Source organism: Halopseudomonas sp. MFKK-1, assembly GCF_027474385.1.
Lineage (GTDB): Bacteria > Pseudomonadota > Gammaproteobacteria > Pseudomonadales > Pseudomonadaceae > Halopseudomonas > Halopseudomonas aestusnigri.
Map to the genome: position 1 here is coordinate 2,005,025 of NZ_CP114836.1, position 57,671 is coordinate 2,062,695.

The following is a 57,671-nucleotide window of genomic DNA, read 5'->3' on the forward strand; positions in this document are numbered from 1 at the left end:
GGATCGGCCGGCGCTGTCGATGATCGAGCGGGCGGAGGCTCGCGGGGATATCCAGCCCGGCGACACCCTGATTGAGGCGACCTCGGGCAATACCGGTATCGCCCTGGCCATGGCAGCAGCGATCAAGGGCTACCGCATGGTGCTGATCATGCCGAATAACATGAGTGCCGAGCGCAAGGCAGCGATGACGGCCTACGGCGCCGAGCTGATTGAGGTCACCCAGGCTCAGGGCATGGAGGGCGCGCGCGATCTGGCCTTGCGCATGCAGGCCGAGCGGCAGGGCAAGGTACTTGACCAGTTTGGCAACCAGGACAACCCCGAGGCGCATTACCGCGGCACTGGCCCCGAGATCTGGCGCGACACAAACGGTACTGTTACGCATTTCATCAGCTCGATGGGCACCACCGGTACAATCATGGGGACTTCCCGTTACCTCAAGGAACAGAATCCGTCGATTCAGATTGTTGGCCTGCAGCCTGTCGAGGGAGCGGCGATTCCCGGTATCCGTCGCTGGCCGAAGGAGTATCTGCCGACCATTTTTGACGACACCCGGGTCGATCGTGTGATCGATATGGGCCAGCAGGAGGCCGAGGTGACCATGCGTCGTCTGGCGCGTGAAGAGGGCATCTTCTGCGGCGTGTCATCCGGCGGGTCGGTGGCCGCAGCGCTGCGCATCAGTGCCGAGGTCGAGAACGCCGTCATCGTGGCGATCATCTGTGATCGCGGCGATCGCTACCTGTCCACCGGCGTATACGACGGTCCACTGTGAAACGCGGTCGCGGACGGCCGCGCACGACTGCCGCAGCCGATGCACCGGCAGCGGTCGGGCAGCGTATCGAGCTGACCCTGGAGCGTCTGACCCACGACGGGCGCGGTATCGGTCGCTGGCGTGGACGGACCACCTTTGTCGAGGGCGGATTGCCCGGTGAGCAGGTCACTGCCCGGGTGATTCGTGCGCGCAGCAAGCTGATTGAGGCGCGGCTGGAAAGCCTGCAGCAGGCCAGCCCTGATCGACAGCTGCCGCGCTGTCCGCACATCGAACTGTGTGGTGGCTGCAGCTTGCAGCACATGCCGCACCATCAGCAGCTGGAGATCAAGCAACAGGCGCTGGCCCAGCAATTGCAGCATTTCGCCCAGGTTGAGCCACAGCAATGGGCGCCGGCATTGTCCGGGTCGGATTATGGCTATCGCCAGCGCACCCGTATCGCGCTGCGCTGGGATCGGCAGCGGCGCGAGCTGGATGTGGGCTTTCGTCAACGCGCCAGCAATGAGCTGGTCAACGTAACGCAATGCCCCGTTCTGGTGCCGCAGCTGGAGGCGGCGCTCAAGGCCTTGCCAGCGCTGCTGCGCGGGCTGCGCTCTGTCGAGACGCTGGGGCATGTCGAGCTGATCGGCGCTGAGCATCCGGCGCTGGTGCTGCGTCATCTGCAACCGCTCCCGGCCGAAGATCAGCAACAATTGCTGGCCTTTGCCGAGCAGCATGGCATGGGCTGTTGGCTGCAGGGCGATGACGCTGCAGCGGTGCCGCTGGGCTCGGCTGCCGAGCCGGCCTACAAGCTGGCTGATCAGCAGTTGACGCTGGGTTTTGCGCCGGGTGACTTCACCCAGGTCAATCCGCAGATCAATCAGGCCATGGTCAATCAGGCGCTGGACTGGCTGGCGATCGAGCCGGGCGAAGCGGTGCTGGACCTGTTCTGCGGTGTCGGTAACTTCGCCCTGGCGCTGGCCCGGGCAGGCGCTTCGGTGGTGGGTATCGAGGGCAGTGAAGAGATGGTGGCGCGCGCGCAGGAAAATGCGCGCAAAAACCGCCTGGATGCGGTGCACTTTTTGCCGGCTGACCTGTCGAAGCCCCTTGAAATGTCGGCTGCGCCCCAGAGATATACGGCCGCGCTGCTGGACCCCCCGCGTGATGGCGCCGATCAGCTGGTGGCCGATCTGGCAGCAATGGGCGTCGCGCGCATACTTTACATTTCCTGCAACCCGGCCACGCTGGCGCGGGACGCGGGAATTCTGGCAGGCAAGGGCTATACCCTGGTCAGGGCGGGCATCATGGATATGTTCCCCCAAACCGCCCATGTCGAAGCCATGGCATTGTTCCGGAGACAGTAGATCGCCTCCGGGCGAGGATAAGAAAATGGTACAGGTCAGAGCAGCACACCCGATCAATCAGGACGGCAGCGTCAATATCGACGCCTGGATCAGCAGGATCGGGGAGCGCACCCAGCTCAGCGACCCCCAGGTGCTGCATGAGGCATGCGAATGGGCATGTGATCTTGAGCAGCAGGCGATCGCGGCCGAAAACATCTGGGCTGACGGCGCCAGCAGTTATCGCACCGGTCTTGAAATGGCCGAAATCCTGGCTGACCTCAAACTCGACCAGGATTCGCTGGTCGCCGCAGTCGTCTATCGCGCTGTGCGCGAGCGCAAGACCGATCTCACCGAGGTCGAGCACCGGTTTGGTCCGACCGTCACCCATCTGGTCGATGGCGTGCAGCGCATGGCGGCGATCAGTGTGTCGCAGAATCCCGGCAACAACGCCATGTTCAATACCCAGTCCCAGGTAGAGAATCTGCGCAAGATGCTGGTCACCATGGTCGATGACGTGCGCGTCGCCCTGATCAAGCTGGCCGAGCGCACCTGCGCCATCCGGGCAGTCAAGGACGCGCCGGAGGAGAAGCGCTACCGGGTTGCCCGTGAGGTATTCGACATCTATGCACCGCTGGCCCATCGTCTCGGGATTGGTCATATCAAGTGGGAGCTGGAAGATCTGTCCTTCCGCTACCTGGAGCCGACCCAGTACAAGCAGATTGCCAAGCTGTTGGACGAGCGTCGGCTCGATCGACAGGAATATATCGACGCGGTAATGGCGCAGTTGCGCGAGGCACTGGAAGAAGCGTCGATTCATGCCGACATTACCGGTCGGGCCAAGCATATTTACTCGATCTGGCGGAAGATGCAGCGCAAGGGCATCGATTTCAGTCAGGTATACGACGTGCGCGCAGTGCGGATTCTGGTGCCGCAGGTGCGTGATTGCTACACCGCTCTTGGGGTAGTTCACAGCCTTTGGCGGCACATTCCCAACGAGTTCGACGACTACATTGCCAACCCCAAGGAAAACGGCTATCGCTCGCTGCATACGGCGGTGATCGGCCCCGAGGGCAAGGTGCTGGAAGTACAGATCCGTACCCAGGCCATGCATGAAGAGGCCGAGCTCGGTGTTTGCGCCCACTGGCGCTACAAGGGGACCGATCCGGACAGCAGCTCCAACGCCTACGAGGACAAGATCGCCTGGTTGCGACAGGTGCTGGAATGGCACGAGGAGATGGGCGATATCGGCGGGTTGGCCGAACAGCTGCGGGTGGATTTCGAGCCGGATCGTATTTACCTGTTCACCCCCGACGGCCACGTGCTGGACATGCCCAAGGGCGCGACCCCGCTGGATTTCGCCTATCGGGTACACACCGAGATCGGTCACAGCTGTCGCGGCGCCAAGGTCAACGGCCGCATCGTACCGCTCAACTACCTGCTGCAGACCGGTGAGCAGGTCGAGATCATTACCGGCAAGCAGAGCGGGCCCAGTCGTGACTGGCTGAACCCCAACCTCGGCTACCTGAACACGTCACGCGCGCGGGCCAAGGTGCAGCACTGGTTCAAGGAACAGGCCCGCGAGCAGAACGTGCAGGCCGGCAAGCTGATGGTCGAGCGCGAGCTGACCCGTATGGCCCTGAACGGCGCAGACTATGCGCAGTTGATTGACCGCCTCGGGCTGAAGAGTCAGGAAGACCTGTTCGTGGCGGTTGGCGCTGGCGACATGCGGCTGGCCCATGTGGTGACTGTGGCCCAGCAACTGGTCGAGCCGGATCGACACAGCGAACAGCTTGAGCTGATTCCGAAGAAACCGAGCCGCTCTTCGGTCGGCCGCCGCGGCGATGTCTACATCCAGGGCGTCGGCAACCTGATGACCCAGCTGGCCGGCTGCTGCCAGCCGGTGCCGGGTGATCCGATCATCGGCTATATCACCCTCGGTCGTGGCGTCACGGTACACCGCGCCGACTGTGCCAACGCCATGCAGTTGCAGGATCGGGACTCCGAGCGGCTGATCGAAGTCAGCTGGGGTGGTGCGCCGGTGCAAACCTACCCGGTGGAGATCTACATCAAGGCCTACGACCGCTCCGGTCTGCTGCGTGACGTGTCGCTGCTGCTGGCCAATGAGAAGATCAACGTGCTGGAGGTCAATACGCGGACCAACAAGGACGATAACTACGCCGCCATGCTGCTGACCATCGAGATCCCGAGTCTGAGTCTGCTCAGTCGCCTGTTGACGCGGATCAGCCAGCTGCCGAACGTGATTGAGGCGCGGCGTAACCGCCAGGAAGGTCGTGGATGAGTTACCAGTTGGACGATCTGCTGTACCTCATGCAGCGCCTGCGTGATCCGCAGCACGGTTGCCCATGGGATCTGGAGCAGAGCTACGCGACCATCGTGCCGCATACGCTGGAAGAGGCCTACGAAGTCGCCGATGCCATCGAGCAGGGCGATTTCGATCAGCTGCGCGGCGAGCTGGGTGATCTGCTGTTTCAGGTGGTGTATTACGCCCAGCTGGCCAGCGAGGAAGAGCGTTTCAGCTGGAACGAGGTGGTCGATGGCATTACCCGCAAGCTGGTGCGACGTCACCCGCATGTATTCCCCGACGGCAATCTGCGCACCCCGCCCGGCACCCTGACCCTGGCGCCCGAGCAGATCAAGCAGCGTTGGGAGCAGATCAAGGCCGAGGAGCGGGCCGAGAAAGCAGACCGGCCTGAGCAGCTGTCACTGCTGGATGATGTACCGGCGGCGCTGCCGGCCCTGAGTCGCGCCCAGAAGCTGCAAAAACGCGCGGCGTCGGCCGGCTTCGACTGGCCCGAGGTGGCCCCGGTGATCGACAAGATCAGTGAAGAGCTCGACGAAGTGCGTGAAGCGCTCGCGGCTGGCCAGCAGCAGGCCGTTGCCGAAGAAATGGGCGATCTGCTGTTCTGCGTGGTCAATCTGGCCCGGCACCTGGGTGTCGATGCGGAAAACGCGCTGCGCCAGGGCAATGCCAAGTTCGAGCGGCGCTTTCGCTTTATCGAGGATCAACTGCGTGTGCAGGGAGCTACGGTGGCCGAGCGCTCGCTGGACGAGCTCGACGCACTGTGGGATGCCGCCAAGCAGCAAGGCTTGTAGGGTCACGGCATGCCGTGACCGTGTTTGTCGCCGCGCTTAATGCTGGGTTTCCTGCTGGCGCTCGAGCAACTCCTGCAGGTGCTTGCGGCTCAGCTCCAGATAGCGCGGTGTCGGGCCCTCGTCCTTGTACAGGGGGTCGCCCAGTTCGTCGACCGCGATGACTTCCTTGCCGGCCTGGTAGGGCAGGCTGGCTTCGAGTTCCTCCAGGGCGGCGCCGAGCAGGTCGGTGATCAGGTCCTCGATCTGGCGTTTCGGATACATCTCGTGCAGCGCTTCCAGGCGGGCCGCGTCCTCGAGTGACAGATGTACGCTGTAGCTGTTGCGGGTCACCCGGCCCTTGGCGGTTTTTTCCCAGGTCTGGGTGAGTTCACGGATCTTCATGTTTTCCCCCTTGATGACTGACTGTCGCTTGTGGCGACACCCTCAGCATAGACCATTCGCGCAGGCTTTCAGTGCCATTGGCCCCTTGTCAGGGACGGGCGGGCATCGCATGCTGTTCGCTCATACTGTTCGGAGGTAAGTCCATGACCGATATCGATGCCCGCTTGCGCGAAGACGTCCACAATCTGGGAGCCCTGCTCGGGCAGACCATTCAGGCTCATCTGGGGGAGGACTTTCTGCAGCGCATCGAGCGCATCCGGCTGGGCGCCAAACAGGGGCGCAAGGCGGATCAGGCCGCCAATGAAGCGTTGCTCAGCGCCCTGCAGGACTTGCCGGACAGCCAGTTGCTGCCGGTCTGTCGTGCCTTCAACCAGTTCCTCAACCTGGCCAACATCGCCGAACAGCATCACCGCATTCGCCGCCGCCGGGCCGATGAGCCGCTCGGCTTCGAGTCGCGTTGCGTGAGTGATCTGCTGGCCCGACTCAAGCAGGAAAACTTCAGTGCCGAAGCCATCGTGCAGCAGGTCAATGATCTGGACATTGAGCTGGTGCTGACTGCGCACCCGACCGAAGTGACCCGCCGCACCCTGATTCAGAAATACGACGCCATCGCCGCCGCCCTTGCTCGCGGTGATCACGACGATCTGACTTCCAGCGAACGTGGTGAGGTGCGTCAGGATCTGGCCCGCCTGATCAGCGAGGCCTGGCATACCGATGAGATTCGCCGTACCCGTCCGACGCCGGTTGATGAAGCCAAGTGGGGTTTTGCTGTCATCGAGCATTCGCTGTGGCAGGCACTGCCGCAGTTTCTTCGTCAGTTTGACGCCGATGTGCATAAGGCGACAGGCGAGCATCTTGATCTGCGCGCCGCACCGGTGCGCATTGCCTCCTGGATGGGCGGAGACCGTGATGGCAACCCCAACGTCACCGCACCGATAACCCGCGAGGTGCTGCTGCTGGGGCGCTGGATGGCGGCGGATCTGTACCTGCGCGACATCGAAGAGCTGACCAATCAGTTGTCAATGCATGCCGCCAGTGACGAACTGCTGGCGCAGGCGAACTCGGTCGACGAGCCTTATCGCGCGGTGCTCAAGCAGTTGCGTACCCGGCTGCAGGCCAGCCGACGCTGGGCGGAGCAGTCGCTGAGCGCCGATGTGCCCATGCCGGATGAGGTATTGCATGATCTGGATGACCTGCGCGGCCCGCTGGAACTGTGCTACCGGTCGCTGATGCAGTTCGGCCTCAAGCGCATCGCCAATGGCCCGCTGCTGGATACCCTGCGTCGGGTCAACGCCTTCGGCCTCGGGCTGGTGCGACTGGACATTCGTCAGGATGCAGCGCGGCATGCCGAGGTATTCAGCGAGCTGACCCAATACCTGCAGCTGGGCAACTACGCCGACTGGGACGAGGAGGCTCGCTGCCGCTTCCTGCTTGACGAGTTGCACAACCGCCGTCCGCTGCTGCCGCCGAGCTGGCAGCCGTCTGCGGACGTGGCTGAAGTGCTGGCGACCTGTCGGGTGGTTGCCCAGCAGCCGCGTGAGCTGCTCGGGTCCTATGTCATCTCCATGGCTTCGCATCCCTCCGACGTGCTGGCGGTCAAGCTGCTGCTCAAGGAAACCGGTGTCACCTGGCCGATGCGAGTCGCTCCGCTGTTTGAAACCCTCGATGATCTGGATCACGCCGCCGACGCCATCGACCGGCTGCTGGCGCTGGATCAGTATCGCGCGCTGGTTGGCGACGAGCAGGAAGTCATGATCGGTTACTCCGATTCGGCCAAGGATGCCGGCACTCTGGCGGCGGGCTGGGCGCAGTACCGCGCCCAGGAGGCACTGGTGGCGGTTTGTCAGCGTCACGGCGTGCGCCTGCGTCTGTTCCACGGTCGTGGCGGCACGGTTGGCCGGGGCGGGGCGCCTGCGCACATGGCGATTCTGTCGCAGCCACCGGGCTCGGTACGGGGCCAGTTCCGGGTGACCGAGCAGGGCGAGATGATCCGCTTCAAGTTCGGTCTGCCCGGCATTGCCGTGCAAAGCATGCAGCTGTACGCCAGTGCGGTGCTGGAAGCCAGCCTGCTGCCGCCGCCAGCACCGCAACCGGCCTGGCGCGAGCTGATGCAGCAGATGGCGGATCGTTCGGTCGAGGTTTATCGCGGTGTAGTGCGCGGTGAGCCACAATTCGTCGAGTACTTCCGTCAGGCCACGCCGGAGCAGGAGCTTGGGCGTCTGCCGCTGGGCAGCCGGCCGGCCAAGCGGCGCAGTCAGGGCGGTATTGAAACCCTGCGGGCGATTCCCTGGATCTTCGCCTGGACGCAGACCCGGCTGATGCTGCCAGCCTGGCTGGGCGCAGGACAGGCGCTGCGTGAGATGCTGGATGCGGGCAGGCAGGACCAGTTGCGCGAGATGATGACGCACTGGCCGTTCTTCCTGGCACGGGTCGAGATGCTGGAGATGGTGCTGTCCAAGGCCGATGTCGATATTGCCCGCTTCTATGAGAGGCGTCTGGCCAGCGAGGACCTCTGGCCGCTGGGCAAGCGTCTGCGTGACGCTCTGGAACAGGCCACTGCGGCAGTGCTGCAACTGCGTGACAGCGATGTGCTGCTGGCCCACAACCCGGCGCTCGGTGAGTCGGTTGCGATTCGCAACCCCTACACCGATCCGCTGCATGTGCTGCAGGCCGAACTGATGGCGCGTACCCGCGCGCAGGGCGACAAGATTGATGCGGATCTTGAGCGTGCCCTGATGGTGACTATGGCCGGCATCGCCGCCGGGATGCGCAATACCGGCTGACGACAGAACGCGCAGCCTTGATGGGCTGCGCTGATCGTCAAGTATTTCAATGGCTTGTTTGCCTGCGACAATGGTCCGTCTTGTGCATGTCGGCGCGGGCGTGTATGTTGATCCCCCTTTGCGATCCAGCACCGCCTGGATAGTGCGAATTTTTCCGCATCTGCGCCGCGCGCGGGTGCCAGGCAGGTCGCTGGTTTAGGGCCGCTGACAGCTCGGATTCAGTTAGACGAGGAGTACATCATGCGAGTTATCCTGTTGGGCGCCCCCGGGGCGGGCAAGGGCACACAGGCCCAGTTCATCTGCGAGCGTTTTGGCATCCCGCAGATCTCCACCGGGGACATGCTGCGCGCAGCGGTCAAGGCCGGCACCGAGCTTGGCAAGCAGGTGAAAGAAGTCATGGACAATGGCGGCCTGGTCTCCGACGACCTGATCATCGGTCTGATCAAGGAGCGTATCACCCAGGACGATTGCGCCAAGGGCTTCCTGTTTGACGGTTTCCCGCGCACCATCCCGCAGGCTGAAGCGCTGGTTGAAGCTGGCATCGATATCGATCGCGTACTGGAAATTGCCGTTGCTGACGAAGAAATCGTTGCCCGTCTGTCCGGCCGCCGCGTGCACCCGGGTTCCGGTCGGGTTTACCATGTCGACCACAACCCGCCGAAGGTTGCCGGCAAGGATGATGTGACGGGTGAAGACCTGATCCAGCGTGACGACGACAAGGAAGAAACCGTACGCAAGCGTCTGGAGGTGTACCACACCCAGACCAAGCCGCTGGTCGACTTCTACCAGAAGCTGTCTGCTGCCAAGGGCACGCCCAAGTGCGCCAAGGTGGAAGGCATCGGCAGCGTCGAGCAGATCACTGCCAAGGTCATCACCGCGCTGGACTGAGTCCTGCTCGCTTGACCACAAGACCCGTGCTGACTTCGGTCGCACGGGTCTTTGCATTTTTGTACAATGCCCGGCCCTGAATTCAGAATCCGACCATGACCACACTGCTTGCTCTGGATACCGCCACCGAATGCTGTTCTGCCGCGCTGCTGCATGACGGCCGCGTCACTGCGCGCAGCGAAGTGATTCCGCGTCAGCACGCCCAGCGCCTGCTGCCGATGATTGAAGAGCTGCTCGGCGAGCGCGAGCTGCGTTTGCCGGATGTCGATGCGCTGGTGTTTGGCCGCGGACCCGGTGCCTTTACCGGTGTGCGTATCGCCACTGGCATGGTGCAGGGTCTGGCCTTTGCCGCCGACAAGCCGGTGATTGCGGTGTCCAACCTGGCTGCGCTGGCCCAGCGCGCGTGGCGCGAACATGGCGCCGAGACCGTTGCAGCGGCGATTGATGCGCGCATGGACGAAGTCTACTGGGGGCTATACGGCCTGCAGGACGGCGTCATGCAGTCACTGGACGACGAGCGGGTCTGCCCTCCGGAAGCCGTCAGCCTGCCTGACGGGGTAGCCAGTGTGGCCGGCGCCGGGACTGGCTGGCAGTACGCCGACCGGCTGGCGGTCTCGGCCGAGCGCAGTTGGCCGCAGATGCTGCCGGATGCCGTCGACCTGATTACCCTGGCCTTGCCACGCTGGCTGGCCGGTGAGGTGCTGGATGCGGCCGATGCCCAGCCGGTCTACCTGCGCGACAAGGTTGCCACGCCAAAAGGCCAGGCGTAAGCTGGCGGCATTATCTCTGGAGCTAATCTGGTGCGCCTGGACGGTTTCAACCCTTACTCATCGCTGCCTGACCGCAGCAGCCGCGCGGTTGCCAACACCACTGGCAGCAGCCCTGCTGCGTCCGTGCCCGGCAATGAGCAGGCCGGGGTAACCGCGACGCGTCTTCCGCCAGCCCAGGTGGTCCGTACCTCCAGCCCGGCCGCCGAGTATATCCCTGCCCGGCGCGAGTCTTATGAGCCGATCTACGGTCGCGCCAATCAGGCACTCGCCAGCTATCAAAGCACCGCCAACATGTCGGTCGACAGCGCCGCTGACACTATCGTCGGCATCGACACCTACGCCTGATGTCGTGACCGCACTACCCATGCGTTTCATCACTGGCTGCCCGCTCTGGGCCGAGCCTGCCTGGTCGGGCAGCCTCTACACCCGCGGCAGCGACGCCGATGAGCGTTTGGCGCAGTACAGCCGGGTGTTTGGCGCGGTCGAGGGCAATACCACCTTCTACTCGTTGCCGAGCGAGGCGCGGGTTGCCCGCTGGGCCGAGCTGCTGGTGGATGATTTTCATTTCTGCGCCAAACTGCCGCGGGAGGTCAGTCACGCTGGTCGGCTGGACCCTGCCCACCCAGCGTTGAAAGCCTTTCTTGAACGGCTGGCACCGCTGCAGCAGCGGCTCGGGCCGATCTGGCTGCAGTTGCCGGAGCGCTTTGCGCCACAAGATATGGGTACGCTGGCGGATTTTCTCGATAGCTTGCCGAGCGAATACCGCTATGCAGTCGAAGTGCGCCATCCGGGCTTTTTCCGCAAGGATGACGCCGAGCGCCAGCTCAATCGTTTGCTGCATCAGCGCAGTATCGAGCGTATCAGTTTTGACAGTCGCGCCCTGTTTGCCAGTGCTGCGACCGATCCGTCGACGCTGGAAGCCAGGCAGCGCAAGCCGCGTCTGCCGGTGCACGCCATTGCGCTGAGTGAGCGCCCCAGCGTGCGCTTTATCGGTGGTATGGAGCAGGCTGCCAACTGGCAGGCACTGGCGCCCTGGCTCGACAAGTGTGCGCAGTGGCTGCAGGAAGGGCGTCAGCCGATGCTGTTTATGCACACCCCGGACAACCGGCTGGCACCGCAACTGGCCCGAGACTTTCATGCCGCGCTCTGCGAGCGGCTGCCGACTCTCCCACCGATGCCGCTCTGGCCCGGTGAGCAGGAGGCCGTCGATATGCCGCAGCAGGGCGGCTTGTTCTGATAGCAACAGGAAACCTCATGACTGACGACATGCCCCTAACCCTGGCGGTCAACTGGCGGGATAGCCGCTTTCAGGTCGCAGCCCAGGCGCTGGCGGCGCGGCTGCAGTTGCCGGTGCTGGCGGATCTGCCGGACGGAGCGGGGTTGCTATTAGAGTTCGATGATGACGGGCTGGCATTGCGCAGCACGGAAGATGGCGCACCGGGTGCGGTGCGGGTCGACTTTGTCAACGGGGCGATGGCGCACCGCCGTCAGTTTGGCGGCGGGGCCGGGCAAATGGTGGCGCGCGCGGTGGGTATTCGCGGCAGTATCCGGCCCACCGTACTTGATGCCACCGCAGGCTTGGGGCGCGACGGCTTCGTGATTGCCTCGCTGGGCTGCGAGGTCACGCTGCTTGAGCGTCAGCCGGTGATCGCTGCGTTGCTTGAGGACGGTTTGCAGCGGGCCTGTGCGGCAGGGGGGGAGGTTGCGGAAATCGCCACGCGCATGCACCTGGTGCACTGCGATGCGATTGCCGCGATGGGGGATTGGCAGTTTGAGGTGCCTCAGGTCATTCATCTGGACCCGATGTTCCCGCACCGGGACAAGTCTGCGCTGGTAAAAAAGGAAATGCGCTTGTTCCGCCCGCTCGCCGGCGATGACGATGACGCGCCCGAGCTGTTGGCGGCGGCGCTGCAGCTGGCCAGTCACCGGGTCGTGGTCAAGCGGCCGCGCAAGGCGCCGGTCATTGCCGGCCAGCGCCCCAGCGCCGAGATGGCCGGCCAGTCCAGTCGCTACGATATCTACGGCAAGAAAAAACTCGAGTAACGTACCGTCATGCCGCACTTGCCGGTTTGCCTGAGCCTTCGGCGCTGCGTGCCACCTGTCGGATCGACAGTCGCACCTCTGCGCTCAGGACGCGTTTGGCGGTGTTTTCGGCAATATCTTCGAGTCCGGCTACATAACTCAGTCGGCCCTCGGCGTCGGCACTGAGCACCTGTTCAGCGGTCAGGCGCTGGATGAATTGGCGGAACAGGGTCTTGTCGAAGAATTCCGGTGCGTTCAACCCGTGCAGGATCGACAGCCGCTGTGCCATCACCGTACAGCGGGCCTCCAGCTGCTCTGCAGTCTGACTGCCATTGGGAAAGTTCAGCAGCAGCGCCGCGACCATATAAAAGCGTTCCAGAATCTGGATGATGCTGCGCGACAGCAGGCTGAGCATGACAAACTCGGGTGAACTCAGGTCCGGGCGCTGGATCTGGCCATCGGCCTCGCGCAGCAGTTGCTGCGCGATCAGGCTGTCGATCCATTGCTGAATTACCTCGGGTAGTTGCTCCTCCTTCCAGCGCAGAAACAGTTCGTTCTGCAGGTAGGGATAGATACCCATGACCAGGCGCTCAATCTGCTCGCGGGTCATGCGCGGGTTGTTCTGGAACAGGCAGGCAATCAGCGCCGGCAACGCGACCAGATGCAGCACGTTGTTGCGGTAGTAGGTCATCAGGACCGCCTGTGGTTCGTCCAGCCGCATGATTTCGCCGAGGGCATCGGACTGGCGATCAATCATCCGCATGGCCTCAACGTGCTCGATCATTTCCTGGCCCGAGATATTCGGCAGGGTCACGCCGCCACTGTAGGGCACCGCCTGCAGCAGCGCCTTGTAGTGATCCAGCGAGCGGGCCAGCGAGGTCTCGTCCAGCGCCAGACGCGCAGTGGACAGCATGACCAGCGCGACCATGTTGACCGGGTTTACGTCGGCGGCCGCGCTGATGCCGCTGGTCAGCTCGCGGGCCAGGGTGTTGGTGGTGTCGTTCAGCCAGGCCGGGCGGTAGTCCGGCCCCATCGACTGGTTGCGCCAGCCGGGTTGCTCGCGGTCGAGGAAGTCGGCCAGCGCCAGTGGTTCACCAAAGTTCACCGCCACCTGGCCGAACGGCAACTTGAGAGCTGACAGCACGCGGAAGATATCGAAGACCGATTCTTTCTTCTTTGCCTGGCCGCGCAGCTCGCCAAGGTAGGTGCGGCCCTCCAGTACCCGCTCGTAGCCAATATAGACCGGTACGAAGACGATGGGGCGGCGCGAGGAACGCAGGAAGCTGCGCAGGGTGATCGCCAGCATGCCGGTCTTGGGGCTGAGCATGCGCCCGGTGCGCGAGCGGCCGCCTTCGATGAAGTATTCCACCGGGAAGCCGCGGCTGAACAGCGCGTGCAGATATTCGTTGAATACGGCGGTGTAGAGCTGATTGCCCTTGAAGCTGCGGCGCATGAAGAAGGCGCCGCCTCGGCGCAGGATACCGCCGATGACCGGCATATTGAGGTTGATGCCTGCGGCGATGTGCGGCGGCGTCATGCTGTTGCGAAATAGCAGGTAGGACAGCAGCAGGTAGTCGATGTGGCTGCGGTGGCAGGGCACATAGATGATTTCATTGCCGCGGGCGATGTCCTGGATCGGCTTGATGTTATTGACCCGAATGCCGTCGTACAGCTTGTTCCAGAACCAGCTCAGTACTACCTCAAGGAAGCGGATGATGGTGTAGGTGAAGTCCGAGGCGATCTCGTTGGCATAGCGGGAGGCCATGGCCTGCGCCTTGCTCTCGTCAATCCCCTTTTCGCTGGCCTCGCGGGTGATCGCCTCGCGCACCAGCGGGGCATGCAGCAGCCCCTTGAGCAGAGTGCGGCGGTGAACCAGCTCAGGGCCGACCACGGCGGCGCGTTGCTGGCGGAAGTGCACGCGCAGCACCCGGTTGACTCGGCGTATCGCGCGCTGGCGGTCCATTCCCGGTTCAAGCAGGGTGTGCAATGGCACCTGCGGGCCGAAGTGCACGCGCACCTTGCGCCCCTGCAGCAGGATTGCGAGAAGCTTGCGCAGGCGCCCACCCACCCAGTTCCAGGCGAACAGTAACTTCAGCGGCGATGATTCACTGTCCGGTGACTGCCCCCAGAAGACAGTGACGGGTACCAGTTGCACGTCGGCAGCGCCCTCTAGCGCGCAGTCCAGTACCTTGCCCAGACGTGGTGACTGACCTCGCGGATCCGGGCGGCCGACCCAGGAGCGTTCACGGCTTAAAAAGACATAGGAATCACGCTCGTCGAGCGGTGGCAGCGGGGCACGCACCGGACGTGGCAGGCCGGCGCGCACGCATTCGCGGTCGGCGACGATAAGGTCACTCAGCGAGCGGTAGGGCAGAACATAGATTACCGGTCGCTGCGGGTCTATGCCGATGTCATCGCCTTCGCCGATCCGGCGCGAGCGGGCCCACAGATACAGCAGGCGGCGAGCCAGACCGAAACGCAGGCGACCGAACAATGAGGAATAGGAAGCGGACATGGACATCTCTGTGGCAGCGTGGGCGGTAGCCGGATTTCGCAAGGCGGTTTGAGGTGAATTTTAGCGGGTTTGGCGGCCGCTCGCAGCCTGTCATGGCGGTGGCGGCACCGCCCGGCAAATGGTTGCTTGAAATGCACCGGGGGGATTCATATAGTCACTGCCTCGTGCGCATCCTTATCCGGCCGGAGACGGGGCATTTTGCCTCTCGCGATTGTGAACCACTGCACAGTTGCATTGTCGTAAACCGACATGGGTATCAGGGGCGATCGCTGGCCGCAGAAGCCAGCCGCAGACCGCGCGAAAGACCATTCTGGGGGAATAATAAAAGGCATGATAAGCATAAACAGCCTGACCAAACGCTTCGGCGATCACGTCGCCGTCGACAATCTGTCGTTTGACGTCAAGCCGGGTGAAGTGCTCGGTTTTCTCGGGCCCAACGGGGCCGGCAAGTCCACCACCATGAAGATGCTGACCGGATTTCTGACGCCTGATGGCGGTTCGGCGTCGGTCTGCGGCTTCGATATTCAGACCCAGACGCTGCTGGCGCAGCAGAAGATGGGCTATCTGCCGGAAGGTGCGCCCTGTTACGGCGACATGCGCGTCAAGGGCTTCCTTGAATTCATCGCCAATGTGCGTGGGCTGAGCGGCGCGGAGCGTCAGCGTCAGGTGCAGCGCGCCGTTGAGCAGGTCGAACTGCAGGACGTGCTCGGCCAGCGCATCGAGACGCTGTCCAAAGGGTTCAAGCGCCGGGTCGGTCTGGCCCAGGCCATTCTGCACGACCCGCAGGTGCTGATTCTGGACGAGCCCACCGATGGTCTGGACCCAAACCAGAAGCATCAGGTTCGCCGGCTGATTCAGCAACTGGCCGAAGGCAGCAACAAGATTGTTGTGATTTCCACCCATATCCTCGAAGAAGTCAGTGCAGTCTGCTCGCGTGCCGTGATTATCGGCAAGGGCCGCCTGCTGGCTGACGGTACGCCTGACGAGCTGGAAGCGCGCTCGCGCTATCACCAGGCGGTAACCCTGTCGCTCGCTGCGCCCGCTGACAGCGCTGCGCTCGAATCGCTGCCTGGAGTGGTCGCGGTTGAGCGCTCGGCAGACGGTCTTGCGCTGACTGTGCTGGCCAAACCGGGTGAGGTGATCTTCCCGGCGGTCGGTCAACTGGCGCGTGAGCAGCAGTGGCAGGTCAATGAGCTGTCGGTGGAGCGCGGTCGCCTGGACGACGTGTTCCGCAGTCTGACCTCGGGGGAGTCGGTATGAACAATCTGGGTGTAATCTTCCGCCGCGAGCTGGGCAGTTACTTTGCCACGCCGCTGGCCTATATCTTCATCGTCATCTTTCTGGTCATGGCGTCGCTGTTTACCTTTGACGTCGGTGGCTTCTATGAGGCGGGTCAGGCTGATCTGATCGCCTTCTTCAACTTCCATGCGGGCCTGTACCTGTTCCTGATCCCGGCGGTCGCCATGCGGCTGTGGGCGGAGGAGCGCAAGTCGGGGACCATCGAATTGCTGATGACCCTGCCGGTGTCCCGAGCCGCGATGGTGCTGGGCAAGTTTCTCGCCGCCTGGGTGTTCGTCGGTATCGCGCTGTTGCTGACCTTCCCGATGGTGTTGACCGTCAATTACCTTGGCTCGCCGGATAACGGCGCGATCCTGACCGGCTACATCGGCAGCTGGCTGATGGCCGGCGGCTATCTGGCCATCGGCTCCTGTATGTCGGCACTGACCAAGAACCAGGTCATCGCCTTTATTCTCAGTGTGGTGGTGTGCTTCCTGTTTGTTGTCAGCGGGGTATCCATGGTGCAGAACGCCTTCAGTGGCTGGGCACCGCAGTGGGTGCTCGATACGCTCGCCTCGTTCAGCTTCCTGACCCGCTTCGAAGCGATCAGCAAGGGTGTGCTGGATTTGCGCGATTTGCTGTATTTCTTCTCGCTGATGGGCGCCTGGCTGCTCGCGACGGCGGTTGTCATCGACCTGAAAAAGGCCGACTGAGGAGCTGACTCTATGAAACGTCTAATGTATTCCGGTGCCGGCCTGCTGGTGCTGCTGCTGGCCTTCTTTGCATTCAATATGGCAACCAACGTGCTGCTGCCCGGCGCGCGACTGGATCTGACCGAACAGAAGCTGTTCACCCTGTCCGATGGCACCAAGCAGATTCTTGACGAGCTGGATGCGCCGATTGATCTGTACTTCTTTTTCTCCGACTCGGCGAGCAAGGACCTGACGGTGCTGCGCAACTACCAGCGCCGGGTTGAGGAAATGCTCAAGGAGTATGAGCGCCGCGCCAATGGCCAGATTCGTCTGCACATTATCGACCCCGAGCCGTTCTCCGAGGCCGAGGATCGCGCTGCCGAGTTCGGCCTTCAGGCGATTCCGCTGAGCGACAGCGGTGAATCGCTGTACTTCGGTCTGGCCGGTACCAACGAGTTGGCCCAGCGTGAGGTGATTCCGTTCTTCGCACTCGAGCAGGAAGGCATGCTCGAGTATGAGCTCAGCCGTCTGGTCAGCACCCTGGCCAAGCCCGACAAGCCGGCAATCGGTCTTATCTCCGGCCTGCCGGTGGATGGCGGCATGAACCCCTACACCCAGCAGCCCGCTGCTCCCTGGATGTCGATTGAGCAGGTGCGGCAGGTGTTCGAGGTCAAGCCGCTGGCCGAGGATATCGACAGTATTCCCGAGGATATCGGCGTGCTGTTGCTGATCCATCCCAAGGCACTGACCGAATCGGCGCTGTACGCCATTGACCAGTTTGTGCTGCGTGGCGGCAAGCTGCTGGCTTATGTGGATCCCTTCGCCGAGGCCGATCAGGGCATGGAGGCGATGATTCAGGGCATGGCGGACGGCAAGGCATCTGATCTTGGGCCGCTGCTGCAGGCCTGGGGTGTGGCCTATGATCCGACCAGGGTTGTGGTCGACGCCCAGCAGGGCATGGCGGTTGGTCGTGGCCCTGGTCAGCGCCCGGCCCGTCACATCGGCTGGCTTGAGGTGGAAACCGCGCAAATCGATGCCGACGATACCATTACCGCCCCGCTGCAGTTGTTGACCTACGCGACCGGTGGTGCGCTGGTGCCGGTCGAGGGCAGTGAGACCCGCTTTACTCCGCTGTTGCAGAGCACTAAAGACAGTGCGTTGCTACCGAGCGATGCCTTCGCCAACCTGCAGGACCCCGAGGACCTGCTCAAGGCGTTCACGCCGGACGACAACGTCTATACCCTGGCTGCACGTCTGCACGGGCCGGCCAAATCGGCCTACCCGCAGGGGCTTGAAGGGTATGAACCCGGCTTGACGCAGGCAGATAACATCAATGTGGTGGTTATCGCCGACACCGATATGCTGACCGACCGCATGTGGACCCAGGTGCGTGATCTGTTCGGTCAGCGTATTGCCCAGCCATGGGCGGAGAACGCCGGTCTGCTGGTCAACGCACTGGATAACCTGTCCGGGTCGGAAGCGCTGATCAGTGTGCGTTCGCGTGGCGACTTCAGCCGTCCGTTCACCGTGGTTGAAGAGCTGCAGCGCAAGGCCGAAAGCCGCTTCCGTGCCAGCGAGGAGCGCTTGCAGCAACGGCTGGCCGAGACCGACCAGAAACTCGCGCAGTTGCAGCAGAGCCAGGATCCCGGCCAGTTGACCGAGCTGACCACCGAGCAGCGCGATGCGATCCAGGCCTTCCTCGACGAGAAGCTGGCCATTCGCAAGCAACTGCGTGATGTGCGCTATCAGCTCAATGCCGATATTGACGAGCTGGGTAGCCGGCTGAAGTGGCTCAATACCGCAGCTGTGCCAGCCCTGCTGACCCTGGGTGTGCTGTTCTGGTGGCTGCTGGGTCGCGCCCGCCGCAAACGCTGAGGAGACGATATGCGCAAGATCATTCTTATCGCATTGGCCCTGATCGCGGCGGCGCTTGTGGCGGTCGCCCTGCAGGTACGCAATAGTGATCGGGTGACCGATCTGCAGAGCCAGCCGTTGCTGGACGAGGCGAAACTGTCGCAGCTGGCGGCGGTTGAACAGATCGAGCTGGCACGCGCCGGACAGCAAGTAGTGCTGCAGCGTGATGGTGAGGCCTGGACGGTCGCCAATCGTGACCAGTTCCCGCTCCAGCGCGAGCGTCTGGCAGCGCTGCTGCTGGCGCTGCGCGAGGCGCGGGTGATCGAGGCCAAAACGTCCAACCCCGATTACCACGCGCGCCTTGGTCTGACCGAGGGCGAGGGTAACGACAGTGCCCTGGGGGTCAGCGTCAAGGCCGCTGAAGGCGGTTTTGGCCTGCTCTTCGGCAACAAGGTTGGCAGTGATCAGCTGGTGCGTTTCGCCAATGAGGATCAGGTCTGGCTGGTTAATCGGGCGCTGAGCATGTCGGCCAACCCGCAGGACTGGCTCGATCTGCAGGTCAGCCAGATTCCGCTGGAGCAGGTCGCCACCGCGCACTGGCGTTATGCCGATGGCGAGGAGCTGCAGCTCGACAAGGCCAGCGAAGGTGATTACAACTTCAAGCTGGCGGACGGCGAGGGTGCCGGTCAGGAGCGCAAGCTGAACTCGATGGTGCTGGCGCTGGCCGATCTGCGGGCGCAGAACGTGTCCCCGCGCACTGCCCTTGAGCTGGGTGAGCCGGTGCTGGTCATGCAACTCGGCAGCTGGTCCGGTGCCACGCTGGATGCATCGCTCTACGAGGTCGGCGGGGCCTACTGGCTTACTATCGACCAGCTCGACCAGAGTGAGGAAAATCCGCTGACGGTCAACGCGGATGAGCGCTGGGCGTTTCAGTTGGGTGTGGCTCAGCATGATCGCATGGTGCTGCGCCATGCAGACCTGAAAACAGCTGACGATGCCGCCGGGCAACCGGAACAGAACTGACCTGCCCCCCTGCAGCCGCCTGATTGGGCGGCTGCAGCCTTGCCGCGCTACTTGCGGCTCCCAATCTCTGAACTAGACTCGAAAAACGACCACCGGGTGAATGCCTCCGGTGGGCGCGCGCGCGTTGTCCGCAGGCGGATAACGGAATTGATCAGGTATGACGAGGATTGCGGTAATGGCAGAGCGGGAGCAGGGGACCGTCAAGTGGTTCAATGATGCCAAGGGGTTTGGTTTTATTCAGCGTGAGTCCGGTCCGGACGTGTTTGTGCACTTCCGCGCCATTCGCGGTGACGGTCATCGCACGTTGGTAGAGGGGCAGAAGGTCGAGTTCAGCGTTTCGCAGGGCCAGAAGGGCCTGCAGGCGGACGACGTCACCAAGCTGTAGCTTGTTTTTGTCCTGATGGCGCGGCTGCGGTAGCAGCTGCGCAGCACAACACCTGCAGCGCGGGTTTGCCCGCGCCGAAGGCTTCTTGTGTCTTTTTTCAGGCTGGCGCAGGCAGCTGGCTGCGCAGCCAGCGATCAAATTCGCCCGCCGGCAGTGCGCCGTTTATCCGCGCGACTTCCTTACCCTGATGCACGATCAGCAGTGTCGGAATGCTGCGGATACCGAAACGGGCGGCCAGGTCGGGTGCCGCTTCGGTGTCAACCTTGAGAAAGCGCGCACGGGGTTCGTGTTGGCTGCAGCTCTGGCTGAAGGTCGGCGCGAACTGACGACATGGCCCACACCAACTGGCCCAGAAATCGATGACCAGCGGCAGGTCTGCGCCGGCATGACGGGCAAAGCCGGCGGCGTCCACCTCGGTGGGCTTGCCGTTGAATAGCGGCTGCTTGCAGGCACCGCACACGGGTGCGGCGGACAGGCGACTGGCGTCCAGTCGGTTCTGGCGTTGGCAGTGGGGGCAGCAGATCAGCATTGGGAAGTCCTCCGACAATGGCGTATTGATGGGGGCCGATGGTGCCGTTTCAAGGATGCCGGCGTCGCCCCTGCCATTGTCTTTGCAGCTCGATAAAGGTCAGTGAGGCGGACCAGGTAATCAGCACCAGCCCGGTCAGCGACTCGGTTCCGTAGAGAAAGCGGATGTGTCCGGTCGGCGTCAGGTCACCGTAGCCAAGCGTGGAGTAAGTGGTAGCGGAGAGGTAGATGGTATCGAACAGGGTGATGGTATCCAGACCGTTGATGCCGCCTTGTTCCGGCATCTGCAGCAGGAAAAAGGCGCTCAGCCCGAATAGCCAGATTTCGGCGATATGGGTGAACAGCAATACGAAAATCAGGGTCAGGATACGGGGCCGCTCACCCATGGTGGTATCGTCGAGAAAGCGGTGCAGCCGTGACAGGACCTCGTAGTGCAATACGACCGCTAGCGCCACAATGACGCAGCTGCACGCCACCATGATGATGTGGAAACGGTCGATCTCCGGCAGATAGCTCACTTACTGCGCCCAGAGAAATTCGTGTTCGCCGTCGGCGTTGATCTTCAACCAGCGGTCAGCATCGGCTTCGCCGTCCGCTTCCTCCCAGCCGCCCACCGAACAGCGTACTTCGTGGCCAAGTGCGGCGTGAACCGCCCGGGCGCAGTCGCGGTCGCTTTCCCACGGGGTCACGTCGCTGTCGAACCAGATACTCGCCCATTTTCCCGCCGCCTTGCGTACCACCATCAGCGGAATGGTCTGGTCCGCGTGCAGGGCACCGTGCTGGGTGAGGCCCTTGGGTTCATCCAGGGTCAGCGGTCCCATGACCTTGTGCAGCCAGTCCAGCAGGTCTGCGACGTGGTCGTCGCGCAGGTAGATCTCGATATCGGGTTGGCGCACGGCTACTCCTTGGCGTGTTCTTGGTATCAGCAACGTTCCAGCATGATCATTTGCATGGCCACTTCGAGGCCCTCAATACCTTGCTCGGCGATGGCCTGCTGGCGTTCGGGGCGGCTGCGTACGCCGTGCGGCGTCATGCCGATCAGATTACCCAGATCTTCGCTTGTCAGCTGAAGAGGATAGCGCAGGGTCTGCTCGGAGGCGATGCGCAGTCCGTCCGGCAGGGCCTTGATCAGCGCCGGTGTCGGGTGGATCTGATCATACAGACGTTCGCGCAGGGCCAGCAGGTGGTCGCTGTGCGGGCCGACGATCAGCACGCGGCCGCCGGGTTTGACTGTACGCAGACACTCATCTGCAGACCACGGACTGAACACGCTCAAGGCTGCATCCAGACTCTGGTCGGCAACTGGCAGGCGAGCACTGGAGGCTACCATCCAGCGGATGCTGCGGCTGCGCCGGCAGGCCCTGATGATGGCGTCCTTGCTGATGTCGAAGCCACCGATGGCGGTGTCTGGCAGGGCGCGGGCGAGGCGCTCGGTGTAGTAGCCCTCACCGCAGCCCATATCGAGCAGGGTCGGGGGGCTGAATTCGGCGAATAGCTGATTGATTGCATCGCTCACCGGCTGGTAGTGTCCGGCGTCGAGGAACGCCTGACGACAGGCCAGCATTTGCGGCGTGTCGCCGGGCTGCTTGCTGTTCTTGAATTGCACCAGCAGCAGATTCAGGTAGCCCTGGCGGGCCTGATCGTAGCTATGGCCGGCCGGGCAGCGCCATTGGCGTTCAAGGTTGCTCAGCGGGGCATGGCAGTGTGGGCAGATCAGTTGCAGCATCAGGTCAGCAACCGTTCCAGGGTGACCTGATAGATGTCGGTCAGCAGGTTCAGATCATCGGCCTTGATGCACTCGTTGACCTGATGAATCGTCGCGTTCACCGGACCGAGTTCAACCACCTGGGTGCCCATGGTGGCGATAAAGCGGCCATCGGAGGTGCCGCCGGAGGTCGACGGCTGGGTCTCGCGGCCGGTGACCTGCCTGATTGCTGCCGAGACGCCGTCGAGCAGGGCACCGGGCTCGGTCAGGAAGGGCAGACCGGACACCGTCCAGTGCAGCTCGTACTCCAGGCCGTGGGCGTCCAGCAGGTCGCACACGCGCTGTTGCAGGCCTTCGACGGTCGATTCGGTGGAGAAACGGAAGTTGATCAGCGCTTCCAGCTCGCCCGGCACCACGTTGGTCGCGCCGGTACCGGAGTGGATATTGGAAATCTGGAAGCTGGTCGGCGGGAAGAACGCGTTGCCTTCGTCCCATACCTCGGCGGCCAGCGCGGCCAGTGCCGGCGCGGCCAGGTGAATCGGGTTGCGGGCCAGATGCGGATAGGCCACATGCCCCTGCTTGCCGCGAATGACCAGGCGGGCGTTGAGCGAGCCGCGGCGGCCGTTCTTGACGATATCGCCGACCAACTCGGTGCTGGAGGGCTCGCCAACGATGCACCAGTCGACCTTTTCGCCACGCTCGACCAGCGTTTCGACTACCTTCACTGTGCCGTCGGTAGCGGGGCCCTCCTCGTCACTGGTGATCAGAAAGGCGATCGAGCCCTTGTGGTCGGGATGGGCGGCGACGAAGCGTTCGACCGCCACCACCATCGCCGCCAGGCTGCCCTTCATATCGGCTGCGCCGCGGCCGTGCAGCATGCCGTCGCGAATCTGCGGGATGAAGGGGTTGGTCTGCCACTGCTCGACCGGGCCGGTTGGCACCACATCGGTGTGACCGGCAAAACACAACACCGGACCTTCGCTGCCGCGTCTTGCCCACAGGTTATCGACCTCGCCGAAGCGCAGAGGCTCCAGCTCGAAACCGACCGCCGCCAGTCGCTCGCCCATCAGTTGCTGACAGCCAGCGTCCTCAGGGGTAGTGGAGTTGCGGGAGATGAGGTCGCAGGCCAGCTGCAGGGTAGGGGATAGCTCGGTCATGGTTCCGGTTCGTCTGGGCAGAGAAAGGGCCATCATACCAGAGTCCTGCGGCGCTCTTCCCGCCCGATCAGGGCTGCCTGTCCAAGTAAGACCGTTCGGTTCCAGCCGGTGACCGAGGTCGGTACTGGTTGCTCAGATTCGCGTGCCGGGCCAGCGTGCCCGTCGCCACGCCCGGCGCTGCTTCTTGTCGAGGAAGGTCCAGGCCAGCAGGCGACTGCGCTTGCTGCCCTGACCCATGTCGATGATGCGTACGTCGGTGGCGCCGAGGTCGCGCAGCTGCTCGGGCAGTGCTTTCAGGCTGGCTGCGCTGGCGACCAGCGTCGTGAACCAGAACACCTGCGACGCGCAGGTCCTGCTCTGCTCGGCCATGCGGCGCAGGAATCCGGCCTCGCCGTCGCTGCAGTACAGCTCGTTGTTGCGGCCGCCGAAATTACGTCCGCCGGGTTGCTTGCCCAGGCCCTGCCACTTGCGCTCGTTGGCCTGCCGGGCCTCGGCGGCGCTGGCATAGAACGGCGGGTTGCACAGGGTGAAGTCGAACTGCTCGTCGGCGCCGATGATGCCCGTGAAAATGCACGCGGGGTCCGCCTGCCGGCGCAGCTCGATCCGGGTCTGCAGGGTTGGATTGGCCGCGAGGATCTGCGTGCCGTTGCGCAGGGCGTCGGCATCAATGTCGCTGCCGACGAATTGCCAGCCATATTCGGCGTTACCGATCAGGGGATAAATCAGGTTGGCACCGGTGCCCACATCCAGCCCGCGCAGGCTCGCGCCCTTGGGGATAACGCCATCGTGGCTGCTTGCAAGCAAATCCGCCAGGTGGTGGATAAGATCGGCGCGGCCGGGGATGGGCGGGCACAGGGCGTCGTCCGGAATCTGCCAGCCATTGATGTCGTACCAGTGCGTGAGCAGGGCACCGTTGAGGCAGCGCAGGGCGGCCGGATCTGTAAAGTCGATGGTCGTCTGTCCATCCTTGCCCTGGCGGATAAAAGCCTTTAGTGGCGGGCACTTGCGGGCCAGAAGGGGGAAGTCGTAACGGCCCTGATAACGGTTGCGTGGATGCAGTGCTGGTGGCTTGGATGAGCGGCGCGACATGTTGACTCCTGAGCTGGAGGGGGAGCTTCCCACGCCGATGTGGGGCTTGTCATCTGTTGTGCACAGAAGCTGGGGATGATGCTGTGGATAAGTTCAGGATATCCACCTCAACTCCAGCAGGGCTGGCGGCTGCGCAAGACTGGTTGTTTTCTGATCGATTACAGCGCTTGCAGGAAAGCCTCCAGTGCGGCCAGCTCATCGCTGTCCAGCCCCAGCGGTTGCAGCAGCTCTGAGGTTTGTGGAAACAGCGGATCATTCTGTTGATGCGCTGCTGGATGCGGTCGGGGCATGCCCGCGTTGTACATGCGTAACACCCCGCTCAGGTTGGGGAACAGGCCGTTGTGCATCCAGGGGCCGGTCTGGCTGACCAGGCGTAGTGAGGGCGTTCGGAACCTGCCGACGTCGCTCGGATCAGCGGTTACCTGATAACGGCCGGTGTCTTCGTACTTGCGGCCGTAGTAGGTGAGGCCCAGATTGTGGAAGCGCTGGTCGGTCAGTGCTGCACCCTGATGGCAGTTAAGGCAGCGCGCCTTGGTGCGGAACAGATGCAGTCCCTGCAGTTGCTGGTCGCTCAGTGCCGTGGTGTCGCCACGCAGAAATCGATCCAGCGGACGGTCCCTGGGGATCAGGCTGCGCTGAAAATCGGCCAGGGCGCTGGCCAGTTGGCCGGAGTCGATGGGCGAGTGATCGAACACGTCAGCAAAGCGCTGGCGGTAATCCGGATTCTGATTGAGCCGGTGCAGCACTTCGGGCAGCCGGGCGGCCATCTCATGCGGAGCCTCAATTGGCTTCAGTGCCTGATCCTCAAGGCTATCGCTGCGGCCGTCCCAGAACAGGGGCTCAATCAGCGCAGCGGCCACAACGCTTGGCGTATTGCGCGTACCGAGTTGTTGTTGATGCCCGGGAGAGACGCGCAGCCCGTCGGCAAATGCTTTTTTTGGGTCGTGGCAGCTGCTGCAGGCAATGTCGCGTGCCTGCGACAGCAGCGGCTCACTGAACAGGTCTGCGCCCAGCGCCACACGTGCAGGGTCCAGAGCAGGAAGGATCGGTAGCGGGGCCAGGTCCTGCTGTGGTTGCCCGGCGTCAATCTGCGCCGGTGGCCATTGCGCCTGCGGTGCGCTGTAGTGCGCTCGCAGACAGGCGGCTGTGCTCAGGTCGCAGGGTTCGGCGGCGCGGGACTGCCCGGAGCCCAGCACCGCAAGCAGGGCTGCAACAATGAAACCTGTGTGCATAAACATGGCTCAGAATCGATAGCCCAGTTCCAGCCAGAATTGTCGTCCGACTTCGTAGGTAACGGTGTTGTTGCTGGATACCTCTGCGGCGCTACGTTCGTTTAGCACGTTGAACACGTCGACGTTGACGAACACCTCCTGCTGTTTTGGCAGATCCAGCGCCCATGCCAGACGCATATCCCAGGTCAGCGCGCCGCCGTAATCCTGTACTTGCCAGACGTCGACAGAGACGCCCTGATAGTCGATGTTCTCGCCGGTATCGGCCACTTTGCTGTAGTCGGCACGGTAGCGGAAGAAGTTGCTCCAGATCAGGTTGGCCTGCGGTACCTGAGTGATGGTGGTCAGGCGTGCGGTCCAGGGGCGGGTAAAGTTATCGGCCGGGCGGTCAGCATAGCGGATGAACTTGCCCTGGTAGGAGATATAAGGGTTCTCGTAGTACATCTCGCCGGCGCTGTCATCGAAATAGGTGGGAGCGCTGCTCTTGCTGTTGGTCCAGTCCAGTGCCAACTGGCCGCTGGTGCTGGTGCCCCAAAGCGAATAGGCCTGCAGCGGCGTGACCATCAGCGTGATGATGTCGGTTTCGCTTTTGCCTTCGTTAGCCCAGGTGGTGTAGTCGTCATCCAGCGTCGGATCGGTGGACGGCTCACCGAGGGTTTCGCCGCTGATCTGAACGACCTGATCGCGCCCCTTGCGGTTGACGTACTTGAGGCCGAACTCCAGATTATTCCAGCGCTGTACCACGCCGAGCATCAGCTCATCGTCGTAGGCAATATTCAGCTGACTGAAGCTGACCTGGTTTTGTGCCTGGGTGCCGACGGTCCAGTCGTCGTCAATCGACGCCCGGGTTTCGCTGTTGTAACGCAACTGATTGCGACCTTCCTGCAGGCGCCAGGCGGCGATATTACGGCCGTAGTAGCGGTTGGCACCGGCCTGCAGCAGGGTATCACCGTTGGCGAACAGGTCGTACTCTGCGGCAAAGCGCGGAGCGATGGTGGTCTGGTCCATGTAGTTGTCGCTGTCTATCCGCACGCCCGGGCGGATGCGCAGCTCTTCGATCTGGATATCGTCTTCAAGCCAGGCGCCCCAGCTTAGGGTGGTAAAGCTGAAGTCGCCGGCGGCATATCGGGTGCGGCGGCTCATGTACTGGCCGGCCCAGCCGTTGTTGGTCAGGCCCATGGAACAGGCGTCGACTTGCTGGCCGGCGCTGTTGGTACAGGTGTCGGTTTCGCGGGGGGTGACATAGGTACTGCTTTCGCTGGTGCGTTCGTAGAAGACCTCGTCTTCGCCGATCTCCAGGCCGCCGCGCAGACGGTGTTCGCTGGCCAGCCAGTTGATGGGTTTCGCTGCGGCGTCGAGCTTGTACTGCCAGCCGGACTGCTGCTGTTCGATATCGCCAAACTCGCCTTCCAGCGTGCTGTTTCCGGTGCCCCACCATTTGCTTTCAGAGGTGCGCCAGGCGTAGTAATCGTCAAAGTCCGGGTTGCGAGACTGCTCCAGCTGGTTCCAGCCCAGACTCTGGGTGAGGGTGAGGTTGTCTCCCTGCCAAACCCCTTCCAGGTTGAGTTGATTGCCGCCAGACTCGATGTAGATGTCCGAGTTGGCAATGTTTGAGCGGAAGTACTGTGCCTCTTCTGGCGCATAGGCGACGCTGCCACGCAGGGTCAGGCGGTCGGAGGCATGCCAGATACCTTTGAGAAAGTAGTTGTTGATGCTGCGAGTCTGTTCTTCTTCGCGGTAGCCGTAGGTATCGACCAGGTGTGAGGAATAGAAGCTGAGCGGGATCTCCGAACGCTTCTGACTGAAGCTGGCGAGCAGGCCGAAGTCGTCGTTCAAGTAGCCTTCCAGAGTACCGCGCACGGTCGTTTTCTCGAACTCCGGCTGGCCGTCATCCCAGGAGGAGGCGTTTTCAACGTCGTCGGCTTCCACTGGGTCAATGTGGTATTCGGTCCACTCCGAGCGGGTGATCTGGTAGGACAGGCTACCGGACAGCTCGCGCTTGGGGTCGCGGGTGCGGGCATTGACTACGCCGCCGTTGAAACCGCCGTATTCGGCGGACACGTTGCTGTCGAGTACTTCGATCTCTTCCAGCAGGTCTGTATCCAGGGCCAAACCCTGGCTGCGACCGGGTACGGCAAACAGGCGATAAGGAGTGTCTTCTTGGGCCGGGTCGATGTCGTTGTTCATGTTCATACCATCGACGATAAAGGCGTTCTGATAGAACTGAGCACCGTTGATGCTGATATCGGCCGGGCTGATTTCCCCCGGAGTGCGGCTGCTTTGTTGGCTGTTGTCGAACTGCACCGCCGGGTTGGTTTTCAGCAGGCTGGTGATATCGCCATTGCCTGCAGGCAGCGCCTCGATGACTGAGCGGGGCAAGGTGTTGCTGCTTTGATAGGGGCTGGACGTGTGTTCGGCAAGGACCTGCAGGGTGGGCAGGCGAACGTCACCGGCGGCGTCGGATTGAATCAGTTGTTGCGGAAGAATAATGACAGTGTCGTCGTCGCTGAGTTGCCAGCTCAGGCCACTGCCTTCCAGCAGCATGCCAAGCACAGTCAGAACCGACAGCTGCCCCTGAATGGCTGGCGCCTGACGATCAGCCAGCAATTCCGACGGCGCGCTGACCTGCAGGCCAGACTGGTTGCTAAACGCCAGTAAAGCAGTTGCCAGAGGTTGTGCCGGGATGTCGTAGATGTAAAAGCTTATTTGCTTGGCGCTGGCAGTGTCGGCCTGACTGGCAAGCGGGATAAGTCCCAGAGCAATCGAGCACGTAAGTGCGCAAGGGCGTAGTGACCGCAGGATGGGTTGGTTGGGCACAGACACGGCTCCCTGTTGAATTCTGAATTGATAATGATTCGCATTTTCATGGGGTATGACGTGTGAGTGCCGCGTTTTTTCAGCAACGCGAGGAAAATTAGTCGCTGATGATGGTCAACCAGGGTGAAATGCTGTTGATGCGGGCATTGTAGGGGCCTAAAACGGCACGTAAGGCTGCATCCGGAGTGTCTAGTTTGAAGCGGCCTGTGACCCGCTTCTGGGCAAGCTCCGGGCTGCGCAGCCACAGGTATCCGGATCGATATCGGCCCAGTTCCACCAGCACGCTGGTCAGTGGTTGGTCCTGAACTGTCAGGTAACCGGTTTGCCACTCGGCAATGTGTGTGCTGTCGACCGCGCTGATGCAGTCGTTCCGGCAGTCATTGGCTGCAAGCTGCTGGCCTGCATTGAGCACAACCTCTGGACCGTCCGAGTAGGCAACCCGGACTTGCCCCTCGCGAACCTGAACAGCACTTCGCCTGCTATCGGTATCTACCAGAAAGGCGGTGCCGGTGACGGTGACGGTCAGATCATCCGTGAACACTTGAAACGGGCGGCTGGCGTCTGGGCTGACTTGCAGGAACACTCGGCCCTTGTGCAGATCGAGATGGCGGCTGTCGTTGGCCATGCTGACATCCAGCTCGGTGCCAGCATCCATAAATACGCGGGTGCCGTCGTTCAGAGTAATCTGCTCGGGTTGGTTATCGCTGCGATATTGCGGGTGCTTGTGTAGCAGACTATGACCGATGACTGTGGACAGCAGAACGCTGGCCGCAAGTGCTGACGGATAACGCCAGCGGCGTTGTCTGGGTTTGTTTGTCCGCGGCAGCGGCGTGAGGCTTGCCGTAAGCTGCCAGACTTGCTGAGCGCGTTGCCATGACCGCCAGTGGCTTGGGTCTTGCTGCAGCCACTGCTGTAGCTCAGCATCCAGCGCAGGGTCGTCCGGAACCTGCTGTTGTCGCAGGAGCCAGTCGGCGGCGGCGGCATCTGGGCTGTCTTTTGCGTATGGCTCAGTCATCGTTGACCTGCTGCATGCAATGAAGCAGTGCAGTATGCACCAGCTGGTGGGCGAGGGTGGTGGATATGCTCAGTTCTGCAGCGATCTCTTTGAAGCGGAGTCCATGCACGCGGTGCAAGAGGAAGGCGCGGCGGGTGCGTTCTGGCAGGGAGTTCAGGCCCGCCTCGATTCGTTTTAATGTGTCCTGATGCTGGGTAATCGCTTCCGGTTGGCCGAGTGCCGAGGGCAGACTGTCGAGCAGGGCATCGCCATCCGGCTGAGTGTTTTCGATCTGCTGGCGTCGGCTGCAGTCGACTGCGAGATTACGAACGATGCGATACAGATAGGCGACCGGGTTATCGATGCGCGGTGTGCTGCTCTGGCGGCTGAAGCGCAGCCAGGCTTCTTGCACGATGTCTTCTGCCTGGGCACGGCTGTGGACGATCGGCTGGGCGTAATCGATCAGCGCGGTGCGATGGCGAAGGTAGAGTTCCAGTAGGGGAGGACCCGATTTCATGTTGCGTTTCAGTGATGGCGAAGTGGGTATTTTTTCGCAAATGATAATTATTATCAATAATTGAGGGTCGGTATTTTGCCGCTTACCGTATACTGTCGCGCCGCAGGAGGATGCCCATGATTACCGAAGACCCCCGTTTTGCCGGAATTGGCCGTTTGTATGGTACCGATGCGCTTGCGCGTCTGGCGGCCAGTCATGTGGTGGTCGTCGGGATTGGTGGGGTCGGCAGTTGGGTCGCCGAGGCGCTGGCACGTACCGGGATCGGCCGCATCAGCCTGATCGACTTGGACGAGGTCTGCGTCAGCAACGTCAACCGCCAGCTGCACGCGCTGGACGGCCAGGTGGGCAGGCCCAAGGTTGAGGTGATGGCTGAGCGTCTGCGGGCGATCAGCCCGGAGTGCGACGTGCGCCCGGTGATGGATTTTGTCACGCCCAGCAATCTGGCCGAGCTGATAACCGATGACATCGATTGCGTTGTCGACTGCATCGACAGCGTCAACGCCAAGGTGGCGCTGATTGCCTGGTGCCGCCGCCGCAAGATTCCGGTGATCACCACCGGCGGTGCCGGCGGGCAGATCGACCCGACACAGATTACCGTCGCGGACCTGTCCAAGACCGTCAACGACCCGCTGGCCGCCAAGGCCCGCTCACTGCTGCGCCGGGACCACAACTTCCCCCGTGCCGACAGCAAGCGCAGCTTCGGCGTGCCCTGCGTCTACTCGAAAGAGCAATTGCGCTACCCCAAACCCGACGGCAGCGTCTGCACCCAGAAATCCTTCGTCGGTGAGGGCGTGCGCCTGGACTGCTCCGGCGGCTTCGGCGCCGTCACCATGGTTACCGCTACCTTCGGCATGGTAGCTGCGGCGCAGGCGGTGCAGCGCTTGCTGCGCTAGCGCAGCAAGCGAGCAGCAAGCCGCAAGCCTCAAGCCTCAAGCCTCAAGCGGCAAGCTACAAGCAGTTCGAGTGACGGGAGTTATCAGCGCTATAACCTGCAAGCGCGGCGGGGTAAGCCTGAAACCACAAAGCGCTTTTGGCTTGTCGCTTGCCGCTTGAGGCTTGTAGCTATAAAAAAGGCCCGAACCGGTCACCGGCACGGGCCTCTCACCGAGCTGCTTCAAGCTTATGGCTTGCCGCTTACAGCTCCCACAACTGATCGCCGGAGGCGATTAGTTGTGGGCGTGCAGCATATCGTTCAGCTGGATCGCGCTCTTGTTGGTCTTGCACTCGATGGCGCCCGTCTGCGAGTTACGACGGAACAGCAGGTCGGACTGGTTGGCCAGGTCGCGCGCCTTGACGATTTCGACCAGATTGTCCGCGTCGTCCAGCAGTGCCACCTTGATACCGGCAGTGATGTACAGACCGGCTTCAACGGTGCAGCGGTCGCCCAGCGGGATACCGATACCGGCGTTGGCGCCGATCAGGCAGCCTTCGCCAACGGAGATGACGATGTTGCCACCACCGGACAGGGTGCCCATGGTGGAGCAGCCGCCGCCCAGATCGGAACCTTTGCCAACGAACACGCCAGCAGAAATACGGCCTTCAACCATGCTGGTGCCTGCGGTACCGGCGTTGAAGTTGATAAAGCCTTCGTGCATCACGGTGGTGCCTTCGCCCACGTAGGCGCCCAAGCGCACGCGCGCGGTGTCGGCGATGCGGATGCCGGCCGGAACCACGTAGTCGGTCATCGACGGGAACTTGTCGATGCTGTGCACGACCAGCGACTCACCCTTCATGCGGGCAGCCATCTGACGCTGCGGCAGTTCGCTGATGTCGATCGCGCCCTGGGTGGTCCAGGCAACGTTCGGCAGCAGCGGGAAGATGCCGGCCAGTACCACGCCGTGCGGCTTGACCAGGCGATGCGAGAGCAGGTGCAGCTTGAGGTAGGCTTCCGGGGTCGAGCTGGGTGCCTCGTCGCTGGCCAGTACGGTCGCGACCAGCGGACGGCTGCTGTCGGCCATCTGCGCGACCAGGGCGGCCTGCTCGCTGAAACCGGCCGCATTCAGTGCCTGGCTCAGTGCGCCGCATTGGCTGGCGGCGAAACCGATTGCCTGATTGCCTTCGGCATAACCAAGCTCGGCCTTGACCACGTCGACCAGGGCGTTGCCGGGGTTGAGCAGGGGCTGCGGATAGAACACCTCCAGCCACTCACCTGCGCTGTTCTGGGTGCCGATGCCAAAGGCCAGACTGAAACATTCACTCATGGGGCGGTTCCTTTGATGCTAGTGCTATGCATTGGATTCAAACGCGCTGGCGTACCACTCCGGCTTGAAGCCGACCAGGCGCTGCGAGCCGATATCCAGTACCGGTCTTTTTATCATTGAGGGGTTGGCTTGCATCAGCGCAACCGCCTTGTCTGTATCGATGTTTTCCTTGTCCGCGTCGTCAAGCTTGCGGAAGGTAGTGCCCTTGCGGTTGAGGATGATTTCCCAACCGTGTTCGGTGCACCATGCATGCAGCCGCTCGGCGTCAATGCCTTGTGTCTTGTAGTCGTGAAACTGGTAGTCGACACCGTGCTCGTCGAGCCAGGTGCGGGCCTTTTTCATGGTGTCGCAGGCCTTGATGCCGTACAGGGTAATCATGGCTTACAGGCTCCTGATGAAGTCGCGGATGCGTTCGGCAGCTTCAATACACTCGTCCAGCGGGGCGACCAGCGCCATGCGGACCCGTCCGGCGCCGGGATTATAACCATCAATTTCCCGTGACAGGTAACGTCCGGGCACCACGGCAACATTCTGCTCGGCCAGCAGTCGGGTAGTGAAGGTCTCGTCGTCGATGGGTGTCTTGGGCCACAGGTAGAAACCGGCGTCCGGGCGCTCGACCTCCATCACGTCGGCGAGAATGGCGAGAACAGCGTCGAACTTGGCCTGATACTGGGCGCGGTTGTCGGCAACGTGCGCCTCATCCTGCCACGCGGCGATGCTGGCGATCTGGCTGTGAATCGGCATCGCGCAGCCGTGGTAGGTGCGATAGGTCAGGTACGGCTTGAGCAGGCTGGCGTCGCCGGCGACGAAGCCCGAGCGCAGGCCCGGCAGGTTGGAGCGCTTGGACAGGCTGTGGAATACCACGCAGCGGGCGTAGTCGTCACGGCCCATGGCGGCGCAGGCCTGCAGCAGACCGACCGGCGCGGGGCCGTCCGGGGCGTAGATTTCGCTGTAGCACTCGTCCGAGGCGATCACAAAGTCGTACTGGTCGGCCAGCTTGATCAATTGCTGCAGGGTGTCCAGCGGAATCACCGCACCGGTCGGGTTGCCGGGTGTGCAGATAAACAGCAGCTGACAGCGCTGCCAGATGTCGGCCGGGACGGCGCCGAAATCCGGGATAAAGCCATTGCTGCCGTCGCAGGCCAGGTAGTGCGGCTCCACACCAGCCAGAAACGCCGCGCCTTCATAGATCTGATAGAAGGGGTTGGGGCTGACCACCAGCCCCTGCGGATCGCGGGCGATCAGTGCCTGGGTAAAGGAGAACAGCGCTTCACGGGTGCCGTTGACCGGGATGATGTTGCCGTTGATATCCAGGCTGCCGTGTTTCAGTGCAAAGCGTTTTGTCAGCCACTCGGCGATGCTCTGGCGCAGCTCGGGCTTACCCTGGGTCGTCGGGTAGACCGCTGCCTGGTTGAGGTTGTCGGCCAGTGCCTGCAGCACGAAGGGCGGAGACGGGTGCTTGGGCTCGCCGATTGACAGCGAGATCGGGCGCAGTGCCGGGTTCGGGGTGACGTCGGCGATCAGGGCGCGCAGCTTTTCAAAAGGGTAGGGCTGCAGGCGCTGCAGGTCGTGATTCATGCGGTGTCCTCAGGGGCCGATGGCAATGGGGCTGCTGTACTCCTGGCCGGTCGGCTGGGTACTGCTGAGTGTGTCGATAATGGTCTGCTGCAGACGTTCGCACAGTTGCGGGTCGGACAGCGCCTGGTTGTTGGCGTCGGTGATGACGAATACGTCGTCCACGCGCTCGCCCAGGGTAACGATCTTGGCGTTCTGCACGCTGATGTCGAAGTCGAGGAAGATGCGGCCCATGCGCGCTAGCAGGCCGGGCCGGTCCGGTGCGCTCAATTCCAGAATGGTATGCAGGCCGCTCGGGTCGTTGAAAATGGTGACCTCGGGTGCAAAGGCAAAGTGCTTGAGCTGACGCGGCACGCGGCGCTGAATGATGCTTGGGTAGGCATCCGGGTCGGACAGGGCGTCAACCAGCCCCTGCTTGATCTGGCGGATGCGTTCGGGGTTCTCGCCGATGGAGCCGCCGTCAGAGTCAAGCACGATGTAGGTGTCCAGGCTGAACTGGCTGGTCGAAGTGATGATGCGCGCATCCTGAATGCTCAGGTTGAGCTGATCCATCGCTGACACTGTCGCCGCAAACAGGTCGTTCTGTTCCGGGGTATAGATGAAGATCTGGGTCGCGCCCTCGAATTCGCGTTGGGCGGTTTCCTTGATCAGTACCAGTGGGCCGTGGCGGTCGTTGTGCTGGACGATCGCCTCGGTGTGCCAGGCCACATCGCTGGCGGTGTGACGCAGGAAATAGTCGTCGCCCAGCTCGGACCAGAGGTCTTCGGCATCCTCCTCCTCGATGCCGTTGCGTACCAGGATATCGAGCGCGGCCTGCTGGGTCTGGCGGATGTGCTCTTCGCGATCCGGCGGATTGTCCAAGCCGCGGCGCAGGGCGCGCTTGGTCTCGGTATACAGCTGGCGCAGCAGGGACGCGCGCCAGGAGTTCCACAGCGTCGGGTTGGTCGCGTTGATGTCGGCGATGGTCAGCACATAGAGGTAGTCGAGCCGTACCTGATTGCCGACCTTGGTAGCGAAGTCGTGGATCTCCAGTGGGTCGGAAATGTCCTTGCGCTGGGCAGTAGTGGACATCAGCAGGTGGTTCTCGACCAGCCAGCTGACCAGGTGGGTGTCCCAGGCCGGCAGGTGGTGGCGGGTGCAGAACTGCTGGGCATCGACTGCGCCGAGTTCCGAATGGTCACCGCCGCGGCCCTTGGCGATATCGTGATAAAGCCCCGCCATGTAAAGCAGATCCGGCTTGGGCAGACGGCAGAAGATACGCCAGGCCAGGGGGTACTTGTCCTGGTATTCGGGGCGGTTCAGTTTGCGCAGGTGCTTGATCAGATTCAGGGTGTGCGCATCGACCGTATATATGTGAAACAGGTCGTGCTGCATCTGGCCGACGATCTTGCCGAACTCCGGCAGGTAGCGGCCGAGGATGCCATAGCGGTTCATTCGGCGCAGGTTGCGGTGGATGCCTTCCTTGCAGCGGAACAGTTCGATAAACAGGCTGGTGTTGCGGATGTCGCTGCGGAAGTCGTCATCAATCAGGTGGCGATGGTCGCGCAGCAGGCGGATGGTGTCGGCGCGCACCCCGCGGATTTCCGGGTGCTGGGCCATCAGCAGGAAGATTTCCAGAATCGCGAACGGGGTACGCTTGAACACATTCGGGTTGGTGACCTCGATGTAATGGTTGCGTACCTGGAAGCGGCTGTTGAGTGGGCGAATGTCGGCCGCTTCGGCATCACGCAGCAAGATTTCCTCGAAGTGCTGCATCAGCAGGTCGTTCAGCTCCGACAGGGACATCACCACCCGATAGTACTTCTGCATGAAACGCTCGACCGCCAGCTTGCTGTCGGTGCCTTCGTAGCCGAGCAGCTTGGCCAGGGCGCGCTGGTGGTCGAACAGCAGGCGGTCTTCGGCGCGGCCCGACAGGGTATGCAGGGCAAAGCGCACCTTCCAGAGGAAGGCGCGCCCGGAGTCGAGGATGCGGTACTCGGGTTCGTTCAGAAAGCCTTGCTGGACCAGCTCGCTCAGGTCATTGGTGCCGAAGTGGCGCAGGGCGACCCAGGCGATGGTCTGGATGTCGCGCAGACCACCCGGCGAGCTTTTGACGTTGGGTTCGAGGTTGTACTCGGTGTCATTGAACTTGGCGTGGCGGGCGTGCTGCTCGGCGCGCTTGGCGCGGAAGAACTCGGCGTCGGTCCACATGTGGCTGGTGTCGATCGCCTGCATCATGTCCTGGCGCAGCGCCTCGTCGCCCGCCAGGGTGCGCGACTCCATCAGGTTGGTAATGACGGTGATGTCGGCGCGGGCTTCATGCTGACACTCTTCGATGCTGCGCACGCTCTGGCCCACTTCCAGACCGATATCCCAGAGCAGCATCAGGAAGGCTTCGATCGACTCGCGAAAGGGCTCTGCGTCGCCACGCAGCAGGATAAGAAGGTCGATATCCGAGTGCGGATGCAGTTCCCCGCGGCCGTAGCCGCCGACTGCCAGTAACGCGATACCGGGATCGTTGGCGCAGGGTAGTCTGGCCCACGCCTGTTGCAGGATCTGGTCGGTAAACCAGGCGCGCTCATGGATCAGCTGGTGAATGTCGCGCCCTTCCTCGAAGCGCTGGGCAATCAGCGCGTCGGCCTGGCGAATGGCCTTCTTGAAGGCCGCTATCGGGCTGCTCTTGAGGGCCAGCTCGGCCTGAAACTGGCCGGGATCGAAAAGTGCGTCATCCATCATCTCAGTTCCTCGGCAGGTCGGGTTGGCCGGACAGCGAATCAGTCGCCGGTCAGCTGAAGGTCTCTTCGCTGCGCAGGGTCAGCACCTCGTAACCATCCGCCGTTACCAGAATGGTGTGCTCCCACTGTGCCGACAGCTTGCGGTCCTTGGTGATGGCGGTCCAGTTATCGCCCAGCAGGCGGGTTTCCGGGCGGCCCTGGTTGATCATCGGCTCAATGGTAAAGGTCATCCCTTCGACCAGCTCCATGCCGGTGCCGGCGCGGCCGTAGTGCAGAATCTGCGGCTCTTCGTGGAATACCTTGCCGATACCATGGCCACAGTACTCGCGCACCACGCTGTAGCGGTTGGCATGGGCGTGTTCCTGAATCACCGCGCCGATGTCACCCAGACGGGCGCCGGGGCGCACTACCGAGATACCCTTATACATGCATTCCTGGGTAACACGGCTCAGGCGCTCGACCCACTCCGGCACTTCGCCGACCATGAACATCTTGCTGGTGTCGCCGTGGTACCCATCCTTGATGACGGTAACGTCGATATTCAGCGCATCGCCGTTCTTCAGTGGCTTGTCATTCGGAATGCCATGGCAGACGACGTGGTTGATGGAGGTGCAGATGGATTTGGGGAAGGGCATGCGGCCCGGAGCACCGCCGTAATTGAGCGGCGCTGGAATGGCCTTCTGGACGTTGACGATGTAGTCGTGGCAGATGGTGTTGAGTTCGTCGGTGGTGACGCCCGGTTTGACGTACTCGCCGATCATTTCCAGAACCTCTGCCGCGAGGCGGCCGGCAACCCGCATGCCGGCAATGTCTTCAGCGGTCTTGATGGTAACGGTCATGGCAGGACTCTCTTGATTGGGCGCCGGCTGGCGACGTTGGAAAAGCAAGGGATTCTATCAGACCTGCGCGCGCCTGTTGAGCCGGCCGTGCGTCGTCTGCATGACGGCAATGCTTTATTCAGTGTGGTCGATATGGTATAAAGCGCCCCGCTGAGAAAAGAGTCATCGAGCTCGCTCGGCATTTACCTTAAAACCGCACACGTATCGACACGGTATCCTGGGTGCCCTTCGGGGTTGGATGCTGGGATGCGTGGAGGCCCAACCCGACTTACTGGAGTTATCATGACCCAAGTCTCTATGCGCGACATGCTGAAGGCCGGTGCGCACTTCGGCCACCAGACCCGTTACTGGAACCCGAAAATGGGCAAGTACATTTTCGGCGCTCGCAACAAGATTCACATCATCAACCTGGAAAAGACCATGCCGATGTTCCATGAAGCCCTGAGCTTTGTGGAAAAGCAGGCTGCCGGCAAGAACAAGATCCTGTTCGTCGGCACCAAGCGCGCTGCCAGCAAGATCATTGCTGAAGAAGCATCACGTGCTGGTCAGCCCTATGTTGATCACCGTTGGCTCGGCGGCATGCTGACCAACTACAAGACCATCCGTCAGTCCATCAAGCGTCTGCGCGACCTGGAGACTCAGTCTCAGGACGGCACCTTCGCCAAGCTGACCAAGAAAGAAGCGCTGATGCGCTCGCGCGATCTGGAAAAACTGGATCGCAGCCTGGGTGGTATCAAGGATATGGGCGGCCTGCCCGATGCCCTGTTCGTCATCGACGTCGAGCACGAGCGCATTGCCATCACCGAAGCCAACAAGCTGGGTATTCCGGTTATCGGCATCGTTGATACCAACAGCAGCCCGGATGGCGTTGACTTCGTTATCCCGGGTAACGACGACGCAATCCGCGCCATCAAGCTGTACGCTGCTGCCATGGCTGACGCAGTATTGCGTGGCAAGGGCAACGCCGGCGCTGCTGACGAGTTCGTCGAAGAAGCTGCTCCGGAAGCCTCTGAGGGCTGAGGTGCTTACGGCTGAATTGTTGCCGTAGCAAAAAGGGGGCGATGCCCCCTTTTTGCAATGTGTTTATCGCAAGATGATTCGTTGCTTCCTGCTGATTATCGGAAGCAGGAACTAATCCAGTTATGTGAGGAAGAATCCATGGCAGAAGTTACTGCAGCACTGGTCAAAGAACTGCGCGAGCGTACCGGTCAGGGCATGATGGAGTGCAAAAAGGCTCTGGTTGCCGCTGAAGGTGATATCGAGAAGGCGATTGACGACATGCGCGCTTCCGGCGCCATCAAGGCAGCCAAAAAAGCAGGCAATATCGCCGCTGAAGGCTCCATCGCCGTCAAGGTTGCTGCCGACAACAAGTCCGCAGTCATCATCGAAGTCAACTCCCAGACCGACTTCCTGGCTCTGCAGGATGACTTCAAGGCATTCGTTGCTGCCAGCCTGGACAAGGCGTTTGAAGCTGGTTACACCGACGCTGCTCCGCTGATCGCTGATCAGGAAGCGGCCCGCGAAGCTCTGGTTGCCAAGACCGGTGAGAACGTCAACATCCGTCGCCTGACCCGCGTTGAAGGTGATGTGGTTGGTGCTTACCTGCACGGTCACCGCATCGGTGTTGTCGTTACCCTGAATGGCGGTAACGAAGAACTGGCCCGTGATATTGCCATGCACGTTGCTGCCAGCAACCCGCAGTTCCTGGATGCCTCCCAGGTATCCGAAGAAGCGATCGCCAAAGAGAAGGAAATCTTCCTGGCTCTGAACGCTGACAAGATCGCCGGCAAGCCGGAAAACATTGTTGAGAACATGGTCAAGGGCCGTATCAACAAGTTTGTTTCCGAAGGCAGCCTGATCGAGCAGCCCTTCGTCAAGGATCCGGACGTCAAGGTCGGTGAGCTGGCCAAGAAAGCCGGTGCTGAAGTGGTTTCCTTCGTGCGTTTCGAAGTGGGTGAGGGCATCGAGCGTGCCGAGACCGATTTTGCTGCCGAAGTTGCCGCTCAGCTGGCTGCTGCCAAGCAGTAATACGCTATAGTGCACGCTGACCGGTGCACCGCCCCTGCCCATAGGTGGGGGCGACAAGGTTGATCCGAGAGGCTTCCCGCGCAGGCGTGAAGCCTCTTTTTCAAGAAATACTGAACAAGTTCGCGCCCCGATGGTCTGGGTGGAACTCGTTGAGTATTTCTCCCTTCCAGCCCAGGAGACTAAGACATGGCCCAGGTACCCAGTAGCCGCCAACCCAAATACAAGCGCATTCTTCTCAAGCTCAGCGGCGAGGCGCTGATGGGAACCGAGGATTTCGGTATTGATCCCAAGGTGCTGGACCGTATGGCGCTGGAGATCGGGCAGTTGATTGGTATTGGCGTCCAGGTCGGTCTGGTGATTGGCGGTGGCAACCTGTTCCGCGGTGCTGCGTTGAGCGCAGCCGGCATGGATCGGGTCACTGGCGACCATATGGGTATGCTGGCGACCGTCATGAATGCGCTGGCCATGCGCGACTCGCTGGAGCGGTCCAACATTCAGACTCGGGTGATGTCGGCCATTACCATGGAAGGCGTGACCGAGCATTACGACCGCCGCAAGGCAATGCGCTACCTCGCTGGTGGTGACGTGGTAATATTCTCCGCCGGCACGGGTAACCCTTTCTTCACCACCGATACGGCGGCCTGTTTGCGCGGTATCGAGGTCGACGCCGATCTGGTGCTCAAGGCAACCAAGGTGGACGGTGTCTACAACGCCGACCCGATGAAGGACCCGAACGCCGAACGCTTCGAAACACTCAGCTATGACCAGGTTCTGGATCTTAAGCTGGAAGTCATGGACCTGACGGCAATCTGCCTGATCCGTGACCACAATATGCCCCTGCGGGTGTTTAACATGAACAAACCTGGTGCGTTGCTGAATGCGGTTGTTGGCAGCGCCGAAGGAACACTGATCGAGGGTTGAGTAATGATCAACGAAATCAAGCAAGACGCGCAGGAGCGCATGAAGAAATCCGTTGAGGCGCTGGAACACGCGTTCGCCAAGATTCGTACCGGTCGCGCTCACCCGGCTCTGCTGGATAGCATCATGGTCTCCTATTACGGCTCCGATACGCCGCTGCGTCAGGTTGCCAACGTCATCGTTGAGGATTCGCGGACCCTGGCTCTGAGCGTGTTCGACAAGGGCATGATTCAGGCGGTCGAAAAGGCGATCATGACCTCTGATCTGGGCCTCAACCCGGCCACCTCCGGCACGACCATTCGTGTACCCATGCCGGCGCTGACCGAGGAGACCCGCAAGGGCTACACCAAACAGGCCCGTGCAGAGGCTGAAGGCGGTCGCGTTGCCGTGCGCAACATTCGCCGCGATGCGCTGAGTCAGCTCAAGGATCTGCAGAAAGAGAAGGCAATCAGCGAAGACGAGGAGCGTCGCGCCGCTGATGAGGTGCAGAAGCTGACCGACAAGTTCATCGCCGAAATCGACAAGGCGCTGGAAGTGAAAGAAAAGGATCTGATGGCCATCTGAGGCTGTCAGTGACCGGCTTTCAAATGAACAACAAAAAGCAGGCTGGTAGCCTGGCCGTCGTGCCTCGCCACATTGCCATCATCATGGATGGCAACAACCGTTGGGCGCGCAAGCGCCTGATGCCCGGCGTTGCCGGGCACAAGGCAGGTGTTGATGCGGTAAAGGCAATGATTGAGGTCTGCGTCGAGGAAGGGGTCGAGGTGCTGACCCTGTTTGCCTTCTCCAGCGAAAACTGGCAGCGCCCGGCCGACGAGGTCGGTGCGCTCATGGAGCTGTTCCTCAGTGCCCTGCGCCGCGAGGTTCGCAAGCTGGGCGAGAATGGTGTGCGCCTGCGCATCATCGGTGATCGCAGCCGGTTTTCCCGCGAGCTTCAGCAGGCAATGCTGGAGGCCGAGCAGCAGACTGCCCATTGCAGTCGCCTGACGCTGGTCATTGCCGCCAATTACGGTGGCCAGTGGGACATGGCCCAGGCTGCACGAAGTCTGGCGGAAGAAGCAGTGCGCGGTGAGCGCACGCCGGCATCGATTGACGAGCAGGCGATTGAGGCGCGTCTCAGTACTGCGGGCCTGCCGTTGCCGGACCTGTGCATTCGCACTGGCGGTGAAAAGCGCATCAGCAACTTCCTGCTATGGCAGCTGGCCTACGCCGAGCTGTACTTTTCCGATCTTTACTGGCCCGATTTCAAGCATGCCGCCCTGCGCGAGGCGATGTGCGATTTTGCGGGTCGTCAACGCCGATTTGGCAAAACCAGCGATCAGATCGCAGCGGAGTCCTGATGCTCAAGCAACGGGTAATAACGGGCGTCATTCTGGCGCTGATTGCAGTGTCCGGGTTTGTCGGCCTGCAGGGCGCATGGTTTGCGGCGTTTATTGGTGCGGTGGTCATGCTGGCTGCCTGGGAGTGGATGCGGCTGTGCGGTGAAAGCCGTCAGAGCGGTCGCATTGTTTATGCGGCTACCCTCGGCCTGTTCATGGTCGGTCTGTATCGCGACGCTCCGGCCATCATCTACTTCGTCGCGCCAGCGCTGGTTTGGTGGGGCATGGCGACGCTGATGATCCTGCGCTATCCCAACGGCGCCGGCCTGTGGCGCGGCAGTTTTCTGCGCCAACTGTTCGGGTTGCTGATCCTGTTGCCGGCCTGGGCGGGAGTGGTCTGGCTGCGGGCCCAGGAGCACGGGCTGTGGATGCTTCTGGGGCTTGCGGTACTGGTGTTTGGTGCTGATATCGGCGCCTACTTTTCCGGCAAGGCCTTTGGCCGCACCAAGTTGCTGCCCAATGTCAGTCCCGGCAAGACTCGTGAAGGCCTGCTCGGCGGCCTGCTGCTGAGTCTGTCGCTGGCACTGGCAGCCATGCTCTATCTGGGGTGGGGGCTGCAGGCGATTGTGCTGGGCCTTGTCGGTTCGGCGCTGGTGGTGCTGATATCGGTAGTCGGCGACCTGACTGAAAGCCTGTTCAAGCGCGAGGCCGGCCTCAAGGACAGCAGTAATCTGTTGCCGGGGCATGGTGGCGTGCTGGATCGCATCGATAGTCTGACTGCGGCGATTCCGCTGTACGTTGGGGTCTGGCTGCTGCTCGGGAGCCGTTTGGCGTGAGCCGGCAGCAGGTTACCGTTCTGGGTGCTACCGGGTCGATTGGTGTCAGCACGCTGGACGTGATTGCCCGTCACCCGTCGCGCTATCAGGTGTTTGCGCTGACCGGTTATAGCCGCATGAGTGTGCTGGCGGCGCAGTGTCGTGCTCATCGCCCGCAGTATGCGGTCGTCGCTGACGAGGTTCAGGCCGATGTCCTGCAGGCTGAGCTGATGGCAGAAGGGCTGCAGACCGAAGTGCTCCATGGTGCCGACGCGTTGGCGCGGGTTGCTGCCGATGATGCAGTGGATGTGGTGATGGCGGCCATTGTTGGCGCGGCCGGCCTTCGACCAACCCTGGCCGCAGTCCAGGCGGGCAAGCGGGTGTTGCTGGCGAACAAGGAAGCGCTGGTCATGTCCGGCGCATTGTTCATGGAGGCTGTGAAGGCCTCCGGCGCGCGCTTGCTGCCGATCGACAGTGAGCACAATGCGATTTTTCAGTGCATGCCCGAGCATTATTCGGCGGGGCTCGGCAGGGCAGGGGTGCGTCGTATTCTGTTGACGGCTTCGGGTGGGCCGTTTCGTAGCTTTACCTACGAACAGTTGCTTCAGGTAACGCCGGCGCAGGCCTGTGCTCATCCGAACTGGTCGATGGGGCAGAAAATATCGGTGGACTCGGCCAGCATGATGAACAAGGGGCTCGAGTTGATTGAGGCCTGCTGGCTGTTTGCGGCCCATCCGGATCAGGTTGAGGTGGTTGTGCACCCTCAGAGCGTAGTGCATTCGCTGGTCGATTATGTCGACGGGTCCGTGCTTGCTCAGCTGGGAAACCCGGATATGCGAACGCCCATTGCTCATGCCCTGGCGTGGCCTGAGCGCATTGATTCCGGTGTCAGTGCGCTGGATCTGCTGACAACCGCACGACTTGATTTTGAAGCCCCGGACCCGGTGCGATTTCCCTGTCTGCGTCTTGCCCGGGAAGCTGCTCTCGCCGGCGGCACCAGTTGCGCCGTGCTGAATGCGGCCAACGAGGTGGCGGTCGAAGCCTTTCTGGCAGGGCGCGTTCGCTTTGTGGACATCCCTGTTATCATCGAGGACACATTGAACCGTTTGCCCAGTGAGGCGGTGCGCGATCTGGAGCATATTCTGCAGGCAGATCGCAGCGCGCGTGAGCACGCCTCGAGCTGGGTAGAGGCAAACGGAAGCTAAGTTATCGGGTGGCTTGTCCGCCCTGTGAGGTACTGAATGGAGCTGCTGTCTACGTTGTTGGCTACGGTGGTCGCTCTCGGGCTGCTGGTCACCATTCACGAGTACGGTCATTTCTGGGTAGCCCGGCGCTGCGGCATCAAGGTGTTGCGCTTTTCGATCGGTTTCGGCCCTGCGCTGCTGCGCTGGCACGATCGGCGCGGAACCGAATATGCCATCGCCGCCATTCCGCTGGGCGGCTACGTCAAGATGCTCGACGAGCGCGAGGCGCCGGTTGCCGAACACGAGCTGGATCAGGCCTTCAATCGCAAAACGGTAAAGCAGCGCATTGCGGTTGTGGCTGCAGGTCCGCTGGCGAATTTCCTGCTCGCGATCCTCGCCTTCTGGATTGTCGCGGTGATCGGTTTCAGCACGGTGGCGCCAGTGCTTGGCCCCGTCCCTGCCGGTTCCCCTGCGGCATTGGCCGGTATGCACGAAGGGCTGGAAATTACCGCCGTTGATGGCACCTCGACACGAAGCTGGCAAGAAATCAATCTGCAACTGATCCGGCGTCTTGGTGAGAGTGGCAGCATTGATGTGACTGCCAAACCCTTTTCCGGTGGCAGTGAACAGCGCTACCAGCTACCCCTCGATAACTGGCTCAGGGGAGAAGAGGCGCCCGATCCAATGGTGGCGCTCGGGTTGACCGGATGGCAGCCTCAAATTCCCCCGCGTATCGGCCAGATTGCGCCTGACGGTGCCGCGGCCGAGGCCGGTTTGCAGCCTGGCGATCTGATTCTTTCTATTGACGGTCAGCCGGTATCCGACTGGCTGACCGACGTGGTGCCGACCATTCAGGCCAATGCGCAGCAGGTCCTGCAATTACAGGTCGAGCGCAACGGCAGCCTGGTTGATATCGCGCTGACGCCGCGTCCCAAGGCAAGTGACGATGTGGTTGTCGGATACGTTGGTGCAGGCGTCGAGCCGATCGACATGCCGGCTCACATGCAGCGCCAGATAAGTTACAACCCTCTGGTCGCTGTGCCGGTCGCGATGCAGAAAACCTGGGAAATGACAGCGCTGACGCTGGACTCACTGTGGAAGATGCTGACAGGGCTGGTCTCGGCAAAAAACTTGAGTGGTCCGATTACGATTGCTAAAGTGGCGGGCGCCTCTGCCAAGTCAGGGCTGGAAAGTTTTCTCAGTTTTATTGCGTACTTGAGTATCAGTCTGGGGGTTTTGAACCTTCTCCCGATACCGGTTCTGGATGGTGGTCACCTGGTGTATTACGTGGCCGAGTGGGTCAGGGGTAAGCCTCTCTCCGAGCGAATTCAGACATGGGGACTGCAGATCGGCTTGAGCCTGATCGTCGGAGTCATGCTGTTTGCCATTTATAACGATATTAGCCGCCTGGGCGGCTGACCAAGTGCACTGCCTGAACACGACCTGCCATTGATGGCAGATAAGAATTCAATCAGCTGGATCAAAACGGATTTCATGAAACGTTACCTATTGCCTGCGCTTTTTTCGATGCTATTGGCGCCGGGGGCTCACGCCGCTGCCTTCCAGATCTCCGATATCCGCGTCAATGGTTTGCAGCGGGTTTCCGCCGGCAGCGTATTCAGCGCCTTGCCGCTGAACATTGGTGACGAAGTCGATGATCCGGAACTGGTCGAAGCTACGCGCTCCCTGTTCCGTACCGGCTTCTTTCAGGATATTCAGCTGGGTCGCGAAGGCGACGTGCTGGTGATCAACCTGGTCGAGCGTCCCTCCATTTCTTCTATCGAGCTGGAAGGCAACAAGGCGATCAAGAGCGAGGACCTGCTCAAGGGCCTGAGCGCCGCCGGCCTGGCTGAAGGCGAGATTTTCCAGCGCGCAACCCTGGAAGGGGTGCGCAACGAGCTGCTTCGTCAGTACGTATCCCAGGGTCGCTACTCTGCCGATATCGAGGCGCAGGTCATTCCCGAACCGCGTAACCGGGTTGCCTTGAAGATTGTCATCGACGAGGGGTCGGTTGCGGCGATTTCGCACATCAACGTTGTCGGCAACACCGTCTTCGAGACCGAAGATCTCGTTGATCTGTTCGAGCTGAAGACGTCGGGCTGGTTCTCGTTCCTGAGCAGTGACGACAAGTATTCCCGCGAGAAGCTGTCGGGTGATCTGGAACGGCTGCGCTCCTATTATCTGGACCGTGGCTACATCAACATGAACGTGGCTTCGACCCAGGTATCCATCACCCCGGACAAGAAACACGTCTATATCACCGTCAACATTACCGAGGGCGAGCGCTACAGCATCAGCGATGTGCGTCTGTCCGGTGATCTGGTCGTAGGTGAGGACGAGATCAAGCGTCTGATGCTGATTGAACCGGGTCAGATTTTCTCCCGCCAGGTGATGACGTCTACCTCCGACCTGATCAGTCGTCGACTGGGTAATGAGGGTTACACCTTCGCCAGCGTCAACGGTATTCCCGAGATCAACGAAGAAGACAAGACGGTTGCCGTGACCTTCTATGTCGACCCGGGCAAGCGTGCCTACGTCAATCGCATCAACTTCCGTGGCAATACCAAGACCGAAGATCAGGTGCTGCGTCGCGAAATGCGGCAAATGGAGGGTGGCTGGGCGTCAACCTATCTGATTGATCAGTCCAAGACCCGCCTTGAGCGCCTGGGTTTCTTCAAGGAAGTGAATGTCGAGACGGTTCCGGTACCCGGCACCGACGATCTGATTGACGTCAATTACAGCGTCGAAGAGCAGCCGTCCGGCTCGGTAACCGCCAGCCTCGGTTTTTCCCAGAGCTCCGGTATCATCCTCGGTGGCTCGATCAGCCAGAACAACTTCTTCGGTACCGGTAACCGGGTAAGTGTCGGGGCAAACCGCTCCGATTATCAGACCTCGTTGTCCTTCGGCTTTCTGGATCCGTACTTCACCGTTGACGGCATGAGCCTAGGCTACAACGCATTCTACCGGACTACCGACTACGATGAGCTGGACGTCGATGTCACCAGCTACGCCGTCGACTCCTTCGGTGGCGGCTTCAACTTCGGTTATCCGGTCAGTGACACCTCGCGCATCTCCTTCGGGATGAGTGCCCAGCAGGACACCATCAAGAGCGGTATCTATACCGTGCAGGAGATTCTGAATTTCCTGGATACCGAAGGGGACAGCTTTACCAACCTGTTCTTCGACGCCTCCTGGTCGCAGAGCACGCTCAATCGCGGCGTATTCCCGGATCGTGGCCACTCGCAGAGCCTGAGCTGGCATGTGACCGTGCCGGGCAGTGATCTGCAGTTCTACACCATGGATTATCGCGGTCAGCGCTTCTTCCCGATGACCGAAGACCTGACCCTGCGTCTGCACACCGATCTGGGCTTTGGTCGCGGCTTTGGCGGTACCGACCGCATGCCGTTCTACGAGCATTACTACGCCGGCGGTATCGGCTCTGTGCGCGGCTTCGAGGACAGCACCCTGGGTCCGAAGAGTACCCCGAATGTCAACGACCCTGATCAGGACTCGCTGCCCTTTGGCGGTAACATCAAGATCACCGGCGGTGCGGAAGTTATCTTCCCGGCCCCCTTCGTCAAAGACCAGCGTTCGTTGCGCACGGCCCTGTTTTTCGACGTAGGTAACATATACGATACCCAGTGCACGCAGACCAAGACGGTTGAGGGCGACAAGAATCCCGGTTGTGGCGATGTTGACCTCGGTGAGCTGCGTTACAGTGTCGGTGTCGGCCTGTCCTGGCTGACCGCACTGGGCCCCTTGGGCTTCAGTCTGGCCATGCCGCTGAATGCTGATTCGGCCGACGACGCCCAGGTGTTCCAGTTCACTCTCGGCCAGACGTTCTGACGTCAGACCAATAACAACGTGGTATCGAAATCAGGAGTTTTAGAGTGGGTAAGTTTACGCGTGTAGCGGTGATGTCCCTGCTGGCTCTGGCCAGTTTCCAGGCCTCTGCCGAGATGAAGATTGCCGTGCTGGATTATCAGATGGCGCTGCTGGAGTCGGATGCAGCGAAGAAATACTCGGTTGACGCCGAAAAGCAGTTCGGTGCGCAGCTGCAACGCGTAAAGAATCTGGAAGCTGAAGCCAAGCGTTTGCAGGAGCGCCTGCAGCGTGATGGCGGTCAGATGGAGCAGTCCGAGCTCGAAAAGCTGGAGCTTGAACTGCGTCAGAAGGTACGTGAGTTCCAGCTGCAGTCGCGTGAGCTGAATGAGGCCAAGGCCCAGTCCGATCGTCAGATGCTGGAAACCCTGCGTCCGCGCCTGGATGCTGCCGTTGAAGGCGTACTGTCCGCAGGTGGTTACGACCTGGTACTCGATCGCGGTGGCGTGATCGAAGTGAAGCCGCAGTTCGATATCACCCGTCAGGTGATTGAGCGCCTGAATAGCACCCGCTGATGTCCGAAATCCTGTCCTTGTCCCTTGCGCGCCTGGCTGAAGAGCTCGGCGCGCAGCTTATTGGGGACCCGCAAACGGAAATCCTCGGCCTGGCGACCCTGCAGGATGCCGGCCCCGGCCAACTCGCTTTTCTGGCCAACGCCCAGTATCGCAAGTACCTGGCTGATACCCGTGCCAGTGCGGTCCTGCTGACCGAGCGCGATGCCGAGGGGTTTGCCGGCAATGCGCTGGTGGTGGCCGACCCTTATCTGACCTACGCTCGCCTGTCTCACCGCTTTGACCGCAAGCCCATAGCAGCTGCCGGTATTCACCCGACTGCGGTGGTGGCAGCGAACGCGCAGGTTGATCCCAGTGCCAGCATTGGCGCCGGTGTGGTTGTCGAGGCCGAGGCCGTTATCGGTGCCGGCGTTACCCTGAGTCCGCAGTGCTATGTCGGTGCGCGTTCGACTATCGGTGCGGGTGGCTGGCTCGCTCCCCGGGTGACCCTTTACCACGACGTTCATATTGGCGAGCGAGTGGTGATTCAGTCGGGTGCGGTAATCGGCTCCGAGGGGTTTGGCTTCGCCAATCAGGCTGGCCACTGGCAGAAAATTGCCCAGATTGGCGGAGTGCGTATTGGTGATGATGTCGAAATCGGTGCCAATACCACCATCGACCGCGGCGCCTTGGCCGACACCCTGATCGGCAACGGGGTCAAGCTCGATAACCAGATTCAGATCGCACATAACGTGCAGGTCGGTGATCACACGGCAATGGCGGCCTGCGTCGGTATCTCCGGCAGCACCAAAATCGGTCGCCACTGCATGATTGCTGGCGGTGTCGGCATGGTCGGGCATATCGAGGTCTGCGACAATGTGTTCGTCAGCGGCATGACCATGGTCACCCGCTCCATCACCGAGCCGGGTGCCTATTCCTCAGGTACGGCGATGCAGCCGGCTGGCGAATGGAAGAAGAGCGCTGCGCGTATCCGTCAGCTTGATGGTATGGCCAAGCGACTTCAGCAGCTCGAGAAACAGCTTGAGCAGGTGACTCGGCAGTCCCCCGACTCATCAAACGCCTGAGTGGCGCCCCGTTCGGGGCGCTTTTATCCTTTTCAGCAAGGCCAGCGATACATGGATATCAACGAAATCAAAGAATACCTGCCCCACCGTTACCCCTTCCTGCTGGTGGATCGGGTTCAGGAGCTGGATCTTGAGAACAAGCGCATTCGTGCTTACAAGAACGTCTCGGTCAATGAGCCGTTCTTCAATGGTCATTTTCCCCAGCACCCGATTATGCCCGGTGTGCTGATCATCGAGGCCATGGCTCAGGCCGCCGGCCTGCTCGGCTTCAAGATGATGGGCGTAAAACCGGCGGATGGCACTCTGTATTATTTTGTCGGCTCCGACAAGCTGCGCTTCCGCCAGCCGGTTGTGCCGGGCGATCAGCTTCAGCTGGAAGCCAGCTATCTGAGTGACAAGCGTGGTATCTGGAAGTTTGCCTGCCGTGCTACCGTTGACGGCAAGGAAGCCTGTTCAGCTGAAATCATTTGTGCGGAACGCAAGATATGAGTCGTATTCACCCTCTGGCGATTGTTGATCCGGCCGCACGGCTGGCTGATGACGTCGAGGTAGGTCCCTGGAGTTATATCGGTGCCGACGTCGAGATTGGCGCCGGCACGCAGGTAGCCTCCCATGTTGTTATCAAGGGGCCGACGACCATCGGGCGCGGGAACCGGATATTCCAGTTCGCGTCGGTGGGCGAGGAGTGTCAGGACAAGAAGTACAAGGGTGAGCCTACCCGGCTGGTGATTGGTGACAACAACATCATCCGCGAAGGCTGCACCCTGCATCGCGGAACCGTGCAGGACCAGGGCATCACCCGTATTGGCAGCAACAATCTGCTGATGGCGTATGTCCATGTCGCCCACGACTGCGTGGTTGGTGACAACATCATCATGGCCAACAATGCGACCATCGCCGGTCATGTACATGTGGGCGATGGTGCGATTCTGGGTGGCTACACCACAGTCCACCAGTTCTGCCACATCGGCTCCTTTGCCATGAGCGCCGCCAATACTGCGGTGTTCAAGGATATTCCGGCGTTTGTCATGGTCGGTGGTAACCCGGCCAGTGCCCATGGCATGAACTTCGAGGGCATGCGTCGTCGCGGTTATTCCGCCGAGCTGATCAGTGCGCTGCGCCGTGCCTACAAGGTCGTCTACCGTCAGGGTCTGACCACCAGCGAGGCTATGGCGCAACTGGCGGAGGCTGCCGAGCAGTTCCCGGAAGTTGCCCTGTACTGTGCCTCCATCAACGAGTCGACCCGCGGCATTACCCGCTGACATGGCAGGTATCGCCCCGTTGCGTTCGAACAAGCCCCTGTGTATTGCCCTGGTTGCCGGTGAGGCGTCCGGCGATACCCTGGGGGCAGGGCTGATCGCGGCGCTCAAGCAACGTTTCCCCAATGCACGTTTTATTGGTATCGGAGGGCCTCGCATGCTCGCCGAGGGCATGCAGACCCGGGTGCCGATGGAGCGTCTGTCGGTAATGGGGCTGGTCGAGGTGCTCGGGCGTCTGCGCGAGCTGCTCAGAATCCGTCGCGAGCTGGTCGATTACCTCAAGCAGGAGCGGCCGGACGTATTCATTGGTATTGATGCGCCGGACTTCACCCTTGGGGTTGAACAGCGTCTGCGTGACGTGGGCATTCCCACGGTGCACTACGTCAGCCCGTCGGTCTGGGCGTGGCGTGAGAAGCGGGTTCTGGGTATCGCTCAGTCGACCGATCTGATGCTCACCCTGTTTCCCTTTGAGGAAGACGTCTACCGCCGGCACGGTGTGGCGGTGCGCTGCGTCGGCCACACCCTGGCCGACCGTGTCCCGCTGGAGCCGGATCGTGCCGCCGCGCGGCAGTCGCTGGGTCTGGCGGAAGCGGGACGTGTTGTCGCTCTGCTGCCGGGTAGCCGCAACGGTGAGCTGCGCAAGCTGGGGCGCCTGTTCCTGGATACTGCCGCCTGGTGCCTTGAGCGTCAGCCGGATCTGCAGTTCATCATGCCCTGCGCCAGTCCTGAACGCCATCAGCAGATGGACGCCATTCTCGCCGAGAGCGGACTTGAGTTGCCGCTGACCCTGTTCGACGGCCAGGCTCATGAGGTATTGGCTGCCTGTGATGCGGTATTGATCGCCTCGGGTACCGCCACGCTCGAAGCCATGCTGTTCAAGCGCCCGATGGTGGTGGCCTATCGTATGGCGGGGCTGACCTTCCGTATCCTCAAGCGGCTGGTCAAGGTGGGGCATGTGTCGCTGCCGAATTTGCTGGCCGGGCGCGAAGTGGCCCCCGAGTTCCTGCAGGATGCGGCGACGCCCGAGGCAATGGGCGAGGCGCTGCTGGCCCGCCTGCTGCCGACCGCAGAGCGAGCCGAAACAGAACAGACCTTTATGCAGCTGCATCAGATGCTGCGTCGTGATGCCGATCAGTGCGCGGCGGACGCGGTTGCCGACCTGATGGCCGAGCGTGGACACCTGTGAGTCAGCTCAGCATGGACTGGTCATTGCCGGCGGGCGAGGAGCTGATCGCCGGGGTTGATGAGGTAGGGCGCGGTCCGCTCTGTGGTGCGGTGGTTACCGCGGCCGTTATCCTGGATCCGGCCCGTCCGATCGAAGGGCTGAATGATTCCAAGAAATTGACCGAGGCGCGGCGAGAGGCACTCTTTCCGCTGATTCAGGAGCGCGCGCTCGCCTGGTGCATTGCCCGGGCCGAGGTGGAAGAAATCGATCGGCTGAATATTCTGCACGCTACCATGCTGGCGATGCAGCGCGCGGTAGCGGGGTTGCAGGTTCGCCCCGATCTGGTGCTGGTGGACGGCAATCGCTGTCCGGCGTTGCCGATGCGCAGCGAGCCGGTGATCAAGGGCGATAGCCGGGTGCCGGCAATTGCGGCAGCATCGATTCTGGCCAAGGTCGCACGTGATCGCGAAATGCTGGAGTTGGACAGGCAATATCCCGGGTATGGCATAGCCGGTCACAAAGGCTATCCAACGCCGGTGCACCTCGCCGCACTGCGTGAGCTGGGTGCGACACCCATTCATCGTCGTTCCTTTGCGCCGGTGCGCAAGGCGCTGGAACGGTAACCGGCTGCAGCGGTCACATCGTTCTGTATGCTGCGACTGGCCGCAGCAGTTCCCCGTCGCTACAATTCTCTGCCTGACGCTTCGCCATCTGAAACAGGATTTCCATGTCATTTTCCTTTGTTCACCTGCGTGTCCACAGTGAGTACTCCCTGGTCGACGGACTGGTCAAGGTCAAACCCCTGATCAAGGCTGTTACCGAGGCGGGCATGCCGGCGGTGGCGATTACCGACCAGAGCAACATGTGCAGCCTGGTCAAGTTCTACAAGGCTGCGATGGCCGGTGGCATCAAGCCGATTTCCGGCGTTGATCTGTGGCTGACCGATGCCGAAGACGACAGCGTGCTGACCCGCATCAGTCTGCTGGCGATGAACCCCAAGGGCTACCGCAATCTCACCGAGCTGGTCTCGCGTGGCTATACCGAGGGTCAGCGCAACGGCGTTGTTACGGTGCGTCGGGAGTGGATTGCCGAGGCCAGCGAGGGCGTGATCGCCCTGTCGGCGGCCAAGGAAGGGGAGATTGGTATCGCGCTGCTGTCTTCGAGCCCCGAACGGGCGGATGAGCTGCTGGCCTATTGGATGGGTGTCTTCCCTGATCGCTTTTATCTCGAACTGCAGCGCACCAGTCGCGTCAATGATGAGGAACACGTGCATGCCGCCGTCGCGCTGGCGGCGCGCAGCGGCTGTCCGGTGGTCGCGACCAACGATGTACGCTTTCTCAAGCGCGGTGACTTCGAGGCCCATGAGACCCGTGTCTGCATTGGTGAGGGCAGGGCGCTGGACGATCCGCGCCGGGTGCGTCAGTACAGCGAGGAGCAGTACCTGAAAACCTCGGAGGAAATGGCCGAGCTGTTTGCCGATATCCCCGAGGCGCTGGAAAACAGTGTCGAAATTGCCAAGCGCTGCAATATCGATGTCCAGCTGGGTACCTACTTTCTGCCGGAGTTTCCCATTCCGGATGGTCTTACCATCGAGGAGTACTTCAAGAAGGTCTCCTTCGAGGGCCTGGAAGAGCGTCTGAAGGTGATTCTGCCGCCTGATACGCCGGACTACGAGGCCAAGCGCCAGGTCTATATCGACCGTCTCAACTTCGAACTCGACATCATCAATCAGATGGGCTTTCCCGGCTACTTCCTGATCGTGATGGACTTTATCAAGTGGGCCAAGGGCAACGGCGTGCCGGTAGGCCCGGGCCGGGGCTCGGGGGCGGGGTCGCTTGTCGCCTATTCGCTGCTGATTACCGACCTTGATCCGCTGGCCTACGATCTGCTGTTTGAGCGCTTCCTCAACCCGGAGCGTATTTCCATGCCCGACTTCGACGTCGACTTCTGCATGGAAGGCCGCGATCGGGTCATCGACTATGTAGCCGACGCCTACGGCCGAAACGCGGTCTCGCAGATCATCACCTTCGGTACCATGGCGGCCAAGGCGGTAGTGCGCGACGTGGCGCGGGTGCAGGGCAAGTCTTACGGCCTGGCCGACAAGCTGTCGAAGATGATTCCCTTCGAGGTCGGCATGACGCTGACCAAGGCCTATGAGCAGGAAGAGATGCTGCGCGATTTCCTCGCCAACGATGAGGAAGCCCAGGAAATCTGGGACATGGCGCTCAAGCTGGAGGGTATTACCCGTAACGTCGGAAAACACGCCGGGGGCGTGGTAATCGCGCCGACCAAGCTGACCGATTTCGCGCCACTGTATTGCGACGAATCGGGTGGCGGCCTGGTTACCCAGTTCGACAAGGACGACGTGGAAGCCGCCGGTCTGGTGAAGTTCGACTTCCTCGGTCTGCGGACCCTGACCATCATCAAGTGGGCGATGGAAACCATCCACCGCCAGCAGCGTGCGCAGGGCGCCAGTGACGAGGAACTGGTCAATATCGACCTGATCCCGCTGGATGACGCACCGACCTACAGCATGCTGCAAAAAGCGGAAACCACCGCCGTTTTCCAGCTTGAATCGCGCGGCATGAAGGAGCTGATCAAGAAGCTCAAGCCCGACTGTCTGGAAGACATGATCGCACTGGTGGCCCTGTTCCGTCCTGGCCCGTTGCAGTCAGGCATGGTGGACGACTTCATCAACCGCAAGCACGGACGGGAAGAGATTTCCTACCCGCACCCCAACTATCAGTACGCCGGTCTTGAGCCGGTACTAAAGCCTACCTACGGCATCATCCTGTATCAGGAACAGGTCATGCAGATCGCCCAGGTGATGGCTGGCTACACCCTGGGTGGCGCGGACATGCTGCGCCGGGCGATGGGTAAGAAAAAGCCCGAAGAGATGGCCAAGCAGCGTGGCGGCTTTATCGAAGGCTGCGCCAATAACGGCATTGACGCGGACCTGGCCGGTAACATTTTCGATCTGGTAGAAAAGTTCGCCGGTTACGGCTTCAACAAGTCGCATTCGGCCGCCTATGGTCTGGTTTCCTACCAGACTGCCTGGCTGAAGGCCCATTACCCGGCACCCTTCATGGCAGCGGTTCTCTCGGCGGATATGCACAACACCGACAAGGTGGTGACGCTGATTGAGGAATGCCGCAGCATGCGCCTGCGGATCAAGGCGCCGGATGTCAATGTTTCGGAATTCAAGTTCACCGTCGATGACGCCGGTGATGTGGTTTACGGCCTCGGCGCGATCAAGGGCGTGGGTGAAGGCCCGGTCGAAACCATCGTTGAGACCCGCAAGGCCGGCGGCCCGTTTAACGACTTGTTCGACTTCTGCGCCCGGGTGGACCTCAAGCGTATCAACAAGCGGGTGATGGAAGCGCTGATTCGCAGCGGTGCGCTGGATCGCCTCGGGCCGTTCTTCGCCGAGGAAGTTCAGGCCTATCAGAAGCAGATCGACCGTAACCGCGCAGCATTGATGAGCGCGATGGAAGAGGCGATTGCCTCGGCCGAACAGACCGCGCGCAGCGCCGATAGCGGCCACGACGACCTGTTTGGTGATTTGCTAGGGCCATCTACCGAACGCGACGTGTACGAGCCCTACCGCAAGGTGCGCGAGTGGACCTTCAAGGAACGCCTGCGTGGCGAGAAGGAAACCCTGGGTCTGTATCTGACGGGTCACCCGATCGACGAGTACGAACGCGAGATTCGCCGCTTTGCCCGTCAGCGCATTCTGGATCTGAAGCCTTCGCGCGAGAGCCAGACCATCGCTGGGCTGGTATTCGACATGCGGGTGATGAAGAACAAGCGCGGCGACAAGGTAGGCTTTGTCACCCTCGATGACCGATCGGCGCGGATCGAGGTGTCACTGTTCTCCGAGGCCTACAATGCGGCGCAGGCTTTGCTGCAGAAGGACGCCATGCTGGTGGTCGAAGGGGAGGTTGCGGTCGATGACTTCTCTGGCGGCATGCGGGTGCGTGCCAAGCGCGTGATGAGTCTGGAGGAGGCGCGTACCGGGCTGCTCGACAGTGTACGGGTGAACCTCGATGGCGCCCGTCACGACGCCGCCGCGCTGAGCCGAATGGCAGGGCTGCTGCAGCAGTATCGCGGCGGCTGCCCGGTTACGGTCGAGTACCAGCGGGCCGATGCGGCAGCGCTGCTGCGCCTGGGTGACGAGTGGCGTGTGGAGCCGGCAGACGATCTGCTGCAAAGCCTGCGTGACCAGTTGGGCAAAGACAGCGTCTCTCTGCACTATAGATAGCGCAAAGCCGGATGCTCGACGGGCGCCCGGCAATCCCGTAAGGTTATTTGCGAAACTTTTGGATGCCCGGATCGGGCGCAAGCGGATGATGGATGCCTATGAGCAACAGCCAGAAATACTTGGAGTTTGAACAGCCAATTGCGGACCTGCAGGCCAAGATCGAAGAGCTGCGTCTGGTCGGCAGTGACAACGCGCTGAACATCACCGAAGAAATCACTCGGCTGCAGGAGAAGAGCAAGTCCCTGACCGAGAGCATTTTCGGCAACCTGAGCAGCTGGCAGGTTGCCCAGATGTCGCGCCACCCGCAGCGGCCCTATACGCTGGATTATATCCGTCACATTTTTACCGACTTTGAAGAGCTGCACGGCGATCGCCATTTTGCCGATGATGCCGCCATCGTTGGCGGCATTGCGCGTCTGGACGGCCGGCCGGTGATGGTCATCGGTCACCAGAAAGGCCGTGACGTAAAGGAAAAGGTGCGCCGCAACTTCGGCATGCCCAAGCCGGAAGGCTACCGCAAGGCCTGCCGCCTGATGGAAATGGCCGAGCGCTTCAAGATGCCGATCCTGACCTTTATCGACACCCCCGGCGCGTATCCGGGTATTGATGCCGAAGAGCGCGGCCAGAGTGAGGCCATTGCCTGGAACCTGCAGGTCATGTCGCGTCTGAAAACGCCGATTATCGCCACTGTTATTGGTGAAGGCGGCTCCGGCGGTGCGCTGGCCATTGGTGTCTGCGATCATCTGATGATGCTGCAGTACTCGACCTATTCGGTGATCTCGCCCGAGGGCTGTGCTTCCATTCTCTGGAAAAGCGCCGAAAAGGCGGCTGATGCAGCGGCGGCCATGGGTATTACCGCCGAGCGTCTGAAAGAGCTGGGACTGGTCGACACCCTGATCCCCGAGCCGCTGGGTGGCGCACAGCGCTCACCGCAGGAAACTGCCGAGCGCCTCAAGCAGCAACTGGTTGCGCAACTGGCCAAACTTGACGAACGCACTCCCGAGCAACTGCTGGAAACCCGCTACCAGCGGCTGATGTCCTTCGGTATTCAGTAAATGCTCACACCGCAGGGGCTGCGCGAGCAGCTCAGCTCCTGTTTGGGCGCCCCGGCCTGGTGGCTGGGGTTGTCCGGTGGTCTGGATTCCATGGTTCTACTTGAGCTGCTGGTCCAGGCGCGCCAATCCTCTGATATTCCGCCACTTTACGCCATTCATATTCATCACGGACTGCACCCCGAGGCTGACGCCTGGGCGATGCATTGTCAGCGTGCCTGCGACGCCCGGGGTGTGCCGCTGACGGTGGTGCGGGTGCGGGTGGGGCAGAGTCCCAGTATCGAACAGGCTGCCCGCGACGCGCGCTACGCAGCCTTTGCTGAGGCACTGCCGGAGGGCGCCGAGTTGCTGCTGGCGCATCATGCCGATGATCAGCTGGAAACGATGTTGTTTCGCATGCTGCGTGGCACGGGTATTCAAGGGCTGGCAGGGATGCCTGCTCGTCGCCCGCTCGGGCGTGGCTGGCTGTCACGACCGTTGCTGGACGCGTCGCGCGCCGAGCTTGCGGATTTCGCTGTTCGACAGGGTTTGAACTGGATTGAGGATCCTGCCAACAGGGATGCGCGTTTTGCCCGTACGGCGCTGCGGCACGCGTTGTTGCCGGCGCTGCGTGACAGCTGGCCGCAGGTAGACCAGAGTCTGCGCCGCCTGGCAGAACATGCTGATGAGGCCTGCGGGTTGCTGGATGACCTGGCAGCATCTGATCTGCAGTCTGCCGTGTTACCGCTTGATGATGCCTGGCTTGGTCACTGGCCGAGTCTGCTGCTTGCACCGGTACTGGTGTTGTCGCCCGCCAGGCAGCGCAATCTGCTGCGTTTCTGGTTGAGGCAGCAGGGCGTGCTGATGCCGGATCAGCGGCATCTTGATCAGTGGGTGCAGCAACTCGCAGCCTGCAGCGACGCGCAACCGCAACTGCTGCTGGGTAGCCACAGGCTATACCGTTCGTCAGATCGTCTCTGGCTGGTGGAGGCCGGCTGGCCCCGGCAGGGGAGTGCCCAGATTTGTCAGCCACTTGCCTGTCAGTCTCTGTTGGCCGGTAACGGGACCCTCTGTA

Annotated in this window: 51 protein-coding genes (2 of these 51 running past the window's edge); 34 read left to right on the top strand and 17 right to left on the bottom strand. The window is 61.6% G+C overall.

The genetic code is table 11. The features are described 5' to 3' along the window. The 4 genes in view from cysM to mazG are tightly spaced (at most 25 nt apart) and all read left to right on the top strand, a layout consistent with a single transcriptional unit that may run on beyond the window. A protein-coding gene (gene cysM / locus O5O48_RS09405) for a cysteine synthase CysM (protein WP_269686847.1) crosses the window boundary here: on the top strand, positions 1-769 show its 3' portion. The gene continues 128 nt to the left of window position 1, outside the view; the window shows 769 of its 897 coding nt (coding positions 129-897); the start codon falls outside the window, past its left edge; its stop codon occupies positions 767-769. After that, on the top strand, positions 766-2,109 hold the full coding sequence (rlmD, locus tag O5O48_RS09410; RefSeq protein WP_269686848.1) for a 23S rRNA (uracil(1939)-C(5))-methyltransferase RlmD: 1,344 nt from the start codon (positions 766-768) through the stop codon (positions 2,107-2,109). Before cysM ends, rlmD begins: the two co-directional genes overlap by 4 nt. A gap of 25 nt (positions 2,110-2,134) precedes the next feature. After that, positions 2,135-4,387: a GTP diphosphokinase gene (gene relA, locus O5O48_RS09415; protein WP_088273363.1), complete on the top strand. Its 2,253-nt coding sequence runs from the start codon at positions 2,135-2,137 to the stop codon at positions 4,385-4,387. Beyond that, positions 4,384-5,202 (top strand): nucleoside triphosphate pyrophosphohydrolase, encoded by an 819-nt coding sequence (mazG, locus tag O5O48_RS09420; protein WP_269686849.1) that lies wholly within the window; start codon positions 4,384-4,386, stop codon positions 5,200-5,202. Before relA ends, mazG begins: the two co-directional genes overlap by 4 nt. 36 nt (positions 5,203-5,238) lie before the next feature. On the opposite strand, the gene O5O48_RS09425 is transcribed toward mazG, so the two are convergent. Beyond that, a complete protein-coding gene (locus tag O5O48_RS09425; protein WP_228245127.1) occupies positions 5,239-5,583 on the bottom strand; it encodes a pilin assembly protein in 345 nt (114 codons plus the stop codon). Positions 5,584-5,726: 143 nt separating this feature from the next. Here O5O48_RS09425 and ppc point away from each other — a divergent pair, with 143 nt between their 5' ends. From ppc to O5O48_RS09455, 6 genes are all read left to right on the top strand, one after another. Continuing rightward, positions 5,727-8,366: a phosphoenolpyruvate carboxylase gene (gene ppc / locus O5O48_RS09430; protein ID WP_269686850.1), complete on the top strand. Its 2,640-nt coding sequence runs from the start codon at positions 5,727-5,729 to the stop codon at positions 8,364-8,366. Between the two features lie 240 nt (positions 8,367-8,606). Beyond that, positions 8,607-9,254 (top strand): adenylate kinase, encoded by a 648-nt coding sequence (gene adk, locus O5O48_RS09435; RefSeq protein WP_088273368.1) that lies wholly within the window; start codon positions 8,607-8,609, stop codon positions 9,252-9,254. A 95-nt stretch (positions 9,255-9,349) separates the two neighbouring features. Then, positions 9,350-10,024 (top strand): tRNA (adenosine(37)-N6)-threonylcarbamoyltransferase complex dimerization subunit type 1 TsaB, encoded by a 675-nt coding sequence (gene tsaB, locus O5O48_RS09440; RefSeq protein ID WP_269686851.1) that lies wholly within the window; start codon positions 9,350-9,352, stop codon positions 10,022-10,024. 30 nt (positions 10,025-10,054) lie between these two features. After that, entirely contained in the window at positions 10,055-10,369 is a 315-nt protein-coding gene (locus O5O48_RS09445) for a hypothetical protein (protein ID WP_269686852.1), read from the top strand. A gap of 19 nt (positions 10,370-10,388) precedes the next feature. Further along, positions 10,389-11,261: a DUF72 domain-containing protein gene (locus O5O48_RS09450; protein WP_269686853.1), complete on the top strand. Its 873-nt coding sequence runs from the start codon at positions 10,389-10,391 to the stop codon at positions 11,259-11,261. A gap of 17 nt (positions 11,262-11,278) precedes the next feature. Then, on the top strand, positions 11,279-12,067 hold the full coding sequence (locus tag O5O48_RS09455; protein WP_269686854.1) for a class I SAM-dependent methyltransferase: 789 nt from the start codon (positions 11,279-11,281) through the stop codon (positions 12,065-12,067). A 7-nt stretch (positions 12,068-12,074) separates the two neighbouring features. Here O5O48_RS09455 and plsB read toward each other — a convergent pair whose 3' ends face one another. Then, positions 12,075-14,561: a glycerol-3-phosphate 1-O-acyltransferase PlsB gene (plsB, locus tag O5O48_RS09460; RefSeq protein WP_269686855.1), complete on the bottom strand. Its 2,487-nt coding sequence runs from the start codon at positions 14,559-14,561 to the stop codon at positions 12,075-12,077. Positions 14,562-14,891: 330 nt separating this feature from the next. Here plsB and O5O48_RS09465 point away from each other — a divergent pair, with 330 nt between their 5' ends. The 5 genes from O5O48_RS09465 (at position 14,892) to O5O48_RS09485 (ending at position 19,793) form a co-directional block, all read left to right on the top strand. Then, the gene (locus tag O5O48_RS09465; protein ID WP_228245134.1) at positions 14,892-15,821 is read left to right on the top strand and encodes an ABC transporter ATP-binding protein; all 930 of its coding nucleotides are present in this window, start codon (positions 14,892-14,894) and stop codon (positions 15,819-15,821) included. After that, entirely contained in the window at positions 15,818-16,552 is a 735-nt protein-coding gene (locus tag O5O48_RS09470) for an ABC transporter permease (RefSeq protein ID WP_088273375.1), read from the top strand. Before O5O48_RS09465 ends, O5O48_RS09470 begins: the two co-directional genes overlap by 4 nt. Before the next feature lie 12 nt (positions 16,553-16,564). Next, complete coding sequence (locus tag O5O48_RS09475) at positions 16,565-18,406, top strand: GldG family protein (RefSeq protein ID WP_228245135.1); 1,842 nt, start codon at positions 16,565-16,567, stop codon at positions 18,404-18,406. Positions 18,407-18,415: 9 nt separating this feature from the next. Then, positions 18,416-19,408, top strand: a complete 993-nt coding sequence (locus O5O48_RS09480) for a DUF4340 domain-containing protein (RefSeq protein WP_269686856.1) — start codon at positions 18,416-18,418, stop codon at positions 19,406-19,408. A gap of 175 nt (positions 19,409-19,583) precedes the next feature. Then, a complete protein-coding gene (locus O5O48_RS09485; RefSeq protein ID WP_088273378.1) occupies positions 19,584-19,793 on the top strand; it encodes a cold-shock protein in 210 nt (69 codons plus the stop codon). Positions 19,794-19,890: 97 nt separating this feature from the next. Here the strand turns inward: O5O48_RS09485 and trxC are convergent, their stop codons facing one another. The 10 genes from trxC to O5O48_RS09535 all read right to left on the bottom strand — a co-directional run bounded on the left by trxC (position 19,891) and on the right by O5O48_RS09535 (position 29,829). Next, positions 19,891-20,322: a thioredoxin TrxC gene (gene trxC / locus O5O48_RS09490; RefSeq protein WP_269686857.1), complete on the bottom strand. Its 432-nt coding sequence runs from the start codon at positions 20,320-20,322 to the stop codon at positions 19,891-19,893. Between the two features lie 49 nt (positions 20,323-20,371). Then, positions 20,372-20,839 (bottom strand): ion channel, encoded by a 468-nt coding sequence (locus tag O5O48_RS09495; RefSeq protein ID WP_088273380.1) that lies wholly within the window; start codon positions 20,837-20,839, stop codon positions 20,372-20,374. Further along, a complete protein-coding gene (locus O5O48_RS09500) occupies positions 20,840-21,217 on the bottom strand; it encodes a hypothetical protein (protein WP_088273381.1) in 378 nt (125 codons plus the stop codon). A gap of 26 nt (positions 21,218-21,243) precedes the next feature. Further along, positions 21,244-22,047 carry a putative RNA methyltransferase gene (locus O5O48_RS09505; RefSeq protein WP_269686858.1) on the bottom strand — a complete coding sequence of 268 codons (804 nt, stop codon included), beginning with the start codon at positions 22,045-22,047 and terminating at the stop codon, positions 21,244-21,246. Then, positions 22,047-23,216 (bottom strand): succinyl-diaminopimelate desuccinylase, encoded by a 1,170-nt coding sequence (gene dapE, locus O5O48_RS09510; RefSeq protein ID WP_434006962.1) that lies wholly within the window; start codon positions 23,214-23,216, stop codon positions 22,047-22,049. Before dapE ends, O5O48_RS09505 begins: the two co-directional genes overlap by 1 nt. A 99-nt stretch (positions 23,217-23,315) precedes the next feature. After that, positions 23,316-24,272, bottom strand: coding sequence for a 23S rRNA (adenine(1618)-N(6))-methyltransferase RlmF (rlmF, locus tag O5O48_RS09515; RefSeq protein ID WP_269686860.1), 957 nt, complete (start codon positions 24,270-24,272; stop codon positions 23,316-23,318). Between the two features lie 158 nt (positions 24,273-24,430). Next, positions 24,431-25,510 carry a cytochrome-c peroxidase gene (locus O5O48_RS09520; protein ID WP_269686861.1) on the bottom strand — a complete coding sequence of 360 codons (1,080 nt, stop codon included), beginning with the start codon at positions 25,508-25,510 and terminating at the stop codon, positions 24,431-24,433. A 3-nt stretch (positions 25,511-25,513) separates the two neighbouring features. Beyond that, positions 25,514-28,318: a TonB-dependent receptor plug domain-containing protein gene (locus O5O48_RS09525; RefSeq protein WP_269686862.1), complete on the bottom strand. Its 2,805-nt coding sequence runs from the start codon at positions 28,316-28,318 to the stop codon at positions 25,514-25,516. A gap of 97 nt (positions 28,319-28,415) precedes the next feature. Beyond that, positions 28,416-29,333 (bottom strand): FecR family protein, encoded by a 918-nt coding sequence (locus O5O48_RS09530; protein ID WP_269686863.1) that lies wholly within the window; start codon positions 29,331-29,333, stop codon positions 28,416-28,418. Continuing rightward, entirely contained in the window at positions 29,326-29,829 is a 504-nt protein-coding gene (locus tag O5O48_RS09535; protein ID WP_228245144.1) for a sigma-70 family RNA polymerase sigma factor, read from the bottom strand. Before O5O48_RS09535 ends, O5O48_RS09530 begins: the two co-directional genes overlap by 8 nt. A gap of 110 nt (positions 29,830-29,939) precedes the next feature. Here O5O48_RS09535 and tcdA point away from each other — a divergent pair, with 110 nt between their 5' ends. Beyond that, positions 29,940-30,722, top strand: a complete 783-nt coding sequence (gene tcdA / locus O5O48_RS09540) for a tRNA cyclic N6-threonylcarbamoyladenosine(37) synthase TcdA (protein ID WP_228245145.1) — start codon at positions 29,940-29,942, stop codon at positions 30,720-30,722. Between the two features lie 273 nt (positions 30,723-30,995). Here tcdA and dapD read toward each other — a convergent pair whose 3' ends face one another. The 5 genes from dapD to map are packed head-to-tail and all read right to left on the bottom strand — an operon-like array spanning position 30,996 to position 37,158. Further along, complete coding sequence (dapD, locus tag O5O48_RS09545) at positions 30,996-32,030, bottom strand: 2,3,4,5-tetrahydropyridine-2,6-dicarboxylate N-succinyltransferase (protein WP_088273388.1); 1,035 nt, start codon at positions 32,028-32,030, stop codon at positions 30,996-30,998. A 24-nt stretch (positions 32,031-32,054) separates the two neighbouring features. Next, positions 32,055-32,408 carry an ArsC family reductase gene (locus tag O5O48_RS09550; RefSeq protein WP_228245146.1) on the bottom strand — a complete coding sequence of 118 codons (354 nt, stop codon included), beginning with the start codon at positions 32,406-32,408 and terminating at the stop codon, positions 32,055-32,057. 3 nt (positions 32,409-32,411) lie between these two features. After that, positions 32,412-33,608, bottom strand: coding sequence for a succinyldiaminopimelate transaminase (gene dapC, locus O5O48_RS09555; RefSeq protein WP_088273390.1), 1,197 nt, complete (start codon positions 33,606-33,608; stop codon positions 32,412-32,414). 9 nt (positions 33,609-33,617) lie between these two features. After that, on the bottom strand, positions 33,618-36,317 hold the full coding sequence (locus O5O48_RS09560) for a [protein-PII] uridylyltransferase (protein ID WP_228245148.1): 2,700 nt from the start codon (positions 36,315-36,317) through the stop codon (positions 33,618-33,620). Between the two features lie 52 nt (positions 36,318-36,369). Continuing rightward, positions 36,370-37,158, bottom strand: a complete 789-nt coding sequence (gene map, locus O5O48_RS09565; RefSeq protein WP_269686864.1) for a type I methionyl aminopeptidase — start codon at positions 37,156-37,158, stop codon at positions 36,370-36,372. A gap of 282 nt (positions 37,159-37,440) precedes the next feature. Between map and rpsB the strand changes: the two genes are divergently transcribed. From rpsB to tilS, 18 genes are all read left to right on the top strand, one after another. After that, positions 37,441-38,178, top strand: a complete 738-nt coding sequence (rpsB, locus tag O5O48_RS09570; RefSeq protein ID WP_228245150.1) for a 30S ribosomal protein S2 — start codon at positions 37,441-37,443, stop codon at positions 38,176-38,178. Positions 38,179-38,316: 138 nt separating this feature from the next. Next, positions 38,317-39,186 carry a translation elongation factor Ts gene (gene tsf / locus O5O48_RS09575; protein WP_228245151.1) on the top strand — a complete coding sequence of 290 codons (870 nt, stop codon included), beginning with the start codon at positions 38,317-38,319 and terminating at the stop codon, positions 39,184-39,186. Between the two features lie 186 nt (positions 39,187-39,372). Further along, positions 39,373-40,107 (top strand): UMP kinase, encoded by a 735-nt coding sequence (pyrH, locus tag O5O48_RS09580; protein WP_088273395.1) that lies wholly within the window; start codon positions 39,373-39,375, stop codon positions 40,105-40,107. A 3-nt stretch (positions 40,108-40,110) separates the two neighbouring features. Further along, entirely contained in the window at positions 40,111-40,668 is a 558-nt protein-coding gene (gene frr, locus O5O48_RS09585; protein ID WP_088273396.1) for a ribosome recycling factor, read from the top strand. A gap of 23 nt (positions 40,669-40,691) precedes the next feature. Continuing rightward, complete coding sequence (gene uppS / locus O5O48_RS09590; RefSeq protein ID WP_088273903.1) at positions 40,692-41,444, top strand: polyprenyl diphosphate synthase; 753 nt, start codon at positions 40,692-40,694, stop codon at positions 41,442-41,444. Next, positions 41,444-42,259: a phosphatidate cytidylyltransferase gene (locus O5O48_RS09595; protein ID WP_088273397.1), complete on the top strand. Its 816-nt coding sequence runs from the start codon at positions 41,444-41,446 to the stop codon at positions 42,257-42,259. Before uppS ends, O5O48_RS09595 begins: the two co-directional genes overlap by 1 nt. Next, a complete protein-coding gene (ispC, locus tag O5O48_RS09600; protein ID WP_269686865.1) occupies positions 42,256-43,443 on the top strand; it encodes a 1-deoxy-D-xylulose-5-phosphate reductoisomerase in 1,188 nt (395 codons plus the stop codon). The genes O5O48_RS09595 and ispC overlap by 4 nt, the downstream gene beginning before the upstream one ends. A gap of 36 nt (positions 43,444-43,479) precedes the next feature. Then, positions 43,480-44,841 (top strand): sigma E protease regulator RseP, encoded by a 1,362-nt coding sequence (gene rseP, locus O5O48_RS09605; RefSeq protein ID WP_269686866.1) that lies wholly within the window; start codon positions 43,480-43,482, stop codon positions 44,839-44,841. Between the two features lie 75 nt (positions 44,842-44,916). Continuing rightward, positions 44,917-47,268, top strand: a complete 2,352-nt coding sequence (bamA, locus tag O5O48_RS09610) for an outer membrane protein assembly factor BamA (RefSeq protein ID WP_269686867.1) — start codon at positions 44,917-44,919, stop codon at positions 47,266-47,268. Positions 47,269-47,312: 44 nt separating this feature from the next. Beyond that, positions 47,313-47,819, top strand: coding sequence for an OmpH family outer membrane protein (locus O5O48_RS09615; protein ID WP_088273400.1), 507 nt, complete (start codon positions 47,313-47,315; stop codon positions 47,817-47,819). After that, positions 47,819-48,880, top strand: coding sequence for a UDP-3-O-(3-hydroxymyristoyl)glucosamine N-acyltransferase (lpxD, locus tag O5O48_RS09620; protein ID WP_269686868.1), 1,062 nt, complete (start codon positions 47,819-47,821; stop codon positions 48,878-48,880). The genes O5O48_RS09615 and lpxD overlap by 1 nt, the downstream gene beginning before the upstream one ends. A 51-nt stretch (positions 48,881-48,931) precedes the next feature. Next, a complete protein-coding gene (fabZ, locus tag O5O48_RS09625; RefSeq protein WP_088273402.1) occupies positions 48,932-49,369 on the top strand; it encodes a 3-hydroxyacyl-ACP dehydratase FabZ in 438 nt (145 codons plus the stop codon). Further along, positions 49,366-50,142, top strand: a complete 777-nt coding sequence (gene lpxA / locus O5O48_RS09630) for an acyl-ACP--UDP-N-acetylglucosamine O-acyltransferase (RefSeq protein ID WP_088273403.1) — start codon at positions 49,366-49,368, stop codon at positions 50,140-50,142. The genes fabZ and lpxA overlap by 4 nt, the downstream gene beginning before the upstream one ends. Before the next feature lies 1 nt (position 50,143). After that, positions 50,144-51,325: a lipid-A-disaccharide synthase gene (gene lpxB / locus O5O48_RS09635; protein ID WP_269686869.1), complete on the top strand. Its 1,182-nt coding sequence runs from the start codon at positions 50,144-50,146 to the stop codon at positions 51,323-51,325. An 11-nt stretch (positions 51,326-51,336) separates the two neighbouring features. Next, complete coding sequence (gene rnhB, locus O5O48_RS09640; RefSeq protein ID WP_228245356.1) at positions 51,337-51,927, top strand: ribonuclease HII; 591 nt, start codon at positions 51,337-51,339, stop codon at positions 51,925-51,927. A 104-nt stretch (positions 51,928-52,031) separates the two neighbouring features. Next, entirely contained in the window at positions 52,032-55,565 is a 3,534-nt protein-coding gene (gene dnaE, locus O5O48_RS09645) for a DNA polymerase III subunit alpha (RefSeq protein WP_269686870.1), read from the top strand. Between the two features lie 98 nt (positions 55,566-55,663). After that, positions 55,664-56,620, top strand: coding sequence for an acetyl-CoA carboxylase carboxyl transferase subunit alpha (gene accA / locus O5O48_RS09650; RefSeq protein ID WP_228245358.1), 957 nt, complete (start codon positions 55,664-55,666; stop codon positions 56,618-56,620). After that, positions 56,621-57,671, top strand: partial view of a tRNA lysidine(34) synthetase TilS gene (gene tilS, locus O5O48_RS09655; protein WP_269686871.1) — the 5' portion only. The gene runs 281 nt beyond the window's last position; only the first 1,051 of its 1,332 coding nucleotides appear in the window; it begins with the start codon at positions 56,621-56,623; the stop codon falls past the right edge of the window.

Coding starts and splice junctions, on each gene's coding strand:
- lpxB (WP_269686869.1), top strand. CDS start 50,144: ATGGCAGGTATCGCCCCGTTGCGTTCGAACAAGCCCCTGTGTATTGCC.
- dnaE (WP_269686870.1), top strand. CDS start 52,032: ATGTCATTTTCCTTTGTTCACCTGCGTGTCCACAGTGAGTACTCCCTG.
- dapC (WP_088273390.1), bottom strand. CDS start 33,608: ATGAATCACGACCTGCAGCGCCTGCAGCCCTACCCTTTTGAAAAGCTG.
- trxC (WP_269686857.1), bottom strand. CDS start 20,322: ATGCTGATCTGCTGCCCCCACTGCCAACGCCAGAACCGACTGGACGCC.
- bamA (WP_269686867.1), top strand. CDS start 44,917: ATGAAACGTTACCTATTGCCTGCGCTTTTTTCGATGCTATTGGCGCCG.
- O5O48_RS09595 (WP_088273397.1), top strand. CDS start 41,444: ATGCTCAAGCAACGGGTAATAACGGGCGTCATTCTGGCGCTGATTGCA.
- dapD (WP_088273388.1), bottom strand. CDS start 32,030: ATGAGTGAATGTTTCAGTCTGGCCTTTGGCATCGGCACCCAGAACAGC.
- relA (WP_088273363.1), top strand. CDS start 2,135: ATGGTACAGGTCAGAGCAGCACACCCGATCAATCAGGACGGCAGCGTC.
- rpsB (WP_228245150.1), top strand. CDS start 37,441: ATGACCCAAGTCTCTATGCGCGACATGCTGAAGGCCGGTGCGCACTTC.
- O5O48_RS09530 (WP_269686863.1), bottom strand. CDS start 29,333: ATGACTGAGCCATACGCAAAAGACAGCCCAGATGCCGCCGCCGCCGAC.
- O5O48_RS09550 (WP_228245146.1), bottom strand. CDS start 32,408: ATGATTACCCTGTACGGCATCAAGGCCTGCGACACCATGAAAAAGGCC.
- O5O48_RS09505 (WP_269686858.1), bottom strand. CDS start 22,047: ATGCTGCAACTGATCTGCCCACACTGCCATGCCCCGCTGAGCAACCTT.
- accA (WP_228245358.1), top strand. CDS start 55,664: ATGAGCAACAGCCAGAAATACTTGGAGTTTGAACAGCCAATTGCGGAC.
- plsB (WP_269686855.1), bottom strand. CDS start 14,561: ATGTCCGCTTCCTATTCCTCATTGTTCGGTCGCCTGCGTTTCGGTCTG.
- O5O48_RS09425 (WP_228245127.1), bottom strand. CDS start 5,583: ATGAAGATCCGTGAACTCACCCAGACCTGGGAAAAAACCGCCAAGGGC.
- adk (WP_088273368.1), top strand. CDS start 8,607: ATGCGAGTTATCCTGTTGGGCGCCCCCGGGGCGGGCAAGGGCACACAG.
- uppS (WP_088273903.1), top strand. CDS start 40,692: ATGAACAACAAAAAGCAGGCTGGTAGCCTGGCCGTCGTGCCTCGCCAC.
- tsaB (WP_269686851.1), top strand. CDS start 9,350: ATGACCACACTGCTTGCTCTGGATACCGCCACCGAATGCTGTTCTGCC.
- rlmF (WP_269686860.1), bottom strand. CDS start 24,272: ATGTCGCGCCGCTCATCCAAGCCACCAGCACTGCATCCACGCAACCGT.
- pyrH (WP_088273395.1), top strand. CDS start 39,373: ATGGCCCAGGTACCCAGTAGCCGCCAACCCAAATACAAGCGCATTCTT.
- rnhB (WP_228245356.1), top strand. CDS start 51,337: ATGGACTGGTCATTGCCGGCGGGCGAGGAGCTGATCGCCGGGGTTGAT.
- O5O48_RS09455 (WP_269686854.1), top strand. CDS start 11,279: ATGACTGACGACATGCCCCTAACCCTGGCGGTCAACTGGCGGGATAGC.
- O5O48_RS09480 (WP_269686856.1), top strand. CDS start 18,416: ATGCGCAAGATCATTCTTATCGCATTGGCCCTGATCGCGGCGGCGCTT.
- tsf (WP_228245151.1), top strand. CDS start 38,317: ATGGCAGAAGTTACTGCAGCACTGGTCAAAGAACTGCGCGAGCGTACC.
- O5O48_RS09520 (WP_269686861.1), bottom strand. CDS start 25,510: ATGTTTATGCACACAGGTTTCATTGTTGCAGCCCTGCTTGCGGTGCTG.
- O5O48_RS09470 (WP_088273375.1), top strand. CDS start 15,818: ATGAACAATCTGGGTGTAATCTTCCGCCGCGAGCTGGGCAGTTACTTT.
- tcdA (WP_228245145.1), top strand. CDS start 29,940: ATGCCCATGATTACCGAAGACCCCCGTTTTGCCGGAATTGGCCGTTTG.
- fabZ (WP_088273402.1), top strand. CDS start 48,932: ATGGATATCAACGAAATCAAAGAATACCTGCCCCACCGTTACCCCTTC.
- frr (WP_088273396.1), top strand. CDS start 40,111: ATGATCAACGAAATCAAGCAAGACGCGCAGGAGCGCATGAAGAAATCC.
- dapE (WP_434006962.1), bottom strand. CDS start 23,216: ATGGCCCTTTCTCTGCCCAGACGAACCGGAACCATGACCGAGCTATCC.
- mazG (WP_269686849.1), top strand. CDS start 4,384: ATGAGTTACCAGTTGGACGATCTGCTGTACCTCATGCAGCGCCTGCGT.
- lpxD (WP_269686868.1), top strand. CDS start 47,819: ATGTCCGAAATCCTGTCCTTGTCCCTTGCGCGCCTGGCTGAAGAGCTC.
- O5O48_RS09450 (WP_269686853.1), top strand. CDS start 10,389: ATGCGTTTCATCACTGGCTGCCCGCTCTGGGCCGAGCCTGCCTGGTCG.
- O5O48_RS09560 (WP_228245148.1), bottom strand. CDS start 36,317: ATGGATGACGCACTTTTCGATCCCGGCCAGTTTCAGGCCGAGCTGGCC.
- map (WP_269686864.1), bottom strand. CDS start 37,158: ATGACCGTTACCATCAAGACCGCTGAAGACATTGCCGGCATGCGGGTT.
- lpxA (WP_088273403.1), top strand. CDS start 49,366: ATGAGTCGTATTCACCCTCTGGCGATTGTTGATCCGGCCGCACGGCTG.
- O5O48_RS09485 (WP_088273378.1), top strand. CDS start 19,584: ATGGCAGAGCGGGAGCAGGGGACCGTCAAGTGGTTCAATGATGCCAAG.
- rseP (WP_269686866.1), top strand. CDS start 43,480: ATGGAGCTGCTGTCTACGTTGTTGGCTACGGTGGTCGCTCTCGGGCTG.
- ppc (WP_269686850.1), top strand. CDS start 5,727: ATGACCGATATCGATGCCCGCTTGCGCGAAGACGTCCACAATCTGGGA.
- O5O48_RS09535 (WP_228245144.1), bottom strand. CDS start 29,829: ATGAAATCGGGTCCTCCCCTACTGGAACTCTACCTTCGCCATCGCACC.
- O5O48_RS09475 (WP_228245135.1), top strand. CDS start 16,565: ATGAAACGTCTAATGTATTCCGGTGCCGGCCTGCTGGTGCTGCTGCTG.
- O5O48_RS09465 (WP_228245134.1), top strand. CDS start 14,892: ATGATAAGCATAAACAGCCTGACCAAACGCTTCGGCGATCACGTCGCC.